This window comes from Rossellomorea oryzaecorticis (genome assembly GCF_045897515.1).
GTDB classification, from domain to species: domain Bacteria; phylum Bacillota; class Bacilli; order Bacillales; family Bacillaceae_B; genus Rossellomorea; species Rossellomorea enclensis.
On record NZ_JBJOSA010000006.1, the window covers coordinates 1 to 56369 of the forward strand.

General features: G+C 44.6%; 65 protein-coding genes and 1 riboswitch (1 of these 66 running past the window's edge). Of the genes, 53 read left to right on the top strand and 12 right to left on the bottom strand.

Annotated features, from left to right (window positions below; all coding sequences use genetic code 11):
- The first annotated feature begins 297 nt into the window (after positions 1–297).
- The 4 genes from ACKA06_RS08815 (at position 298) to ACKA06_RS08830 (ending at position 4479) form a co-directional block, all read left to right on the top strand.
- Positions 298–1152 carry a GRP family sugar transporter gene (locus ACKA06_RS08815; RefSeq protein WP_058297684.1) on the top strand — a complete coding sequence of 285 codons (855 nt, stop codon included), beginning with the start codon at positions 298–300 and terminating at the stop codon, positions 1150–1152.
- Positions 1153–1196: 44 nt separating this feature from the next.
- Positions 1197–1982 (top strand): glucose-1-dehydrogenase, encoded by a 786-nt coding sequence (locus ACKA06_RS08820; RefSeq protein ID WP_411159453.1) that lies wholly within the window; start codon positions 1197–1199, stop codon positions 1980–1982.
- A gap of 874 nt (positions 1983–2856) precedes the next feature.
- Positions 2857–4119, top strand: coding sequence for a Y-family DNA polymerase (locus ACKA06_RS08825; RefSeq protein ID WP_198259256.1), 1263 nt, complete (start codon positions 2857–2859; stop codon positions 4117–4119).
- A gap of 21 nt (positions 4120–4140) precedes the next feature.
- Complete coding sequence (locus ACKA06_RS08830) at positions 4141–4479, top strand: YolD-like family protein (RefSeq protein WP_411159454.1); 339 nt, start codon at positions 4141–4143, stop codon at positions 4477–4479.
- 39 nt (positions 4480–4518) lie between these two features.
- Here the strand turns inward: ACKA06_RS08830 and ACKA06_RS08835 are convergent, their stop codons facing one another.
- Positions 4519–4734 carry a CDGSH iron-sulfur domain-containing protein gene (locus ACKA06_RS08835; RefSeq protein ID WP_032087805.1) on the bottom strand — a complete coding sequence of 72 codons (216 nt, stop codon included), beginning with the start codon at positions 4732–4734 and terminating at the stop codon, positions 4519–4521.
- 127 nt (positions 4735–4861) lie between these two features.
- Between ACKA06_RS08835 and ACKA06_RS08840 the strand changes: the two genes are divergently transcribed.
- Positions 4862–5194 (top strand): iron-sulfur cluster biosynthesis family protein, encoded by a 333-nt coding sequence (locus ACKA06_RS08840; protein ID WP_032087941.1) that lies wholly within the window; start codon positions 4862–4864, stop codon positions 5192–5194.
- A 15-nt stretch (positions 5195–5209) separates the two neighbouring features.
- Here the strand turns inward: ACKA06_RS08840 and ACKA06_RS08845 are convergent, their stop codons facing one another.
- The 4 genes from ACKA06_RS08845 to ACKA06_RS08860 all read right to left on the bottom strand — a co-directional run bounded on the left by ACKA06_RS08845 (position 5210) and on the right by ACKA06_RS08860 (position 8282).
- Positions 5210–6127 (bottom strand): aminoglycoside phosphotransferase family protein, encoded by a 918-nt coding sequence (locus ACKA06_RS08845; RefSeq protein ID WP_198259253.1) that lies wholly within the window; start codon positions 6125–6127, stop codon positions 5210–5212.
- Positions 6128–7057, bottom strand: coding sequence for an alpha/beta hydrolase (locus ACKA06_RS08850; RefSeq protein WP_197671273.1), 930 nt, complete (start codon positions 7055–7057; stop codon positions 6128–6130).
- A gap of 124 nt (positions 7058–7181) precedes the next feature.
- A complete protein-coding gene (locus ACKA06_RS08855) occupies positions 7182–7313 on the bottom strand; it encodes a hypothetical protein (RefSeq protein ID WP_411159455.1) in 132 nt (43 codons plus the stop codon).
- 66 nt (positions 7314–7379) lie between these two features.
- The gene (locus ACKA06_RS08860; RefSeq protein WP_198259252.1) at positions 7380–8282 is read right to left on the bottom strand and encodes a hydroxymethylglutaryl-CoA lyase; all 903 of its coding nucleotides are present in this window, start codon (positions 8280–8282) and stop codon (positions 7380–7382) included.
- Between the two features lie 175 nt (positions 8283–8457).
- Between ACKA06_RS08860 and ACKA06_RS08865 the strand changes: the two genes are divergently transcribed.
- From ACKA06_RS08865 to ACKA06_RS08880, 4 genes are all read left to right on the top strand, one after another.
- On the top strand, positions 8458–9645 hold the full coding sequence (locus ACKA06_RS08865; RefSeq protein WP_156522447.1) for an acetyl-CoA C-acetyltransferase: 1188 nt from the start codon (positions 8458–8460) through the stop codon (positions 9643–9645).
- Positions 9646–9680: 35 nt separating this feature from the next.
- Positions 9681–10370 (top strand): CoA transferase subunit A, encoded by a 690-nt coding sequence (locus ACKA06_RS08870; protein WP_058297676.1) that lies wholly within the window; start codon positions 9681–9683, stop codon positions 10368–10370.
- An 18-nt stretch (positions 10371–10388) separates the two neighbouring features.
- Positions 10389–11051, top strand: a complete 663-nt coding sequence (locus tag ACKA06_RS08875; RefSeq protein ID WP_064564090.1) for a CoA transferase subunit B — start codon at positions 10389–10391, stop codon at positions 11049–11051.
- 354 nt (positions 11052–11405) lie between these two features.
- Positions 11406–11636: a YqkE family protein gene (locus ACKA06_RS08880; RefSeq protein WP_032087813.1), complete on the top strand. Its 231-nt coding sequence runs from the start codon at positions 11406–11408 to the stop codon at positions 11634–11636.
- 261 nt (positions 11637–11897) lie between these two features.
- On the opposite strand, the gene ACKA06_RS08885 is transcribed toward ACKA06_RS08880, so the two are convergent.
- Together ACKA06_RS08885 and mciZ are read right to left on the bottom strand one after the other, a co-directional pair.
- Positions 11898–12821 carry an aldo/keto reductase gene (locus tag ACKA06_RS08885; RefSeq protein ID WP_032087814.1) on the bottom strand — a complete coding sequence of 308 codons (924 nt, stop codon included), beginning with the start codon at positions 12819–12821 and terminating at the stop codon, positions 11898–11900.
- A gap of 100 nt (positions 12822–12921) precedes the next feature.
- Positions 12922–13053: a Z-ring formation inhibitor MciZ gene (gene mciZ / locus ACKA06_RS08890; RefSeq protein ID WP_032087815.1), complete on the bottom strand. Its 132-nt coding sequence runs from the start codon at positions 13051–13053 to the stop codon at positions 12922–12924.
- An 81-nt stretch (positions 13054–13134) separates the two neighbouring features.
- Between mciZ and ACKA06_RS08895 the strand changes: the two genes are divergently transcribed.
- The 18 genes from ACKA06_RS08895 to ACKA06_RS08980 all read left to right on the top strand — a co-directional run bounded on the left by ACKA06_RS08895 (position 13135) and on the right by ACKA06_RS08980 (position 29421).
- A complete protein-coding gene (locus tag ACKA06_RS08895) occupies positions 13135–13683 on the top strand; it encodes an NUDIX hydrolase (RefSeq protein ID WP_032087816.1) in 549 nt (182 codons plus the stop codon).
- A gap of 276 nt (positions 13684–13959) precedes the next feature.
- Positions 13960–14613, top strand: coding sequence for a stage II sporulation protein M (gene spoIIM / locus ACKA06_RS08900; RefSeq protein WP_058297672.1), 654 nt, complete (start codon positions 13960–13962; stop codon positions 14611–14613).
- Positions 14614–14722: 109 nt separating this feature from the next.
- Positions 14723–15178 carry a ferric iron uptake transcriptional regulator gene (gene fur / locus ACKA06_RS08905; protein ID WP_032087818.1) on the top strand — a complete coding sequence of 152 codons (456 nt, stop codon included), beginning with the start codon at positions 14723–14725 and terminating at the stop codon, positions 15176–15178.
- Positions 15179–15430: 252 nt separating this feature from the next.
- Entirely contained in the window at positions 15431–15658 is a 228-nt protein-coding gene (locus ACKA06_RS08910) for a YqzK family protein (protein WP_032087819.1), read from the top strand.
- Positions 15659–15664: 6 nt separating this feature from the next.
- Complete coding sequence (gene xerD, locus ACKA06_RS08915) at positions 15665–16558, top strand: site-specific tyrosine recombinase XerD (protein WP_198259251.1); 894 nt, start codon at positions 15665–15667, stop codon at positions 16556–16558.
- 224 nt (positions 16559–16782) lie between these two features.
- Entirely contained in the window at positions 16783–17967 is a 1185-nt protein-coding gene (deoB, locus tag ACKA06_RS08920; RefSeq protein WP_411159456.1) for a phosphopentomutase, read from the top strand.
- Between the two features lie 101 nt (positions 17968–18068).
- Positions 18069–18884 (top strand): purine-nucleoside phosphorylase, encoded by an 816-nt coding sequence (locus ACKA06_RS08925; RefSeq protein WP_411159457.1) that lies wholly within the window; start codon positions 18069–18071, stop codon positions 18882–18884.
- A gap of 59 nt (positions 18885–18943) precedes the next feature.
- On the top strand, positions 18944–20248 hold the full coding sequence (locus ACKA06_RS08930) for a pyrimidine-nucleoside phosphorylase (RefSeq protein ID WP_032087823.1): 1305 nt from the start codon (positions 18944–18946) through the stop codon (positions 20246–20248).
- 574 nt (positions 20249–20822) lie between these two features.
- Positions 20823–21989 carry a D-alanyl-D-alanine carboxypeptidase family protein gene (locus ACKA06_RS08935; RefSeq protein ID WP_411159458.1) on the top strand — a complete coding sequence of 389 codons (1167 nt, stop codon included), beginning with the start codon at positions 20823–20825 and terminating at the stop codon, positions 21987–21989.
- A 115-nt stretch (positions 21990–22104) separates the two neighbouring features.
- Positions 22105–22455 (top strand): anti-sigma F factor antagonist, encoded by a 351-nt coding sequence (gene spoIIAA, locus ACKA06_RS08940; RefSeq protein WP_032087825.1) that lies wholly within the window; start codon positions 22105–22107, stop codon positions 22453–22455.
- A 2-nt stretch (positions 22456–22457) separates the two neighbouring features.
- A complete protein-coding gene (gene spoIIAB, locus ACKA06_RS08945; protein WP_411159459.1) occupies positions 22458–22901 on the top strand; it encodes an anti-sigma F factor in 444 nt (147 codons plus the stop codon).
- Between the two features lie 12 nt (positions 22902–22913).
- On the top strand, positions 22914–23675 hold the full coding sequence (gene sigF, locus ACKA06_RS08950) for an RNA polymerase sporulation sigma factor SigF (RefSeq protein ID WP_032087827.1): 762 nt from the start codon (positions 22914–22916) through the stop codon (positions 23673–23675).
- A 508-nt stretch (positions 23676–24183) separates the two neighbouring features.
- A complete protein-coding gene (locus ACKA06_RS08955; RefSeq protein ID WP_032087828.1) occupies positions 24184–24804 on the top strand; it encodes a stage V sporulation protein AA in 621 nt (206 codons plus the stop codon).
- Positions 24794–25216 (top strand): stage V sporulation protein AB, encoded by a 423-nt coding sequence (locus tag ACKA06_RS08960; RefSeq protein ID WP_032087829.1) that lies wholly within the window; start codon positions 24794–24796, stop codon positions 25214–25216. Before ACKA06_RS08955 ends, ACKA06_RS08960 begins: the two co-directional genes overlap by 11 nt.
- A gap of 43 nt (positions 25217–25259) precedes the next feature.
- The gene (locus ACKA06_RS08965) at positions 25260–25829 is read left to right on the top strand and encodes a stage V sporulation protein AE (protein ID WP_032087830.1); all 570 of its coding nucleotides are present in this window, start codon (positions 25260–25262) and stop codon (positions 25827–25829) included.
- Positions 25822–27297, top strand: a complete 1476-nt coding sequence (locus ACKA06_RS08970) for a spore germination protein (protein ID WP_032087831.1) — start codon at positions 25822–25824, stop codon at positions 27295–27297. The genes ACKA06_RS08965 and ACKA06_RS08970 overlap by 8 nt, the downstream gene beginning before the upstream one ends.
- 77 nt (positions 27298–27374) lie before the next feature.
- Positions 27375–28679 (top strand): diaminopimelate decarboxylase, encoded by a 1305-nt coding sequence (gene lysA, locus ACKA06_RS08975; protein ID WP_411159535.1) that lies wholly within the window; start codon positions 27375–27377, stop codon positions 28677–28679.
- Positions 28680–29067: 388 nt separating this feature from the next.
- On the top strand, positions 29068–29421 hold the full coding sequence (locus ACKA06_RS08980; protein ID WP_032087833.1) for a GNAT family N-acetyltransferase: 354 nt from the start codon (positions 29068–29070) through the stop codon (positions 29419–29421).
- Between the two features lie 32 nt (positions 29422–29453).
- Here ACKA06_RS08980 and ACKA06_RS08985 read toward each other — a convergent pair whose 3' ends face one another.
- Complete coding sequence (locus tag ACKA06_RS08985) at positions 29454–29975, bottom strand: DUF309 domain-containing protein (protein ID WP_231938006.1); 522 nt, start codon at positions 29973–29975, stop codon at positions 29454–29456.
- Positions 29976–30324: 349 nt separating this feature from the next.
- Here ACKA06_RS08985 and ACKA06_RS08990 point away from each other — a divergent pair, with 349 nt between their 5' ends.
- The 15 genes from ACKA06_RS08990 to ACKA06_RS09060 all read left to right on the top strand — a co-directional run bounded on the left by ACKA06_RS08990 (position 30325) and on the right by ACKA06_RS09060 (position 45669).
- Positions 30325–31089, top strand: a complete 765-nt coding sequence (locus ACKA06_RS08990) for a segregation/condensation protein A (protein WP_032087835.1) — start codon at positions 30325–30327, stop codon at positions 31087–31089.
- Entirely contained in the window at positions 31076–31666 is a 591-nt protein-coding gene (gene scpB, locus ACKA06_RS08995) for an SMC-Scp complex subunit ScpB (RefSeq protein ID WP_032087836.1), read from the top strand. Before ACKA06_RS08990 ends, scpB begins: the two co-directional genes overlap by 14 nt.
- A 154-nt stretch (positions 31667–31820) precedes the next feature.
- Positions 31821–32975: a D-alanyl-D-alanine carboxypeptidase gene (locus ACKA06_RS09000; protein ID WP_411159536.1), complete on the top strand. Its 1155-nt coding sequence runs from the start codon at positions 31821–31823 to the stop codon at positions 32973–32975.
- Positions 32968–33561 (top strand): nucleoside recognition domain-containing protein, encoded by a 594-nt coding sequence (locus ACKA06_RS09005; RefSeq protein ID WP_032087837.1) that lies wholly within the window; start codon positions 32968–32970, stop codon positions 33559–33561. The genes ACKA06_RS09000 and ACKA06_RS09005 overlap by 8 nt, the downstream gene beginning before the upstream one ends.
- Positions 33562–34092, top strand: coding sequence for a spore maturation protein (locus ACKA06_RS09010; RefSeq protein ID WP_032087838.1), 531 nt, complete (start codon positions 33562–33564; stop codon positions 34090–34092).
- A 601-nt stretch (positions 34093–34693) separates the two neighbouring features.
- On the top strand, positions 34694–35425 hold the full coding sequence (locus ACKA06_RS09015; protein ID WP_411159460.1) for a pseudouridine synthase: 732 nt from the start codon (positions 34694–34696) through the stop codon (positions 35423–35425).
- Between the two features lie 219 nt (positions 35426–35644).
- Complete coding sequence (resA, locus tag ACKA06_RS09020) at positions 35645–36175, top strand: thiol-disulfide oxidoreductase ResA (RefSeq protein WP_032087840.1); 531 nt, start codon at positions 35645–35647, stop codon at positions 36173–36175.
- Positions 36176–36215: 40 nt separating this feature from the next.
- On the top strand, positions 36216–37853 hold the full coding sequence (gene resB / locus ACKA06_RS09025; RefSeq protein ID WP_064564074.1) for a cytochrome c biogenesis protein ResB: 1638 nt from the start codon (positions 36216–36218) through the stop codon (positions 37851–37853).
- Positions 37854–37880: 27 nt separating this feature from the next.
- Positions 37881–39056, top strand: a complete 1176-nt coding sequence (ccsB, locus tag ACKA06_RS09030; RefSeq protein WP_032087943.1) for a c-type cytochrome biogenesis protein CcsB — start codon at positions 37881–37883, stop codon at positions 39054–39056.
- A gap of 116 nt (positions 39057–39172) precedes the next feature.
- Positions 39173–39889: a response regulator transcription factor gene (locus tag ACKA06_RS09035; protein WP_032087842.1), complete on the top strand. Its 717-nt coding sequence runs from the start codon at positions 39173–39175 to the stop codon at positions 39887–39889.
- Entirely contained in the window at positions 39886–41667 is a 1782-nt protein-coding gene (locus tag ACKA06_RS09040; RefSeq protein WP_411159461.1) for an ATP-binding protein, read from the top strand. The genes ACKA06_RS09035 and ACKA06_RS09040 overlap by 4 nt, the downstream gene beginning before the upstream one ends.
- A gap of 213 nt (positions 41668–41880) precedes the next feature.
- Complete coding sequence (gene sigX, locus ACKA06_RS09045) at positions 41881–42435, top strand: RNA polymerase sigma factor SigX (RefSeq protein WP_214871814.1); 555 nt, start codon at positions 41881–41883, stop codon at positions 42433–42435.
- Positions 42407–43651, top strand: coding sequence for a GerMN domain-containing protein (locus tag ACKA06_RS09050; RefSeq protein ID WP_214871813.1), 1245 nt, complete (start codon positions 42407–42409; stop codon positions 43649–43651). The genes sigX and ACKA06_RS09050 overlap by 29 nt, the downstream gene beginning before the upstream one ends.
- A gap of 313 nt (positions 43652–43964) precedes the next feature.
- Entirely contained in the window at positions 43965–44732 is a 768-nt protein-coding gene (locus ACKA06_RS09055) for a peptidoglycan DD-metalloendopeptidase family protein (RefSeq protein ID WP_411159462.1), read from the top strand.
- Between the two features lie 75 nt (positions 44733–44807).
- Positions 44808–44944: riboswitch (FMN riboswitch) on the top strand.
- Positions 44945–45099: 155 nt separating this feature from the next.
- Entirely contained in the window at positions 45100–45669 is a 570-nt protein-coding gene (locus tag ACKA06_RS09060; RefSeq protein ID WP_411159463.1) for an ECF transporter S component, read from the top strand.
- A 112-nt stretch (positions 45670–45781) separates the two neighbouring features.
- Here the strand turns inward: ACKA06_RS09060 and ACKA06_RS09065 are convergent, their stop codons facing one another.
- On the bottom strand, positions 45782–46030 hold the full coding sequence (locus ACKA06_RS09065; RefSeq protein ID WP_032087848.1) for a ferredoxin: 249 nt from the start codon (positions 46028–46030) through the stop codon (positions 45782–45784).
- Positions 46031–46256: 226 nt separating this feature from the next.
- Between ACKA06_RS09065 and ACKA06_RS09070 the strand changes: the two genes are divergently transcribed.
- The 5 genes from ACKA06_RS09070 (at position 46257) to ACKA06_RS09090 (ending at position 50641) form a co-directional block, all read left to right on the top strand.
- Positions 46257–47321 (top strand): helix-turn-helix domain-containing protein, encoded by a 1065-nt coding sequence (locus tag ACKA06_RS09070; RefSeq protein WP_032087849.1) that lies wholly within the window; start codon positions 46257–46259, stop codon positions 47319–47321.
- Entirely contained in the window at positions 47299–48762 is a 1464-nt protein-coding gene (locus ACKA06_RS09075; protein ID WP_411159464.1) for a RecQ family ATP-dependent DNA helicase, read from the top strand. Before ACKA06_RS09070 ends, ACKA06_RS09075 begins: the two co-directional genes overlap by 23 nt.
- Positions 48763–48771: 9 nt before the next feature.
- Positions 48772–49386 carry a CPBP family intramembrane glutamic endopeptidase gene (locus ACKA06_RS09080; RefSeq protein WP_411159465.1) on the top strand — a complete coding sequence of 205 codons (615 nt, stop codon included), beginning with the start codon at positions 48772–48774 and terminating at the stop codon, positions 49384–49386.
- Complete coding sequence (locus ACKA06_RS09085) at positions 49364–50071, top strand: LysM peptidoglycan-binding domain-containing protein (RefSeq protein ID WP_411159466.1); 708 nt, start codon at positions 49364–49366, stop codon at positions 50069–50071. Before ACKA06_RS09080 ends, ACKA06_RS09085 begins: the two co-directional genes overlap by 23 nt.
- 114 nt (positions 50072–50185) lie before the next feature.
- A complete protein-coding gene (locus tag ACKA06_RS09090) occupies positions 50186–50641 on the top strand; it encodes a YpbF family protein (RefSeq protein WP_058297657.1) in 456 nt (151 codons plus the stop codon).
- Positions 50642–50724: 83 nt separating this feature from the next.
- On the opposite strand, the gene ACKA06_RS09095 is transcribed toward ACKA06_RS09090, so the two are convergent.
- Genes ACKA06_RS09095 through ACKA06_RS09105 form a run of 3 tightly spaced genes read right to left on the bottom strand, consistent with a single transcriptional unit; the run spans position 50725 to position 51808 of the window.
- On the bottom strand, positions 50725–51294 hold the full coding sequence (locus ACKA06_RS09095; protein WP_032087854.1) for a manganese catalase family protein: 570 nt from the start codon (positions 51292–51294) through the stop codon (positions 50725–50727).
- A 27-nt stretch (positions 51295–51321) separates the two neighbouring features.
- Complete coding sequence (locus ACKA06_RS09100) at positions 51322–51582, bottom strand: spore coat protein CotJB (protein ID WP_058297656.1); 261 nt, start codon at positions 51580–51582, stop codon at positions 51322–51324.
- Positions 51583–51586: 4 nt separating this feature from the next.
- Complete coding sequence (locus ACKA06_RS09105; RefSeq protein ID WP_032087856.1) at positions 51587–51808, bottom strand: spore coat associated protein CotJA; 222 nt, start codon at positions 51806–51808, stop codon at positions 51587–51589.
- A gap of 153 nt (positions 51809–51961) precedes the next feature.
- Here ACKA06_RS09105 and ACKA06_RS09110 point away from each other — a divergent pair, with 153 nt between their 5' ends.
- From ACKA06_RS09110 to ACKA06_RS09135, 6 genes are all read left to right on the top strand, one after another.
- A complete protein-coding gene (locus tag ACKA06_RS09110; protein ID WP_032087857.1) occupies positions 51962–52597 on the top strand; it encodes a CBS domain-containing protein in 636 nt (211 codons plus the stop codon).
- Positions 52598–52670: 73 nt separating this feature from the next.
- Entirely contained in the window at positions 52671–53051 is a 381-nt protein-coding gene (locus tag ACKA06_RS09115; RefSeq protein WP_064564058.1) for a hypothetical protein, read from the top strand.
- Positions 53044–53811, top strand: coding sequence for a metallophosphoesterase (locus ACKA06_RS09120; RefSeq protein WP_214871808.1), 768 nt, complete (start codon positions 53044–53046; stop codon positions 53809–53811). The genes ACKA06_RS09115 and ACKA06_RS09120 overlap by 8 nt, the downstream gene beginning before the upstream one ends.
- A 97-nt stretch (positions 53812–53908) precedes the next feature.
- Positions 53909–54817, top strand: coding sequence for a MerR family transcriptional regulator (locus ACKA06_RS09125; RefSeq protein ID WP_032087860.1), 909 nt, complete (start codon positions 53909–53911; stop codon positions 54815–54817).
- 74 nt (positions 54818–54891) lie between these two features.
- On the top strand, positions 54892–55485 hold the full coding sequence (locus ACKA06_RS09130; RefSeq protein WP_411159467.1) for an adaptor protein MecA: 594 nt from the start codon (positions 54892–54894) through the stop codon (positions 55483–55485).
- 239 nt (positions 55486–55724) lie between these two features.
- Positions 55725–56369 carry the 5' portion of a Glu/Leu/Phe/Val family dehydrogenase gene (locus ACKA06_RS09135; RefSeq protein ID WP_032087862.1) on the top strand. It continues 633 nt past the right edge of the window, so the window shows 645 of its 1278 coding nt (coding positions 1–645); its start codon is at positions 55725–55727; its stop codon lies beyond the right edge, outside the window.

Below are 56369 nucleotides of genomic sequence, written 5' to 3' on the forward strand. Positions count from 1 at the left end.
AATGAAACCGCCGTATACGGAACCGTACGTACGGTGGTGTGAGAGGTCGGGGGTTAGTCACCCCCTCCTACTCGATTGCAATGATCCTTCAATTGGCTGCAGCGGCAAGCAAAGCCTTTCCATCTTCCCGCAAGTCTCTACGAATCTTCACCTGTCGTCCCCCGCTGGATTATTAAAAAGAAAATGAGGGTATGCACCATTGGACAGGGAAATTTTCCTTGTCCAGTAAATTTGATGCCTATTTTTTCTTTTCCGTGGGAAACTAGGGTCATCTAAGTGAAAGAAGGATGTGAATGTATGACGGGAATATTGTTAGCCCTCATCCCCGCGGTCGCATGGGGGAGTCTTGTATTTGTAAGTGTCAAGCTCGGGGGGAATGCCTACAGTCAGACGGTCGGGATCACGATCGGTTCCCTGCTGTTCGCCGCCGGTATTTTTCTTTTTAAGTCTCCTGAATTATCGATGCTTGTCTGGAGTGTCGGCTTTATATCAGGTGTGTTTTGGGCGGTTGGCCAGGTGAATCAGCTGGCGAGTGTCAAATTTATCGGGGTTGCAAAGACCGTCCCCATTTCTACAGGGATGCAATTGATCGGAACGACTCTTTTTGGGGTATTGGTCTTCAAAGAATGGACGACCACTGAAACCATCATGCTTGGAAGCGGGGCTGTCATTGCGCTTATCATCGGTGTCATCCTGACTTCCTACACGCAAAAGTCCGAAGACAAAGACAATCAGCAGTTGAAAAAAGGGCTTCTGACTCTGTTTATTTCAAGCCTTGGATATATTGCATATGTCGTCATCGTCCGCTGGTTCGAAATCGACGGCTGGGAAGCCGTTTTACCGCAGGCCATCGGAATGTTCATCGGGGCGGTCGCCATCACCATCAGGCATAAGCCATTCAATAAATATACTGCCAGGAACATCTTGACCGGGCTCATGTGGGCAGCCGGAAATCTGGGGCTCCTGCTCGCACTTCCGAGAATCGGTGTGGCGACGAGCTTTTCACTTTCTCAGACGGGAATCGTGATCTCGACAATCGGAGGATTGTTCTTCCTGGGTGAAAAGAAATCGAAGAAACAAATACTGCTTGTGATTGCAGGATGTATCCTGATCATCATCGGCGGCGTATTGCTTGGCTTTACGAAGGAATAGTCCGGGCAGCGTTGATTCATTGAAAAATAAAGGAGGAAATTCATATGTATGCTGATTTACAAGGGAAAGTGGTCATTATTACAGGAGCTGCCACAGGGATTGGAAAGGCGATCGCCAAACGGTTTGCAGAGGAAAAGTGCAAGGTGGTCATCAATTATTTCAGTGAAGAAGAGAATCCGGAAGAACTGCTGAAGGAAATCGAACAGGGCGGGGGCACTGCATCCATCATCCAGGGGGACGTCACCAAAGAAGCGGATGTCGAAGCCTTTGTCAAATTCACCCATGATACATATGGCAGCCTCGATATCTATGTAAATAATGCAGGCATTGAAAATGAAGTGCCGACGGAAAGACTGTCCCTTGAAGATTGGAACAAGGTGCTGAATACCAATCTGACCGGAACATTCCTTGGCTGCCGGGAAGCGGCGGAGTATATGCTGAAGAATGACATCAAGGGATCAATCATCAATATCTCTTCCGTGCATGAAATCATTCCGTGGCCGCATTTCGTTCACTATGCTGCCAGCAAAGGGGGAGTGAAGCTCTTGATGGAAAGCCTGGCTTTGGAATTTGCCCCTGACGGCATCCGCGTCAACAACATAGCCCCCGGCGCCATCGATACCCCCATCAACGCCGAAAAATTCTCCGACCCGGAAAAGAAAAAAGGTGTTGAAAAATTGATACCGCTCGGCTACATCGGCGAACCCGGACAAATTGCCTCCTGTGCCGCATTTCTTGCATCGGAACAGGCAGGCTACGTGACAGGGACGACATTGATCGCGGACGGCGGTATGACGAAGTACCCGGGATTCCAGGCCGGGAAAGGGTAATGGGATGGAGTCTGCTCTTGATCGAGCAGACTCTTTTTTATTTGCAGGCAGGCCCGCTGCCAAGGATATCCCGATTCTTATCTAGCCACGGAAGGCCGCTCAATAAGAATCATTCTAAGCAGCGCAATTATCGGGAAAGAGGCGCAATTAATTGAAAAGGTGCGCAATTATCCTTAAAGTGGCGCAATAAATGAGAATCCGGCGCAATCCTTCAGATAAGCTGCGCAATTTGACTCATTACAAGGGGCCCGGGAGAATATGGGCCGCCCGCTGCGGGCCTGAGTTATCACTGAATATCCAATACTGTTGAAATCCCTTCAAAAAAGGGTGAAAACCTCTTTCCTATCACCACTATTCGAAGATCTTCCGCCTTTCGTGATGTCCAGCTCCAGGGCTTAGAAGCACATGTCATAAGTCAAACCGGCCAAGAAGGCAAAGAACGCCTTCGTGACCGATTCGCCTTATGCCACACGCTTCTGACCAAAGCCCTTCCGCATTTCGGTTTGTCCAGTTCCGGCGGCTGGAGGCCCGAGACATAAGTCATGCCATCCAAGAAGGCAATGAGCGCCTTCGTGGCCGCTCTGCCTTATGCTTGCCGCCTCTGAGCGAGCCGCCTCCGCTTTTCTAGTGTCCAGCTCCAGGGCTTAGAGGCACATGTCATAAGTCAAATCGGCCAAGAAGGCAAAGATCCGCCTTCGTGGCCGTTCTGCCTTATGCCCCCCGCCTCTAATCAAAGCCCTTCCGCATTTCGGTCTCCCGATATTTTTACTCCATTCCCAATAATTTAAGTTGAAAGCGAACGTATATTCGTATAAAATCATACATATAATAAAAGAGAACGAACGTTCGTAGTAATAAGGAAGGAGTGAGAAGGATGACTGTCGACTACAGCGGGCTGCCGCATCACAAGATTTTATGCATCGATATGAAGAGCTTTTACGCCAGCTGTTCGGCTGTCATGCTCGGCCTCGATCCGCTCGAATGCCACTTGGCGGTTGTCGGGGACCCGGACAGGCAGGGAAGCATTGTGCTGGCTGCATCTCCCAAGTTAAAGAAGGACTTTGGCATCAAGACCGGATCCAGGATGTTCGAAATCCCAAAGGATCCCCGCATCAGGCTCGTGGAGCCGAAAATGGCCACCTACGTGCGCATATCCACTGAAATCACCCGCTTGTTCCATCGCTATGTCCCGAAAGACGCTATCCATACGTACAGCGTCGATGAAAGCTTCATCAAAATCGACGGGGCCACCCATCTGTGGGGGGACGCCATGACCATCGCCCGTAAAATCAAAGATGATATGGAAAGGGAGTTTCAGCTGCCGTGTGCGATTGGCATCGGGCCGAATCTGCTTCTATCCAAACTCTGCCTCGACCTTGAAGCAAAGAAGGAGGGAATTGCAGAGTGGAAATATGAAGACGTGCCGGAAAAGCTTTGGCCCCTGTCCCCTCTCTGCGAGATGTGGGGAATCGGCCGCCGTCTCGAAAAGACGCTCAACCGGATGGGGATCTTCTCGGTCGGGCAGCTCGCGCAGTATGACCTCGGGAAACTGGAGGCGAAATTCGGGGTGATGGGCAACCAGCTGTATTATCATGCCTGGGGTGTGGACTTGTCCGAGATTGGGGCGCCGATCATGGAAGGGCAGATCAGCTTCGGCAAGAGCCAGATCCTTTTGAGGGACTACAAGGAAAGGAAGGAAATCAAGTCTGTCATCCTTGAAATGTGCGAGGAGGTGGCCAGGAGGGCGAGGACGCACCGGAAGGCCGGACGGACCGTCAGTTTCGGGATCGGATACAGCCGGGAGGAATTCGGGGGCGGGTTTCACCGGTCGCGGACAGTCGATGAGCCGACCAATATCACGATGGACCTGTACAGGGTCTGCCTCGAGCTTTTCGAAGAGAATTATAACGGGAAGACTGTCCGGAAAATTTCCATTGCCCTTTCGAATATTGTGGAAGATGAAACGATGCAGATTTCCTTATTCGAGCCGAAACGGTGGGAGAAGCGGGAATTGGGATATGTGGTGGACAGGATCCGCCGCAAATATGGATCGGCTTCCCTGCTCAGGGCAGTATCCTATACGGAGGCGGGAACGGCAAGACATCGTGCGCGTCTGGTCGGGGGTCATAAATCGTGATGAAATCCAGGAGGTGAGCAAGTGATACGGGACCGCGGAAGAATCAAATGGACGTCCATGATGCTCCCGGAGCATGTGAAATTATTACGGGATTGGGCGAAGGAAGATACGTACGAAAAGAAAAAAGAGCTCGATGAACAAGAATTGGAAGTATTGAACGAAACGGTGGCGGAAGCAATGGAGTTTGGGAAAGCCGTAGCGATCACCCACTATGTGAATCATCGTCATGAACTGCTCGTCGGCCTCATCCATCACGCCGATTCATTGGAAGGGAAGCTGCACGTGGTGGACAGCGACGGGAAAGTCTGGTATATCCCCTTGGCAGGCATCTCGGACATCCGATTTTTTGAAGAAGGCTGAAGAAAAAAGAGAGGCTGAAAGCCTCTCCGGTTTAAAGGATCATTCCTCGTCCAGCACTTTCTCAGCACGTACACAGGATTCGAATTTCCCCTTGTGGGACGCGTCGCAGAACGGCATTTTAGCAGACAGGCCGCAGCGGCACAGAGAGAAGACCTGCTTCGTAGGAAATACATTTCCGTCAGCATCGATCAGCTCCACATCCCCGCTTACACGAAGAGAACCGTTATCATTTACTTTGATTTGAGCTTTTGCCATGAAAAACCACCCTTTCTATAAAATACAAAAGTTTCCCCATACTGATAGTAAAGTGAAAGATGAAAAAATGCAATATAATAAAGGGACGAGAAAAAATATGATAGGATGGAGGGGAGGAGGAAGTCACATGAAAATTCAACTTACAGAAGCGGCAGCAGAAAAGATAAATGAGAAAACAGCAGGCCGGAGAGGCCATTTGAAATTGAAATATGATATAGACGGGTGCGGATGTGTAGTGTCAGGCGTCCCGACCTTATGGTATGTATCAGAACCGGATGAAATCGATGATGTGGCAGTCGAGACCAATCATTTTCCGATTTTGGTGGAAAAGTCGAAAACGGTTTTCCTTGATGAAGAGCTGAAAATCGATTTTTCCACAGCCAGTAATACGTTTCAACTGAAAAGTCCGGGACAGATCCTCAACGGTAGGATGAACTTCATCCTGTACCCTGGAGAATAGAGAAAAAGCCGGTCCTCAAAGGGAACCGGCTTTATTTTCGTTCAAGAGCCTTTCATACATTTCCGCAATGGCTGCCCCGTTTTTCCAGCAGTCGCTCCCATCTTCGGTACACCAGCAGGCAGACAGCACCGAGTGGCAGAATCCGTAGGAGATCAGTCTTTCATAAGAAAGGGAAAGCAGGGAAGAGAAGGCTGCCGTCCTGAATTTCAAAAGTTCATAAGGGTCTTCATGGTCCTTCCAGTGATTCAGGGTGTACTGGATGCAGTCGTATTCCCGCTCACCGATCAGCCCCTTTGGATCGATGGCCGTCCAGCCCGCCGATTCAGAATAGAGGATGTTCTCATGGTGCAGGTCGCCGTGAAGCAGGTATCGTTCCTCTGAAGAACCGAGGAGCCTGCTGAAAAGGGACTCTGCCTTTGAAATCATCTTCTCCGGCAGGGGACCGTTCCCGTCCTTAAAGCGGGATTTATAACGTCTGATCCCTTCCGACCAGGCTTCGACATCGGGAAACGGATGGGTAGTAGAAGGCTTGTGCCACAATTTTTCCGCAATAGCAGCGAAAATCTTTAACTGCTTCATTTCATCCCTCAGGGAATGAAGGGCGCGGCCGGGCTGTAGATGGGTCAGGATGATCCAGCCTGCTTCCTGATCGGAATCAATGACTTTCACCATGGCATCACCGGCGAACTCGCGGAGTGCATGGAACTCGTTGGAAAACTCTTTATTGGGATAACCCATTTTCAGCACCGCAGAAGTACCGTCCGGGAGAACGGCGGGAACCACAAAGTTATAGCTCAGGGAAAAAGGTTCGCCGAATGACAGACTGCGTTTTTCCTGAAGGGAAAGAATGGTTTGCTCTGCCTGTTCGACCCAGGCCGAACCCTTGTCTCCATACATCGCTTCCATTTTTGCTTGAAAGTATTCGGGGATCATTTACTCTGCCTCCTTTCCATGGTCTACGACTTCATCAAGGAATTGCTGCACCACGCCCTCATACTTTTCGGGGTCTTCATTGTAGGATTGTGCATGGGTGCCGCGGAAATCAAGATGCATCATTTTCGGCCCCTGCTTCATGTGGAATAAATCTTCCGTCATTTTCGGCAGGATATAATCATCTTCCATGCTGTGGATGAACAGGACAGGCTTACGGATGTTCCCGATGACGGAGACAGGGGAGAGATCCTTTAACGAATAGCCCTCGCGGAATTTTAATGTCCGGTTTACGAGGGGCAGCAGGAATCCCGCAGGAATTTTCAGTTCCACGCTCATCCTGTAGGCAAGCTGTTCCCCGAAATCGGAATACGGGCAATCTGCAATATAAAAGTCTGCCCGGTCCTCGACACTCCCCCCGTAGAGAAGGATGGTGGCGGCCCCCATGGACTCGCCGTGTATGCCGAAATAGACATTCTCACCTTCCCGGAGGATCAATTCGTCGACGACTGCTTTTAAGTCGAATTTTTCGTAATATCCATAGCTGGTCGACTTCCCGCCGGATTTCCCGTGCCGCCGGTGGTCATAGATGATGGCATTGAATCCTTTTTTAATGAACAGATTCATATATTTAATGGAATTAAGCTTGTTTTCAGTAACACCATGCGCAAAGATCATGTACCTCTTATGCGGGTGGGGAGTGACGAAAACAGCATTGAGATCATATCCGTAAGGAGAGGGGATGTACACTTCTTCTTTAGGAAGCGCATCATACTCTTCCTGGATGAGCCGGAGTGCATCGATTTCCCTTGAACGAACCGATTTTTCATCTTTTTTGGGAAGGTACAGGAAGGTATTCGTAATGAAATAGCCCAGCCCGCCGATCCCGAGGGCGGATAGGAGGCCGCCTATCAAATAAGATTTTTTCTTCATGATTTCACCTCATAGACTTTCAGCTCTTCTTTCATTTTAACATCAGGAGGAAAGAAGTGGAATTCACAGGGGAGAGAATAAAAAAGAAGCGCACCCAAAAGTTGGGAGCGCTTCTAAAGAAGAATCAAGATTTTGCATTTTGCCCTTTGGTCGGGTGAATCGCTTTATCGAGTTCTTCTGCGGACAGGGTGTTCGCCACTGTATCGCTGTTCGGCTTTCCTTTCTGGCTGTTTCCCTTTTCGCGCTTTTGACTCATGTTTTCATCTCCTTCGCATTCAGTCAATCTTAGAATGCTCGTGGAGCAGGAGGTGTATTCAAACTCTTATTTATTCAGCTCGTAAAGGCGGTAATATCCGCTTTCAACAGGGCGGGAGATAAACGGCTTCACGACATCGATCGCCTGCGAGAGCTTTTCGAGGTCGATGCCGGTTTTCACACCCATCTCTTCCGCCATGAATACGACATCTTCGGTTGCCACATTCCCAGTGGCTCCCGGAGCAAATGGGCATCCCCCGAGCCCGCCGGCGGAACTGTCAAAGCGATCCACCCCGGCCTGCATGGAAGCAAGGATGTTGGCAAGGGCCATTTTCCTCGTATCATGGAAATGAGCGGTCAGGAGAAGACCGGGCAGTTCACTTTTCAGTAAAGTGAACAGTGCATGGGCTTCAAGCGGATTCGCCCGGCCCACGGTATCCGCTACACTCAATTCATCCACGCCCATATCCGCGAATCTGTTACATAAGGCAAGCGTATCCTCAGGTGCGATCTTTCCTTCATATGGACAGTAGAAGGCGGTCGAAATGCAGGCCCTTACAAAATATCCCCTGTCCTTTAGCTGGGTTACGAGGGGTTCAAGTCCGGTAAGCGCGTCTTCGGTCGTTTTATTGATATTCTTTTGGTTGAACGTATTGCTTACCCCGACGAAAACAGCCACTGCCCTGCAGTCTGTTTCATAGACACGCTGGAGGCCCCTTTCATTCGGTGCAAGGACGAAATCGCGCGAGCCACTGGTAAGGCACGATTCCACTATATCGCCTGCATCCTGCATCTGGGGAACCCACTTGGGAGAAACGAAAGACGTCAGCTCCATTTCCCTGATGCCGGAATCCTTCAACCGTAATATAAATTCTTTCTTCGTTTCAGTCGGAACAAAGTTCTTTTCATTCTGCAGGCCGTCCCGCGGGCCCACTTCGATAATTGTAATATTTTCAGGTAATTTCAACATATCCATCCCCCTTGTTTTTATTGTAGGAAAATTTCGACAACAAAATCAACTAAATTTTTTAAGAAAGAAAAAGGAAATTGAAGCGTTTACATAGAAAAGGTTTAAGTGGAGATATGTTTGCCTATTCTCTAGTGGATGGAATTCATGAGAATCAGTCAGAATGGGAGGAAGAGAAATGTCGAACGAAGTAGTGATTGTAAGCGCTGTCCGTACAGCGATCGGGAGCTTTAACGGCTCATTGAAGGATATTTCGGCTCCTGAGCTTGGAGCGATCGTAATCAAAGATGCCCTTGAAAAGGCAGGCGTGAAAAAAGAAGATGTCGATGAAGTGATCATGGGGAATGTCCTGCAGGCCGGATTAGGTCAAAATCCTGCAAGGCAGGCTTCCATTAAAGCAGGTTTACCCGAGAGTGTACCTGCCATGACGATAAATAAAGTATGCGGATCCGGTTTGAAAACCGTCCATCTGGCCACTCAGGCAATCCTTGCCGGGGATGCGGATATCATTGTGGCCGGCGGGATGGAGAACATGAGTCAGGCCCCGTATTTATTAAAAGGGGCAAGGAATGGATACAAAATGGGAGATCAAAAAGTCGTGGACAGCATGATTTCCGACGGCTTGTGGTGTGCGTTCAATGATTATCATATGGGAGTCACCGCTGAAAATCTGTGTGACCGCTATTCCTTATCCCGTGAAGAACAGGATGAATTTGCAGCATGGAGCCAGGAGAAAGCAAGTGCTGCCATCGAGTCAGGCAGGTTCAAGGATGAAATTGTCCCGGTACATATTCCGCAGCGCAAAGGGGATCCGGTTGAGTTCAGCCAGGATGAATTTCCGCGCAAGGGCTCCACTGCAGAGAAATTGTCAGGGCTCCGTGCGGCATTCAAAAAAGATGGAAGTGTCACGGCGGGCAATGCATCAGGAATCAACGACGGGGCGGCAGCTGTCGTGGTCATGTCGAAGAAAAAAGCAGAAGAACTCGGCATCACGCCCCTTGTCACGATTAAGGGGAATGCAAATGCAGGTGTGGATCCAAGCGTGATGGGCATCGGACCGGTTGCGGCAGTGAAGAAGGTGCTGGAAAAAACAAAGATGAGCATGGAAGACATGCAGCTGATCGAGGCCAATGAGGCGTTTGCCGCACAATCATTGGCGGTGGATAAAGAACTTGGATTCAAGCGCGATGCCCTCAATGTAAACGGAGGAGCGATTGCTTTGGGACACCCTATCGGAGCGAGCGGGACAAGGATCCTTGTAACGCTGATTCATGAAATGAAGAAAAGACAGGTACAGCACGGCTTGGCTACTTTATGCATCGGCGGCGGCCAGGGTGTAGCGACAGTCGTTGAACTGCATCAATAAAAAGCAGGCTGAATGACAACTAAGGAGGGAAAACAATGAAACAGGTTTATACTTCATACAATGAAGCGGTGGCGGATATCCAGGACGGAGCCACACTGATGGTAGGAGGATTCGGACTTTGTGGAATCCCGGAGAAACTGATCCTTGCCCTGGTGGAAAAAGGAGTCAAAAACCTGACTGTCATCTCCAACAACTGCGGAGTGGATGACTGGGGTCTCGGTTTGCTGCTGAAAAATAAGCAGATCGATAAAATGATCGGTTCTTATGTAGGTGAGAATAAAGAGTTTGAAAGACAGGTATTGTCAGGTGAACTCGAAGTGGAGTTGGTCCCTCAGGGAACACTGGCCGAAAAGATCCGTGCAGGCGGCGCGGGCATCCCTGCATTTTACACGCCTGCAGGAGTGGGGACACCAGTTGCCGAAGGAAAAGAAACACGCACCTTCAATGGTAAAGAATATCTGCTGGAAGAAGCATATACGGCTGATTTCTCACTCGTCAGGGCCTGGAAAGCAGATAAAATGGGCAATCTTGTTTACAACAAGACAGCGCAGAACTTCAATCCGATGATTGCTGCTGCAGGAAAAGTAACCATTGCTGAAGCGGAAGAAATTGTAGAAATTGGAGACATCAATCCGAATGAAGTACACACTCCAAGCATCTATGTTCAACGATTGGTTCAGGCAGAGCAGGAAAAGCGTATTGAAAGAAGAACAGTCAAAGCCTAGAAGGGAGAGTGGAATAGGATGGATCGTGCGAAAATGCGTGAAAAGATCGCCAGGAGAGCGGAAAAAGAAATTCAAGATGGTTTTTATGTGAATTTAGGAATCGGAATGCCGACCCTGGTCGCCAACTATATAACAGAAAACAAGCAGGTTGTGCTTCAGTCGGAGAATGGGCTGCTCGGAATAGGACCATACCCGACGGAAGAAGAGCTTGATGCCGATCTGATCAATGCCGGGAAAGAAACGGTCACTGCCATCCCCGGTTCCGCTTACTTTAACAGTGCGGAATCCTTTGGAATGATCAGGGGGGGACATATCAATATCGCCATCCTTGGAGGAATGGAGGTTGCGGAAAACGGCGACCTTGCCAACTGGATGATACCAGGAAAGATGATCAAGGGGATGGGCGGAGCGATGGACCTCGTCCATGGCGCCCAGCGGATCATCGTCATCATGGAACATGTGAATAAAAACAATGAAAGCAAGATCCTTAAAGAGTGCACCCTCCCTCTTACAGGACAGGGGGTAGTCGACCGCATCATCACCGACCGTGCCGTCATGGATGTAACAGAAGACGGCCTGCTATTACGTGAAGTTGCGAACGGATTCACAGTCGAAGACATCCAATCGACTACAGCGGCCGAACTGAAAGTAGCGGAAGACGTCAAACTCGAAGCATACTGATCACCGAACAAACCATCCGGGAAAGGAATACTTCCCGGATGTTTTTTTTATTTCAACATGCTATATTTCTAATAGTAGAAATGTTTTTAGATATTTATTGGAATTATTATCGTGGATGTTAAACCACTCCAGCTGTTGATTGGAGTGCAGGACGAAGACTCCTAACCGAAATGCGGAAGGGCTTTGCTCAGAGGCGGTTTGGCTTATGACATGTGCCTCTAATCCCTGCAGCTGGACAGTTCCCTTCTCTGCCGAGGGAGGCTCACGGGCCACCCGCGGAAAGCGAAGTCCTGCACGGAAATCAAAAGCGGTGATTAGAATTACATAACTATTTACAGTCAGGGGGATCTCCAAATGTCCAAAAAAAAGAAACAGGAAGCCGAAATGACATTAAAAAACTCAATCAATGCCGACCTGTTCGAACAGCTCAAAAATAAAAAGAAAGAGCTGGAGAAAGTGGAAGAAGTAAAAAAAGAAGAAGAACAGAAGCGTAAAGCGGAAGAAAGAAAACAACGAGAGAAAAACAAATCCTTCGAGGAACTATTGAACGAAAGCGATATGAACTGGAAGAATTATAAGAAGTAAAAGTATTTTTCTATGAAATACCTTAATTAACAAACAGCTATCATTTACAGTTTATGGGCGGGAAATTCAATTTAAGGGCGAAATTCTTGATTAAAGGGCGAAATCACCAATATAAGGGCGGAATCCTTGAAATAAGGGCGACCTGTCGGTTTTCCGACAAAACCGCCAACCAATGACTTCCGACATTCACTGTCTTATCACACTATTTCATTCCAAAACGAAACCCCGCCGGCAGATCCGGCGGGGTTATTTTGCACCATTCTAATCCCGGTGCTGTTCATATCGTGAAATTTTTGTCAATTGCTCCAACAGCTTCAATTCATCCGGAGAAAGCGGCGGCCGGTTGACGGCATCAATGTTTTCTTTCAGCTGGCGGGTCGAACTGGCTCCCGGGATGACCGATGCGACTCCGCTGCGGGCAAGGTCATACTGCAGGGCAAGTTCATTCATGCTTCTTGTGTCCGATGCTTTTGAACGGATGGCGCCCAAGGCTTCTTCAAGCTCGGCATAGGAATAATCCAGGTATCCGTCCTTTCTTATTTTATCTGAAGCTTTTGACAGCATCTTGTCGGAAAGAAGCCCTTTTGCAAGGGGACCCCGTGCAATGATGCTTACTTGATGTTCCTCAAGCAGGTCCATCCATTCCTCAGGACGGCGGTCGAGCAGGCTGTACTGCATCATCACGCTCTGAGCAGAAGAATGGCTTAAGAAACGTTTGATGACATTCGGACGAATCGAAGAAATACCGTATTCACGAATATAGCCTTCTTCTTTCAGTTCTTCAAATGCCTCTATACTCTCCTCAAAATTGTCCTCGATCGTCCCGCCGTGAAGCTGGTATAAATCGATATAATCCACCTTCAATCTTGAAAGGCTGTCTTTTACTGCCGACTTGATATACTCTTTGGACGGATCCCATCTCCACCCGTCCTCGACATCATTCCATCGGTTTCCGACTTTGGAGGCGATGATCACATCATCCCTCACATCTTTGAGGGCGCTGCCGACGATTTCCTCATTCCTGCCGAAGTCATATAAATCAGCGGTATCAAAATAGTTGATGCCGTTCTCAAGTGCCGTCTGAACGATTTCTTTGGCATGCGTCTCGTCGGTGCCGAGCGACATGCAGCCGAGTCCTATTTTTGAAACAGATAAATCAGATGTGCCAATTTGTCTTTTTTCCATCATATCAGTCCTTTCCATCCATACTTTCGCTATCTATTATTTTAACGAAAGAAGGGATGGTTAAACAAAGGATATGACTTTTTTACTCGGCAGGAAGCTCTTATTCTTTGACAAGTGCAGCCGTCCACTCTTTAACTGTTTCATATTTCCTGCTGTATTCCTTCAGCTTTGCCCTGACTTCCCAAGCTTTACCGGCAAGAATGATCCGGTCTTTCTCTACGATTACCTGCATGAGCGGTCACCTCATCCTTTCTTTGAAATATGGTAAAATGTATGAAGATAACGTGATAGTGAGAACAAGGAGAGTTGCTTTATGAAAAAATTCGAAGAAAAGACGCTTACGAGTGAAACCATTTATCAAGGTAAGATCATTGATCTTCAAATCGATGAAGTCGAGCTTCCAAACGGAAAGACCTCAAAAAGGGAACTGATCAAACATCCAGGGGCAGTGGCAGTCATCGCTTTGACGCCCGAGGGCAGGATTGTGATGGTGGAGCAATACCGGAAGGCCCTGGAAAAGTCGATCGTCGAGATTCCGGCAGGTAAGCTGGAACCCGGCGAAGAACCTGTCAAAACTGCTGCAAGGGAGCTGGAAGAAGAAACAGGATACGGATGTGAAAACCTCCGTCACCTAATTTCTTTCTATACTTCCCCGGGATTCGCGGATGAACTTGTGCATCTTTATATCGCTGAAAACATTACACGGATAGAGGATGCAAGGGGACCTGATGAAGACGAGTTTGTGGACCTGATAGAGGTGACGGTTGAGGAGGCGCTGAATCTTATAAAAGAAAAAAAAATCTATGATGCCAAAACAGCTTATGCCGTACAGTATCTCCAACTTCAGCAGTTTTATAAATAGGCTCTTTTCGCCCATGTGAAAATACCGGTACTTGGGTATTTTCAGAGATTTAAATCAAGCTTTATATAGAATACGTGTACTCATGACGTTTAAATTCAACAGGTTGACGATAGCAAGAACCTTTTAGAAAACAGCCCTTAAATAAACATAGAAAAGACGCCCCTTTTAACTGACCAAAGAGGGGCGTCTGTCTATTGGATTTGGAAAAAAGCTGCGGCATAAACCAGTCCCTTCCTGCATATATTCTACTAATCGGTATCTGGGAGGAGCGTCGTGATGCGCAAAAAAATATCAAATTCAAATCCACTCGTCCAACATGTACAAGCACATTCCTCAATCTACTTATTTGTCATTACATTGTTTTTAATGGGAATCATCTTCGGGGCAATCGTGGTGAACTCACTGTCTTTTGCTCAAAAAGAAGATTTATATTTTTATTTAAGTAAGTTCTTCAGTGAAATTGAGGGCGGGAGATTCACCTCGGCTGAAGAACTGTTCAGGCAGAGCTTCCTTCATAATGTGAAATATCTCGGTCTGATCTGGATATTGGGAATCTCGATCATCGGTCTGCCCTTGATCTTTGTGTTGATTTTCATGAAGGGGGTCGTGGTCGGTTTTTCAGTCGGCTTCCTGGTGAATCAAATGAGCTGGAGCGGATTTCTGCTTTCTTTTGTGAGCATACTGCCCCAAAACATCATCATCATCCCTGCGTTCATCTTTATAGGAGTTGTCAGTGCGAGCTTTTCACTCACGCTGATCCGGAAGATCTTTGTAAGACACAGTTCGTCGCTGCAATTTCAAATCGTTCCCTTTTTATCAAGGTATGTCATTTTCTTTGTGATTGCCGTAGGTATTGTGACCGCTGCCGCAAGTATAGAAGCATATCTTTCTCCTAATTTAATGGAAGCTGTCATTTCAAAATTGAAATAATCATTCTTAAATGAGAATCATTTTGGTTTCTTGATTATAATAATTTTATTTTGCTTATTCCTCCCTTTTTGATATAATAATATAGACGTTGACGAGGGAGGGAAGGACTATGGAAAGTCGCATTGAACGAATCAAAAAGCTGCTTCATTCCGCCAGCTATAAATTGACACCGCAGCGTGAAGCAACTGTACGCGTGCTGTTGGAGCATGAAGAAGATCACCTGAGTGCCGAAGATGTATACCTCCTCGTTAAGGAAAAATCTCCGGAAATTGGACTTGCAACGGTGTATCGCACACTCGAGCTGCTGTCTGAACTGAAAATCGTGGATAAGATCAATTTTGGTGATGGCGTTTCACGGTACGACCTTCGTCAAGAAGGAGCCGCCCATTTCCACCATCATTTAGTTTGCATCGAATGCGGTGCCGTGGATGAAATACAGGAAGATCTGCTTGAAGATGTCGAAAAGATTGTTGAGAGAGATTGGAAATTCAAAATTAAAGACCATCGATTGACCTTTCACGGAATCTGCTCAAGATGCCAGGATAAAGAGGAAGAGTCTGAATAGTAAATGGAAAAGCCCTGAAGAAGCCGGTTATTGTTTCATCTGAAACGATTCTATACATATCTTAAGGGCTTTTTTTAATCTTCATGAAATTGATTCGGTCATAATGCCTGAAGGCGGGAACCGGTCAATGCAGGAACGATATAAAAGTAGATAAATTATGTCCCCCTTGGTATAAAACAGCCCAAAATCGTCATAGCTTGTATTATAGAGACGGATGGACTGTAGAAATCATATCAAATGGAGGACAGACTTATGAAAAAGGGTCTTGGAGTGGTCTGGCAGACCATTAAAGTATTTATTTTATTTACCGGGTCCACAATCCTGTTTTATTATGGGATCATGTGGATAAGTGAAGAGTACGAAGGATACCACAAATACGATGAGCCGGAGGGAGCCGCGGTGAAAGTGTTCTCTTCCGTCGCGGATGAAGAAAGCCACTGGTATGATCGATTATTATTTTTTTATATGAACGGGGAGTAATGCAATTTGGAAGATCAAATTAAAGACTATATGCACTTTTTGATCGTTGAGAAAGGGCTCGCTAAGAATACAATTGAATCGTATCAGCGCGACTTGAAGAACTATTCATTGTACTTGGCCAATGTAGAAGAGATTTCAACTTTCAATGAGGTAACGAGGGTCAATATTGTCCAGTTCCTGGGGCATCTGAAGGATCAGGGGAAATCCTCCAAAACCGTAGCGAGGCATGTGGCTTCGATTCGATCCTTCCACCAGTTCCTCCTGAGGGAAAAAAGCACCGATCAAGATCCCACTGTGCACATTGAAACCCCGAAGACCGAGAGGAATCTCCCAAGGATACTGAGTATAGAAGAAGTGGAAGCGCTGCTTGAAGCCCCGGAGGAATCGACTCCGCTTGGAATGCGCGACAAAGCGATGCTTGAACTTCTCTACGCAACCGGCATCCGCGTGAGTGAACTCATTTCTCTTAAAATGGAAGATGTCCATCTCACAATGGGATTTGTCAGATGCATCGGAAAGGGAAATAAGGAAAGGATCATCCCGATCGGAAAGACGGCCATGACTGTCCTTGAGAAATACCTTGAAAATGCGCGGCTGAAATTAAGGTCGAAAAAGCATAAAGATGAACATCTTTTTCTCAATCATCATGGAAAAGGATTGACAAGGCAGGGATTCTGGAAAAACCTGAAGGCGCTTGCCAAAAAAGCGAACATTGAAAAAGATTTGACACCTCACACGCTGAGGCACTCTTTTGCCACTCATTTATTGGAAAACGGCGCTGATTTAAGGGCCGTCCAGGAAATGCTCGGGCATGCTGACATTTCAACAACGCAGATTTATACACATGTTACCAAAACCCGCTTAAAGGATGTTTATTCAAAATTTCATCCAAGGGCCTAGGAAAGAGAGACTTCTTAAAGATTTATCAAACTTTAAGGGGTTCTCTCTTGTTTTTTTTATAACGTAAAAGTAGAATATAGATGTCAGACTTCTGACGTGATTTTCGTATGATTGATGCGTCAGCGTAAAGGGAATGATACGCACAAGGATGCAAAATGTAACCGCTTTTTTGTTGTGTTATAAAAAGATGCGCAGATAAGCAGCTATAAATAGGAGGATTAAAAATGAGCAGCTATACATATAAAAGGGTTCACTTGATCGTGATGGATTCAGTGGGAATCGGGGAAGCACCTGATGCCGAACTGTTCAATGATCAGGGAACGGACACGCTGGGTCATATCGCTGAACATATGAATGGGCTGAATATGCCCAATATGGCAAAACTTGGTCTTTCGAATATAAAAGAGGTCAAAGGGGTGGAGAAAGCAGATTCTCCGCTTGCTTATTATACGAAGATGCAGGAGGCGTCCGTTGGGAAGGACACCATGACAGGCCACTGGGAGATCATGGGGCTTCATATCGATACGCCATTCAAGACATATCCGGACGGCTTTCCTGAAAAGCTGATCCAAAAACTTGAGGCGGAGACAGGCAGGACCGTAATCGGCAACAAACCTGCCAGCGGTACTGCGATCATCGAAGAGCTTGGGAAAGAACATATGGAAACAGGGGCGCTGATCGTTTACACATCTGCAGATCCTGTTCTACAAATCGCCGCGCATGAAGACATTATCCCTATCGAGGAACAGTATAAAATATGTGAAATTGCGCGTGAAATTACTATGGACGAAGAATTCCTGGTCGGTCGTGTCATTGCCCGTCCATTTGTCGGAGAGCCGGGAAGCTTCAAGCGGACATCCAATCGCCATGACTATGCGTTAAAGCCATTTAACCGTACTGTCATGAATGAGCTGAAGGATTCAGGGTTCGATGTCATTGCGCTCGGTAAGATCTCAGACATTTATAATGGTGAGGGGGTAACGAAGGCAGTCCGTACGAAACACAATATGGACGGGATGGATGTTTTCATCAAAACCTTCGATGAATCATTTACCGGTCTCAGCTTCCTGAATCTGGTTGATTTCGATGCATTATATGGCCACCGCAGGGATCCTGAAGGGTATGGAAAGGCACTGGAAGAATTCGACGCCCGCCTTCCGGAAGTATTCGAGAAAATGACGGAAGATGATCTTCTCCTCATCACTGCAGATCATGGAAATGATCCGACGGCACCTGGAACCGATCATACAAGGGAATATGTTCCGCTTCTTGCTTACTCGAAACGCTTCTCAAAAGGTGATGAACTCCCTCTGAGGGAAACCTTCGCTGACATCGGGGCAACTGTAGCGGATAACTTCAATGTGAACATGCCGAAATTCGGTAAAAGCTTTTTAACTCAATTAAAATAAAAGAATCAAACAAGGCAGAACAGGGATAGAGATGAATGGAGGACGGGATTCCTCCATCTCATCTCCTTTTCTGTTCAGCCCAGAAAAAGGAGTCGGTAAAGATGAATTTTGAAACGATACAAAATGCTGCCAACCATTTGAAAAATCAATATACGGGATCACCCAGGATTGGACTTATCCTGGGGTCAGGACTAGGGGTCCTGGCGGATGAAATTCAGAATTCCGTTAAAATCCCTTATAAAGAGATACCGGATTTTCCGGTTTCAACAGTGGCCGGTCATGCAGGACAATTGGTGTTCGGACAGCTGTCCGGACAGGAAGTCGTTGCGATGCAGGGGCGTTTTCATTACTACGAAGGATACGGATTTGACAAAGTGACATTCCCTGTACGCGTCATGAAAGAACTTGGTGTGGAAATACTCATCGTGACCAACGCCGCAGGCGGGGTCAACGAAAATTTCGAAGCCGGAGATTTAATGTTGATTTCAGATCATATCAATAATATGGGAGGAAACCCTCTGATCGGACCGAACGATTCACGCCTTGGCGACAGGTTCCCGGATATGTCCAGGGCGTATGACAAAGAACTTCGTCAAAAGGCCCGTGAAATCGCGGACGGACTTTCCTTGAAGATTCAAGAAGGTGTATATGTAGGGAATACCGGTCCTGTGTATGAGACGCCTGCCGAAGTCAAGCTTGTGCGTACGTTGGGTGGAGACGCTGTGGGAATGTCAACAGTACCTGAAGTGATCGTTGCCCGCCATGCCGGGATCAGGGTCCTTGGAATCTCCTGCATTTCAAATATGGCTGCAGGAATACTGGATCAGCCGCTTTCACATGATGAAGTAATCGAAACTACCGAAATGGTGCGCGCTAACTTCCTGTCATATGTGAAGGAAATAGTTAAGTCCATCTAACGTATCGATTCTCCCTGTAATAGGGAAAACTAAAATCAATAGAAGTGGGGGAACGAAAAATGAGAATGGTAGATCTTATTGAAAAGAAGCGCGAAGGCAAAGAACTGACAACGGAAGAAATCCAATTCATTATAAATGGGTATACAGACGGGACCATCCCTGATTATCAGGTGAGTGCCCTGACGATGGCAATCTTTTTCAAGGATATGAGTGAAAGGGAACGTGCTGATTTAACGATGGCGATGGTCGAGTCTGGAGATCAGATTGATCTGTCGGCAATTGAAGGAATAAAAGTAGACAAGCATTCAACAGGCGGCGTCGGTGACACGACGACTCTTGTACTTGGACCACTGGTAGCATCTGTCGGAGTGCCTGTCGCGAAAATGAGCGGCCGCGGACTTGGTCATACCGGCGGGACGATTGACAAACTTGAAGCAGTAGAAGGCTTTCACGTAGAGATTGAAAACGACGAATTCATCCGTTTGGTGAATAAAAATAAATTAGCCGTCATCGGACAAAGCGGAAATCTAACGCCTGCGGATAAAAAACTTTATTCATTGCGAGATGTGACTGCAACGGTCAACTCCATCCCGCTGATCGCAAGCTCCATCATGAGCAAGAAAATCGCAGCGGGTGCAGATGCGATTGTGCTTGATGTCAAAACAGGTGCAGGAGCGTTCATGAAAACACTTCAGGACTCCGAAAACCTTGCAAAAGCGATGGTGAACATCGGGAATAACGTAGGAAGAAAAACAATGGCTGTCATCTCTGATATGAGCCAGCCGCTTGGATTTGCAATCGGGAACGCATTGGAAGTTAAAGAAGCGATCGACACCCTCAAAGGTGAAGGTCCGGATGACTTGACCGAATTATGTTTGACGCTCGGAAGTCACATGGTTTTCCTAGCCGAAAAAGCTTCATCATTAAAAGAAGCAAGGGAATTATTGAAAAAAGCAATCGAGGACGGCTCAGCCCTTGAAAGCTTTAAGGTTTTCCTTGAATCACAGGGAGGGGATGCTTCTGTAGTCGATGATCCATCCAGGCTGCCTCAAGCTCAATTCAAGGTTGAACTTCAAGCGAAGGAAGATGGCTTTGTATCAGAAATCATTGCAGATTCAGTGGGTACGGCAGCGATGTGGCTCGGAGCCGGAAGGGCGACCAAGGATTCAGTGATCGATCTGGCAGTGGGACTTGAGCTGCGCAAGAAAATCGGCGATGAAGTAAAAGCCGGTGAATCCCTCGTTACCATTTACAGCAACCAGGAAGATATTGAAGATGTAAAAAATAAACTGTATGAAAGCATCAAGGTCTCTTCTGAAAAAGTGGAAGCTCCGACATTAATTCACACGGAGATCACAGATTAATCATTAAAATTATAAGCCTTTGTGAAAGGATCATTCCTTTTACAGGGGCTTTTTTTGTTGTTCAGGGGGATTAAGGCTGATGGCGGGATAGAGACAGATTCAGGTTTGGGTAATTCCCTTATTTTTACAAGTGACGGAATTATTCGCAGAATTAAAAGATTAACGCGGAAAATTGAAAGATTGATGGGTAAAATTAAAAGATTATCGCCCTGAATTCGAAGATTAACCTGCCAAATCGAAAGATTCCTTCAATCCGCCTTAAAAAGGCCTCCCTAAATCAGCGCTCGAAACCTCAAACAACGATAAATCCAGCACCCAGTATGCTTTGATCATGCCTGACGTGCGGATTTCAATCAAAATCCATTAAAAATGAAGAAATCAACAGATCATTTCGATTCGACTTAAACCCTCTGCTTCAAAGAAAAGCTGACGGAGCTTTTTTTGTAAAATAGTAAAAGAGTTAATACTCCGTCTTTTATAATTTCTATTTTATTTGTATAAAAATGGTTCCGATGGAAAAAATGGTTCTATAAGTATTGATTAAATTGAGAGATTTAGATTGGAGGACAGTTAAATGAAACGTGTTAGTTGTATAATGGCAGCATTCATTCTAATAGCGTCACTATTCCCTTCACTTGGTTTTGCACAGGAAAATAAATCGGAACTCGCTCAGGCTGCGAAGTCTGCTGTTTTGATTGAACGGGACACAGGGGCTGTTCTATATGACAAAAACAGTCATGAAAGGCTGGCGCCTGCTTCGATGACGAAGATCATGACGATGCTTTTGATCATGGAAGCACTGGAAAAGGACCAGGTCAAATGGGATGACAAAGTCCGTACGAGTGAATACGCCGCTTCTATGGGCGGGTCTCAGATCTTCCTCGAGCCCGGGGAATCGATGACGGTCAAAGAGATGCTGACGGGTATTGCGATCGGGTCGGCAAACGATGCGTCTGTAGCGATGGCCGAGCATATTGCGGGCAGCGAAGAGGCATTCGTGGAGAAGATGAATAAAAAGGCAACAGAGATCGGGTTGAAGGATACACAATTCCAGAATCCGACCGGTCTTCCTGCAAAGGATCATTATAGTTCTGCACATGATATGAGCATGATGGCTAAAGAATTGCTTAAATATAATGAGATCACAAAGTTTACCGGCACTTACGAGTCCTACCTCAGGGAAAACACTGAAAATAAATTCTGGCTCGTCAATACGAATAAACTGGTCCGTTTTTATGACGGAGTGGACGGGTTGAAAACAGGTTTCACAAATGAAGCGAAATACTGCCTGACTGCGACGGCGAAAAAAGGGAATATGAGGGTCATTGCAGTCGTATTCGGTGCCTCCACTCCCAAAGAGAGAAACAGTGAAGTGACAAAGATGCTTGACTATGCTTTCAATCAATATCAGACCAAACCGATGTTCAAGAAAGGCGAACAGCTTTCACAGGTGAAAGTATCCAAAGGGCAGGAGAGCAAGGTGCAGGCGGTGACCGACGAACCGATCTCCATCCTTGCCAAAAAAGGCGAAAAACTTGATAAGGTCGAACAAAAAGTGACACTGTCCAAAGACTTAAAAGCCCCTGTTAAAAAAGGGGATAAGGTGGGGACACTTGTGATTAAGAATAAAGGGAAGAAAGTCCTCGAAAGCGAGCTTGTGGCCAAACAGGATGTAAATGAAGCAAGCTGGTGGCAGTTATTCAAGCGTTCCTTCGGGATGTTTACGAAAGTTGGTAACTGACGCGAAAAAAAGCACTTATCCTGGCGAATTTCTTCTAGTTTTGTCACAGAGAAGGATATCTGCAGCATAATAGCGAAATGACTCACTATACGACAGAGAAGGAGGCTTTCTGATAGTGAGTCTTGCTATTAACCTGGAAGTGAAAAAAGATGTGTTGTGTATACGTCTTAGTGGAGAACTGGATCATCATACGGCAGAAGAATTAAGGGAACAATCTTCAAGGATTATCGAAAGTGAAAATATCAAACATATCATTTTGAATTTGGAAGAACTCGGCTTCATGGACAGCTCGGGGCTGGGTGTCATATTAGGGCGCTACAAACAAATAAAACAAAAGCATGGAGAAATGGTGGTTTGCGCGATTTCCCCTGCAGTCAACCGATTATTTGAAATGTCCGGATTGTTTAAGATCATCCGTCTTGAACCTTCCGAAGAAAATGCATTACAAAGATTGGGGGTCGCCTGAATATGAGAAACGAAATGAACATTCAATTCAGTGCCCTGAGTCAAAATGAATCGTTTGCACGGGTGACTGTCGCATCTTTTATCGCGCAGCTGGATCCGACTATGGATGAATTGACTGAAATCAAGACAGTGGTCTCTGAAGCAGTCACGAATGCCATCATCCACGGGTATGAAAACAATCCAAGCGGGACCGTCTATATCTCGGTCATTATGGAAGAAGATGGATTCATCGATATGACAATCCGGGATGAGGGAGTCGGCATTGGAGATGTGGAAGAGGCAAGACAGCCTTTATATACGTCCAAACCTGAACTCGAACGCTCGGGAATGGGCTTTACCATTATGGAAAATTTCATGGACGAGGTAGAAGTGTCATCACAACCGGGTACAGGCACCACTGTTAGATTGAAAAAGCACTTGACCAATAGTAAAGCGCTATGCAATTAAGGAGTCGTGCCTATGGATGTCGAAGTGAAAAATGAAAAATCCCAGCCTTTTTTGAAGGATCATGAAGTGAAGGAACTCATCAAGCAGAGCCAGGCGGGTGATCAGACTGCACGGGATACCATTGTGCAGAAAAACATGAGACTCGTATGGTCAGTGGTGCAGCGTTTCCTGAACCGGGGATATGAACCGGATGATCTGTTCCAAATCGGCTGTATCGGGCTGCTGAAATCAGTGGATAAGTTTGACTTAAGCTATGATGTGAAATTTTCGACGTATGCCGTTCCGATGATCATCGGCGAGATCCAGCGCTTCATCAGGGATGACGGTACCGTGAAAGTAAGCCGTTCCTTGAAGGAAATGGGAAATAAAATCCGTAAGGCAAAGGATGAACTCTCCAAGAAGTTCGGGAGGGTGCCGACTGTAAGTGAACTCGCAGAGCATCTGGAATATTCGGTCGAGGAAGTGATCATGGCCCAGGAAGCAAGCAGGGCCCCTTCATCGATTCATGAAACGGTTTATGAAAATGACGGGGATCCCATCACCCTGCTCGACCAGATTGCAGACAATGCGGATCATAAGTGGTTTGATAAGATCGCACTTAAGGAAGCGATAAGGGAATTGGATGACAGGGAGCGGTTGATCGTATATTTGAGGTACTACAAAGACCAGACCCAGTCTGAGGTTGCCGAGCGGCTTGGTATATCGCAGGTGCAGGTATCCAGGCTTGAAAAGAAAATTCTGCAGACCATGAAGGAACATATGTACACAGAATGAAATGAGCTAGGACAAAAGTGATTTCGTCTAAGTAAAACCCGAACTAATTTGCATGAGAAAAGGCAAATTAGTTCGGGTTTTTAATTTCTTCATTAGGGTTTAGCTCATTCAGCGGTTGATTGGAGTGCAAGACGAAGACTCCTACAAGAAAAGCGGAAGGGCTTTGTTCAGAGGCGTGTGGCATAAGACGAATCGGCCACGAAGGCGTTCTTTGCCTTCTTGGTCGGTTTGGCTTATGACATGTGCCTCTAAGCCCTGTAGCTGGACAGTTTCCTCTCGAAGTTTGAGGAGGCTACCCGCGGAAAGCGAAGTCTTGCACGGAAATCATGAGCGTTGTTTAGAGTACACTCTATAACGTTCGTCTTTAGACATGGGATTTTGAATTTTGTTCCAGCCTCTTTGTTGCTTTATCCATACTTATCGGGGTTCTTCGCCCTTACATAAATTATTTCCGTTTAACCATACTATTGGTACGAGGGGAAAATCATGTTTTCAGGAAGTGAACAGCATGGAAGGAATTGTGTACATTCGGCTGAGGCATCGTGTTCAAGTAAAGTCAGAAAGTCTAGTCAATCTCGGTCAATTGGCGCAGATCATCGCTCCTGATGGGCTGCTTGAGGACCTGAAACGTATAAATATCCACCAGGTGGCTCCTTCTGACCGGAATATCATTGTCATCGATATCATGACTGTGATCAGCAGGGTCTCTATGCATCATCCCGGGTTGGAATTCCAGACGATCGGACCTGCACAGAGCATAATAGAAGTCATTTATGAAAAGAAGAAGGTCTCCCTTCCGTTATTCGCAGGCGTATGGCTTCTGTTGTTCATAGGTGCAGCAATGGCCATCATGAATTTTCATGAAGATGTGAGTATGAGGGAAGTCCATCAGACACTGTACCATTTCATTACAGGTGAAGTGGACCCGCATCCGCTCATGTTCCAGATTCCATATTCATTTGGATTGGGTCTCGGTATGATTCTATTCTTTAATCATATTTTCCGTAAGAGGCTGAATGAAGAACCGAGCCCGCTGGAAATAGAAATGTTTAATTACCAGCAGGATCTCGATCAATACGTAATCATGAATGAAAACAAAGAAAGTATGAAGAGATTAGATGACGATTAGTGTGATCCTGACCCTGTTTATTGGTTTTGCTGGTGGTTTGGCAGTGGGTTCCGGCTTTGTGGCCTTCTTGACGGTGCTTGGGATCATTCCGAGACTGACGCAACTGACAAAAACGATGAAGATGATCCACTATTACGAGATTGCAGTCATAACAGGGGCCCTGGCAGGAGGGTTCATCAGCCTTAATAATTACACGATGCATCTGAATCCCTTGATTCTGATCCCAATCGGACTTGCGAGCGGGGTATTTATCGGTCTTCTGGCAGCTGCCTTGACAGAAGTCCTGAATGTATTTCCCATCCTTGCCAAGAGGATCGGGATAGAAGGGCAGATTGTAGTATTGATCATGGCGATTGTCTTTGGAAAGATATTCGGTTCCCTTTTCCATTGGCTCTATTTGGTTTATCAGTGACCAATCAATCAGAATAAACGAGAGTGCAGACAGGGGTTTTTTTATGAGTGAAAAAAGATACGTGATTCTTATAACAGATGGGGATGAATATGCAAAAAGAGCAATTGAAAGGGTGGCAAAGGACTATGGCGGCCGCTGCATTTCCAGCTCGAAGGGGAATCCTACCGTCCTGCCCGGCCCTGAAATTGTGAAGCTCATAAAAAAAGCGAAGAATGACCCTGTCTTTGTCATGTTCGATGACAGCGGCTTCATCGGTGAAGGAGCCGGTGAGACAGCGTTGAAGTACGTGGCCAATCACTCTGATATAGAAGTGCTGGGAATTATAGCCGTTGCGAGCAAAACGCGACAGGCTGAATGGACCAGGGTGGACGTGTGCATTGATAAATTTGGTGAACTGACCCCATATGGAGTCGATAAATTCGGGGTCCCTGAACTTGAAATGGGAAGGATGAACGGCGACACCGTTTACTGCCTGGATGAATTAGACGTACCCGTCATTGTCGGAATCGGCGATATAGGGAAAATGGCGAAGAGAGACGATTACTCACAAGGAGCTCCCATAACGAAAAAAGCAGTGGAAATCATCTTTGAAAGGAGCGGTTATCATGGGTGAAATAAGAAAAACGCCAATTCCAAAGGACGTTGCTGTTTTGGAAGAATACATGCAGAAGCATGTCGGGTTGAATAAAAGCTTCGACCTTGGCGTCAGAAAGTTAAAGATACTGAAGAAGGATGTTCAGATATACTATATCAACGGATTGACCGACGCAGGCTATATCATTGAAATAGTAGAAGAACTCGTCGGTATCAATGATCATGAGCGTCAAACAACCCGGTTATTTGAGATTGTACATAACCGGCTTGTCCATCAGTCTGTGGAACCGGTGAAAACGATCGAGGAAGCAGTCGATGAAGTCTTATCGGGACTAATCGCGGTAGTGGTGGAAGGATACTCGGAAGCATTGATTGTCGATGTGAGGAGTTATCCGGGCAGACAGCCGATGGAACCGGATACTGAAAAGGTTGTACGCGGTTCCCGTGACGGATATGTGGAAAATATCATCATCAACACTGCGTTGACCAGGAGGAGAATAAGGGATCCGAGATTAAGATTTGAAATCTTCAGGATCGGGGAAAGGTCGAAAACGGATATATCGATAGCTTATATTGATGACGTGGCCAATCCCAGTTTGATCGAAGTAATCAAAACGGAATTGAAAAACATCAAGATCGATGGTCTGACGATGGCTGATAAAACGATAGAAGAATTCCTCGTGAAACAGGGGTATAATCCTTATCCGCTTGTACGCTACACGGAAAGGGCGGACGTAGCGGCCACTCATCTATTGGAAGGGCATGTCCTGATATTTGTCGATACTTCCCCAAGTGTCATCATCACTCCGACGACGTATTTCCATCATCTTCAACACGCGGAGGAATACAGGCAATCCCCTGCTGTTGGTACATTTGTCAGATGGACGCGGTTCTTGGGCCTGCTGGCTTCATTGTTCCTTCTGCCTCTATGGTATTTGTTTGTGCTTGACCCGACCCTACTGCCGAATGGGCTTGAATATGTCGGTCCCAATGAACAGACGAATATCCCGATCATCGCTCAATTATTCATCGCAGATCTTGGGGTGGAAATGTTCAGGATAGCAGCCATACACACTCCGACTCCGTTATCTACCGCAATGGGTTTGATCGCGGCGGTGCTCATCGGGCAGATTGCCATAGATGTCGGCTTGTTTCAGCCTGAAGTCATCCTTTATGTAGCAGTGGCTTCAATCGGGACTTTTGCTACACCAAGTTATGAACTGAGTGTTGCCAATAAAATTGCAAGATTATTCCTCCTGGTGGCAGTGGCATTCTTCCATATTCCGGGCCTTGTCATCGGCTGCACCCTTTACGTTCTGTTTGTCGCAAATATTAAATCGCTCAACACTCCTTATTTGTGGCCGCTGCTTCCTTTCCATCCTAAAGCGTTCATGCAGATCCTTATCAGGAGGTCAGTGCCGGGTGCGAAAATCCGTCCAAGCATCGTCCAGCCGCGCAATAAATACAAACAGCCGGCCAAATCGTAAGAATATTGCAACACCTCTTGATCTGTGTTAAATTACTTTTAATCAATAAAGGATCAAAGAGGGGAATGAGTCGTTTCATGCATCTTCATGGATCAGCAGAAATCAGTCATAATGGACATTTAAAGATAGGCGGGGTAAGTACGATCGATCTTGCGAAACAGTACGGTACCCCCCTGTATGTCTATGATACAGCCTTAATAAAAGAAAGAGCGAGAGGATTTAGAAAGACATTCAAGGAACTTGGTGTTAAAGCCGAAGTGGCATACGCAAGTAAAGCTTTTTCATGCATGGCAATTTTCCAGTTGATGAATGAAGAAGGACTATCCCTGGATGTGGTATCGGGCGGAGAACTTTATACGGCTCTAAAAGCAGATTTTCCTCCAGAACGGATCCATTTTAACGGAAACAATAAATCACGGGGTGAACTTGTGCTGGCTGTTAAAGAAAAGATCGGCTGCATTGTGGTGGATAATTTTTACGAACTTCAGCTCCTTTCAGAAATCACGAGTGAAATGAAGAGTAAGACAAAGGTGCTGCTAAGGGTGACCCCGGGTATCGAAGCACATACGCACGACTATATCCTGACTGGTCAGGAAGATTCGAAATTCGGCTTCGATCTGCAGAACGGACAGGCGGAAAAAGCCATGAAGCTATCGCTTGAATCAGAATACATAGAGCTGCTGGGGCTTCATTGCCACATCGGATCACAGATCTTTGAGACCACCGGTTTCATTCTTGCGGCAAGGAAAATGATCGAAAAAGCTGCTGAATGGAACTCCGTTTACGGCTTCGTCCCTGAAGTCATTAACCTGGGAGGGGGCTTCGGCATCCGATACACTCAGGAAGATGATCCCATTGCACCGTCGCAATATGTTAAAGAAATGATCCTTGCAGTTAAAGAGGAAGTTTCCAGGACCGGGATGAGCATGCCCGAAATCTGGATTGAACCAGGACGGTCGCTGGTCGGTGATGCAGGTATAAGCTTATATACAATCGGATCGAGCAAAGAGGTGCCGGGCGTACGTAAGTACCTCGCCATCGACGGAGGGATGAGTGATAACATCCGTCCGGCTTTGTACAGGGCCAAATACGAGGCGCTCATAGCCAATAAGGCGGATGCCGAACCGGAGGATACCGTTTCGATAGCAGGGAAATGCTGTGAATCGGGTGATATGCTCATTTGGGATCTTCCCCTCCCCGATGCAGAAGCAGGGGATCTGTTGGCCGTCTTCTGCACAGGAGCCTATGGCTACTCAATGGCAAACAACTATAACCGCCTTCCGCGTCCCCCTGTCGTATTCGTTGAAAACGGAAAATCAAAACTGGTCATCCGCCGGGAAACCTATCGGGATCTCATTAAACTGGATGAATCCCTGACTTAAAAGAAAAAGCAGTTTGAAAGTTCTTGGGGACTTTCAAACTGCTTTTATCCTTTAAATATGGTTTAATATATGTACAATGAACAAAGACCCAACTGAACATATTATAGTGAAGGTGAAGAATACCATGAAGCTGAAAAACGGAATGTTGTTCCTGATATTATTGTTTCTCGGACTCTCAGGCGGGCTGCTCTACTGGTTCGTATTGAATTGAAATGAGATAAAAGCAGGTTGAATTACCGATTTAATTTTAGTAAGATATATACATTCATCTTATTGACGTGATTCTATTCTTGAACGGAAATCAATTTTCATTGATTTAAAAATTATTGTTTTTGTCTATAATGAATAGAAAAGCCATTATAGAGACAAAACGTAACGAGGGGTAATTATGTTAATTCGGTATAAAAAGGCATTCGAAAAGATTGCAATGGGTCTATTATCTTTCATGCCAAACGAAAAAGATTTGAAGAAGCTTCAACAAACCATGAAACAATATGAAACAGAAGACAATTGGCAGCTTTTCTTATGGAAAGAAGAAGATATTGTCGGATTAATCGGAGTGTATAAAACAGACAGCACGCTGGAAGTCCAGCATATATCTGTCAACCCTTCACACCGTCATGAGGGGATCGGAAAAGCAATGGTAAAGCAGTTGAAGGAAATGTATGCGGAGTCGATTGTAAAACCAAGTTCAGAGACGGCCTCTTTTTTCGAAAGATGTGACGAAGAGAATATCGTTTAATAATAGCAAAGAGACTAACCGGGAGCCTGCTTCTAAGTTAGTCTCTTTTTCTTGAGTGCGTTCAGTCTATCAGTGATGACAGGGGTACGGTCCCTCATGGAATGCCGGTGGATCAGTTCCTTATTCGACAGGTCACTCGGCATGCACCATGTAAATCCTTCCTTCCTGCAAAGCTCTTCGGCTTCTTTCAAAAGATCCGTATCTTTAATTGGAAGGTCGATGCTCTTATATGGCAATCCTCCGTTTATATCATGCAGCGTTTTTTCAATGATGTGCAATAACGCGGTGGACTCCAATCCAAGCTTTTCGAGCTCTTCATTTTTAGCGCTCAAATTTCTCAAAGCTTTTGAAAGCATTCTTCCCGCACCCTGAACATTGTTCCTTCTGTAATGATAGAGCCCGACGGCGAGCTGGATCAGTCCCACCCAATGAGAAGAACGGTTTGCAGGGTCAACCTCTTTCCAATACTCCTCCAATACCTCATGACACTCGAAATAATCCCGGTTTCCATGGAAATAAACAAGATATTGAAGATATGCTTGAGGATAAGTCATCATATCCCTCCTTTTCGACTAGTTTATCATATATTCTATACTCTTTTAAAAATCCCTGATATTGCATATTAACAATCTTTTACCTGTTCTAGCAGTTGATTGGAGTGCAAGACGAAGACTCCTGCGGGAAAAGTGGCCGATGTGAAACCCCCCGGAGGCGAAGCCGAGGAGGCTCACGGGTCACCCGCGGAAAGCGAATTCTTGCACGGAAATCAACTGCGGTTTAAAGGCTGAATTCAATGTACAAAGGCGCTAAGGACGATTCAAAAAATTACTATTGGAGAATAGAGCCTAATCTACTATACTTATAGAAGTAGCTAAACAGGAATGAATAGAAACTGGTGATAAAGTGGAATACAATGTCAAGATCGATGCGTTCGAAGGCCCACTCGATCTTCTTTTGCATCTTATCAATTCTTTAGAAGTCGATATATATGATATACCGATGGCTCAGATCACGGAGCAGTATTTATTATATGTACATACGATGAAAAACCTTCAGCTTGATGTGGCGAGTGAATATCTGGTCATGGCCGCGACCCTTCTTGCCATCAAGAGCAAGATGCTGCTGCCAAAGCATGAGGATGGACTTGAAGACGAAGATATAGAGTTCGAAGAGGAAGACCCGCGTGATGAATTAGTGGAAAGATTAATTGAATACAGGAAGTTCAAGGAAGCTGCCATCGAACTTAAGAGCCGCGAAGAAGAAAGGGGCCAGGTATTTACCAAACCTCCGAGCGACCTGACGGAATATGCAGAGGAATCTGAATCAAAGGATACTGAAATTCAAGTTTCATTATATGACATGCTTGGTGCTTTTCATAAATTGCTGAGACGGAAGAAAATCCAAAGGCCCACTCAGACAAGAATAACAAGACAGGAAATCTCAATTGAGAAGCGTATGGATGAAATCATGAGCAGTTTAAAGAAAGTGAAAAAGAGGACAACGTTCACTTCACTTTTTCCTTCCGATGACAAAGAGCATCTGGTCGTGACATTCCTTGCTGTATTGGAATTGATGAAGAGAAAGCAGATCGTCGTTGATCAGGAAACGAATTTTAAGGAAATATTTGTAGAGCCATGTGAGGAGGCTGGACTTGTTGGACAACAATAAATGGAAAGGAATTCTGGAGAGTCTCCTTTTTGCAGCGGGCGATGAAGGGCTATCCTTGAAGCAAGTCTGTTCGGTCCTTGAACTGAACGAAGAGGAAGTGTATGAAACGCTTCAGGAACTAAAGAAAGACTATGAAGAGAATGAAGACCGGGGAATTTATATGACAGAGCTCGCAGGGACATTCCAGCTTGTGACAAAGAAGTGCAATGCCGATTATCTCAAAAGACTGGTGGAATCCCCGAACGTCAGTTCACTATCACAGGCTGCTCTTGAGACTCTGGCCATCATTGCTTATAAGCAGCCGATTACAAGAGTTGAAATTGAACAGATCAGAGGAGTCAAAACAGAACGGCCGATCCATACCCTTACTTCTAAAGGTCTCGTAAAGGAAGTGGGGAGAGCGGAAGGGACAGGGCGTGCATATTTGTTTGGCACCACTAAGGAATTCCTTGATTATTTCGGTTTGAATAATCTCGATGAACTCCCTCCTCTTCCGGAAAACATAGAAGAGGACTTTGCAGAAGATGAGGCAGATCTGTTTTTCGAAAAGTTCCAGGAAACAATATCAAATGAATGATATAGAAAGAAGTTTAACACGGTGATAGCCATTCGCCGTGTTTTTTTATTGCTCTCAAAGTCTTGAAAGTTCAGGTTTCATTCATAATGCACCTTGTCCTGCATAAACTTGTACAAACACTTCAAGTAAGTTAAAGGGGTAGATGATTGTGGGCATGAAGAAAACGAAATTTTACATATATTATATGCTTGTATTTACTTTATTGTTTGTCATGGTTTCGAAGGAAGTCCAGGCTGCTCCTTCCGTAAGTGCTCACAGGGCAATCCTGATGGACGGTGAAACGGGAAGGATATTGTATGAAAAAGATGCCCACAGCAGGAGCAGGATTGCCAGCATCACCAAAATCATGACGGCGGTACTGGCGGTCGAGTCCGGCCGGATGGATGAAGAAGTAACGGTGTCTGAGAACGCTTCAGGGACGGAAGGCTCATCGCTTTATTTGAAAGCGGGGGAAAAGATAAAACTTGAAGATCTGGTATACGGATTGATGCTCAGGTCCGGCAATGACTCTGCAGTCGCCATCGCTGAGTTCGTTGGGGGGAGTCTCGAGGGGTTTGTGCATTTAATGAATCAAAAGGCGGCTGAAATCGGGATGAAGGATTCGCACTTTTCAAATCCGCATGGACTTGATGATCATGAAGATCACTACTCGACTGCTTACGACATGGCTCTGTTGACAAAGTATGCAATGGAAAATGATTTATATAAAAAAATTGCGGGGACGAAAGTTCATACCGCACCAAATCCTGAAGAAAAATGGGACCGGAAATGGAAAAATAAAAATCGGCTGGTGACAGAACTTTATAAATACAGTACCGGGGGGAAGACGGGATATACAAAACTGGCAAAAAGGACCCTTGTCTCGACCGCCTCCAAAGATGGTGAAAATTTAATCGCCGTTACGCTCAATGCTCCTGATGACTGGAACGATCATATCGGAATGTTTGAATACGGATTTGAACAGTTCGACTACAAAATTGTCCTTGAAAAAGGGGACATCGCAAAACTTGATGATGACTTTTATAAGGGAAAGGTGTTTGTAAAACGTGATGTGATCCTTTCACTGCAAAGCGGAGAGGAAGATTCGGTCAGGATCGAATATAAAATGCTGAAACCAAAAAAGGAGTGGAAGGAATACAGAAATGTTCCGGAAGTAGTGGGCAGAGCGGTCATTTATTTGGGGAATGAAGAAGCGGAAGCCCTGCCGGTATACTTCAAAAAGGAAAAGGAGCCAGTGAAAGAGAAGAGCTGGTGGAACTTTTGGGCATATTCGATAGAAACCTTCCTGGGAGTAAATCAAAATGGTTAATCTGATCTGGGTTGGGATGACCATAATCGGACTGGTGTTTGCGATCATTAATGGAAGAATGGAAGAGATTAATGAAGCAATTTTCAATTCTGCCAATGAAGCGGTGACCCTTTGTATCGGATTAATCAGCGTACTGGTATTCTGGCTGGGGATCATGAGGATCGCGCAGGAAGCCGGGCTGCTTGATAAACTGGCAAGACTGTTCAGACCCTTTGTAAAACGACTTTTCCCCGAGGTTCCTGATAATCATCCTGCAATGGGATATATCCTGTCGAATATGATTGCGAATATGTTCGGTCTCGGCAACGCTGCCACCCCGCTTGGTATAAAGGCCATGGAGCAGCTGAAAAAGCTGAACGGCGGAAGCGATTCTGCAAGCAGGTCGATGATCACATTCCTGGCGATCAATACTTCCAGTTTGACGATCATCCCGACGACCGTCATCGCAATCCGGATGAAATATGATTCCGCTTCACCCACCGAAATCGTCGGACCGACATTGATCGCCACCATGATATCGACGATTGGGGCAATATTGATAGACCGATATTTTCATTACAGACGCACTCGTCGAGAGGTGAAATAGATGCAATGGATATCGACAATTTCGCTGTGGCTCATACCAGTCATGATTGGATTTATATTAATCTATGGAACTCTGAAGAAGGTCGCCACCTACGAAGTCTTTGTAGAGGGCGGCAAAGAAGGGGTTAAAATCGCCATCTCCATCATTCCTTTTTTAATTGGAATGCTTGTTGCCATCACGGTATTCAGGGAATCGGGAGCACTGGAGTTCTTTGTAGGGCTCATCCGGCCTGCGCTGCTTGCTTTAGGGATCCCGCCTGAAATTGTCCCTCTTGCCATCATCAGGCCGATCTCCGGAACCGCGGCACTGGGGATGATGAGTGATATCGTTGCAGCCTACGGACCGGATTCCTTCATCGGTAGGCTTGCATCCACACTGCAGGGAAGCACCGACACGACACTCTATGTCCTGACCGTATACTTCGGGGCTGTCGGCATCAGAAAAATGGGCGATGCCCTCAAAGTGGGACTCCTCGCAGACCTCGTCGGCATAGCAGCAGCCATCTTCATCGTCACCATCATGTTCGCATGACTTATTGGAGGATTGCTGCAGCTTGTTAGCTAACTTTTATGATTATGATACAATCAAAAGCGGTATTTGAGCTTTATTTATAATTGACAAGACAAACAGGCTGTGAAAGTGATTTAATCCCGAACTAATTTGCGTGCAATAAGGCAAATTAGTTCGGGATTTTAATTTGTATAGTGATCATTGAGATTAGCTCTTTCCAGCGGTTGATTGGAGTGCAAGACGAAGACTCCTGCGGGAAGAGTAGCTTATGTGAGACTTGTCCAGCTGCGGGGCTTAGAGGCACATGTCATAAGTCAAATCGGCCAAGAAGGCAAAGAACGCCTTCGTGGCCGATTCGCCTTATGCCACCCGCCTCTGAGCAAAGCCCCTCCGCTTTTCTCACCCGCAGGAACACAGTGAGGAGGAGGCTCACGGGCTACCCGCGGAATGCGAAGTCTTGCACGGAAATCATTAGCGGTGTTTAGAGCCCGCACTAGGTTTTTCGGCTTTTGAAAGTAGTTTTAAATTTTCGCGAAGCTCATTTAGCCTTTCTATTTTGTCCCGATTATGTAATAATTCATGAAGACAACCGTATTTGAAAAACATGATGAGGTGAAATACCGTGGAACGTTTACAAAAAGTGATTGCACACAGCGGCGTTGCATCACGACGCAAAGCTGAACAATTAATCATAGAAGGCAAAGTGAAAGTGAATGGCGCAGTCGTCAAGGAGCTCGGAACAAAAGTGTCCGCCTCCGATAAAGTCGAAGTGTCCGGCGTCCAGATCGAAAGAGAAAACAAGGTATATTACATGCTGTATAAGCCGCGAGGAGTCATTTCTGCAGTGGCGGATGACAAAGGCCGTCAAGTGGTGACGGATTTCTTCCCGGAAATAGAGGAAAGAATCTATCCCCTCGGCCGTCTTGATTACGATACATCAGGTCTGCTGCTCCTCACAAATGATGGAGAGTTTGCCAATCTGCTCATGCACCCCAGCAATCAGATAGAAAAGACCTACGTAGCCCGCTTGAAAGGCGTCCCTCCCAAGTTCAAAATCAGGGAGCTGGAAAAAGGCATCAAACTGGAAGACGGCATGACTGCACCAGCAAAGGTGAAAGTGCTCAGCATCGATAAAAAACAGGACAAGTCAATAGCCGAAATCACCATACATGAAGGAAGGAACCGCCAAGTCCGCAGAATGTTCGAAGCGATCGGTTTCCCTGTCCAAAAGCTGAAAAGGGAAAGATTTGCTTTTCTTAGCCTTCATGGTTTGAATGCAGGGGAAGGAAGAGAATTGACGCCTCATGAAGTCAAACAGCTGAGAACGCTGGCAGAAACCGGAAGCATCCGGTAAGGACGTGAAAGTGTCACATATCATTCATATATTGAAGCTTCTGAAATAATGATAAATGTTATAATGAGAAGGGAATTTTCCTTGATGTCCAAGGTGAATTCCCTACATAACGATAACGGAGCAATTTGTAGGGACTGATCTAATAATCAGGCCCTTTCCTGTTGTTAAGAGTATCATATCCAAATGTGAGAACGATTACATTGGTGGAGGGATTACAAAGTGAATAAAAAAAAACGCAGACTGCTCATACGCACTATCATCCTCATAGTGCTCGCCGCTGCAGTCGCCTATACGCTGTACGCTAATTTTACGAAGGACGAAAGAGGGCAGATCCAGGCAGGGGATCAAGCGCCTGATTTTGTACTCACAGATATGGATGGCGAAAAGCATAAGCTGTCCGATTATAAAGGACAGGGCGTATTCCTGAATTTCTGGGGAACATGGTGTAAACCCTGCGAAAAAGAAATGCCGTATATGAATAATCAATACAAAGAATTCAAAGACAAAGGCGTACAGGTTCTCGCAGTGAATGTAAGCGAATCTAAATTTCTGGTCAACCGCTTCATCTCGAAACACGGACTAGAATTTCCTGTAGTCATCGACAAGAATGGTGATGTACTGAATGCGTATGGAGTGGATCCGCTCCCTACAACATTCCTCATCAACCCCGATGGGAAAGTGGAGAGAGTCCTAACAGGCACCATGACAGAAGAAGACGTCAAAAAGTATATGGAAAGCATCCAACCATAGTGTCAACAGAGTTCGAACTTAACGTAAGGAGTTTTATTTTATGAAAGAAATAAAATGTGAATGCGGACACGTCAATCCTGTAGGCACTATTCTCTGTGAATCCTGCGGACGTGCGCTTACATCAGAAGCCAAAAAAGAGAAGCTTCATGACATGCGTTATGAAGGCAGTGCAAGAAGGTCCCAGACGTATAATAAATCGATTGTCGATAAAGTGTGGAACTTCTTTTCTTCCGTGAAGGTCGGGGTCTGGCTGATTATCATCACCTTGATTGCTTCAGCCGTCGGAACGATTTTCCCGCAGGAGCAGTACATTCCATCGGTTCTTCCGCCGGATCAATTTTATGAAGAAGTATATGGATTTGCAGGGGAACTTTATTACACCCTTGGTTTCCACGATCTCTACGGATCCTGGTGGTATCTCCTGCTGATTGCTTCAATAGGAGTATCATTGGTCATCTGCAGTCTTGACCGGGTCATACCCCTTCACAGGGCGCTAAAGACCCAGCGTGTTTCACGCCATGAAAGCTTTTTGAAGCGCCAGCGTGTATATGGATTGACAAAACCGGCAAATCTGGATGGTAACCTTGAGAAAATAAAGAAAAAACTCGCCGAAAAGAAATTCAAAATCCGTGAAGAGGATGGAAACATCCTGGCAGAGAAGAATCGTTTTTCAAGATGGGGTCCCTATGTCAATCATATTGGTCTGATCATCTTCCTCATCGGCGGGATGCTCCGGTTTGTCCCGGGGATGTATATAGACGAAACAGTATGGATACGTGAAGGTGAAAAGAAAGCGGTCCCGGGTACTCATGATGAGTACTATCTCGAAAATAAAGAATTCACTCTTGAAAACTATGACGACAAGGATAAGGAAGTCTTTCAGCAAACGATTCAAAATACCGGAACGATTGCGAAAAATTATCAATCCGATGTTGTCCTGTACAAAGAATCCGAAGACGCCCTTCCTGGTGAAGAGGCAGAGTTGAAGAAAGAAAAAGAAGACTCGATCAAAGTAAACCACCCATTGAAATTCGAGAATTTTGCAGTTTATCAGACCAGCTATAAACTGGATGAATTCAAGTCTATGTCATTTACTTTTGATAACAAAGAAAGCGGAAAGACTTTCGGTGAATTCACCGTCGATCTCTTTGACCCGAAGGACAAATATGAATTCGGGGACGGATACAGTATTGAGCTGATGGGCTACTACCCTAATTTCACAGGGTTTAATGAAAATGGGGAACCTGTTTCCGACAAACCTGTTCCTGACAATCCTGCATTCTTATTTAAAATGTTCTCTCCTGATAAACCAGAAGGAGAAATCAGCTTCGTTGGAATCAGAAAAAACCTTGAACCTCTCGGCGAAAATGCATTTAAAGTCTCGTTTGCAGGTGTGGAAACCCGTGATGTTTCGGCACTGACCGTCCATAAAGATCTGACATTATGGATTCTTGCGCTGGGTGGAGCTATATTTATGATAGGAGTCATTCAAGGCGCTTACTGGCATCACCGCAGATTCTGGTTCAGGAGAACAGGGGATGGTAGTTTAATAGTTGCCGGCCATACAAATAAAGGCTGGTTCGGTTTGAAAAATGAATTGAAAACAATCCTTGAAGGAACCGATATAGATATGCCTGAAGACCAGCAAGAAAAGAAAGAAAAGGACAAGGAAGAGTAAGGAGGAACAAGGATGACAGCGACCTCAATGGCTGAATGGAGCAGTAATCTGCTCTATATCGCCTTTATTATGTATTTAGTAGCGACTTTATTTCTTGGCGGCAGCATCCGTCAGAAAAATACGGAAGAAACAAACCAGAGTAAATGGGGGCTCATCGGAATCGTCATCACCATTATCGGTTTTGCTTCCCAGCTCGGCTTTTTCTTCCTGAGATGGGCTGTAGCCGGGCACGCCCCGGTAAGTAACCTGTTTGAATATACGACCTTTTTCGGAATGACCCTGGTAGGGGCGTTCATCATCATTTATTTCATTTATAAGAAGACGATTCTCGGGGTAGTTGCCTTGCCGATTGCATTGTTGATCATCGCATATGCCAGCATGTTCCCTAAAGATATCAGTCCGTTGATTCCTGCACTTCAAAGTGACTGGCTGAAGATCCATGTCACCACTGTTGCCGCAGGGGAAGCGATTCTCTCAATCAGTTTCGTCGCAGGATTGCTTTACTTGCTCAAATCAGTAGACCATACAAAAAAGAACAGGCAGTCATTCTGGCTTGAGGCAGTCATGTACGGAATCATAGTAGTCTTTGGATTCATCGTGGCCTCGACAGGATTCACCTTATCAAATTATGAAGCCACTTTCAATTATGTGAACCAGCAGGATCAGGAAGCGGTCTCAAAGTATACACTGCCTGCAATCGTAGGTCCGCATGAAGGTGAACTGGTCACTAAAGGGGCGATGGAACCATTGGCGGAAATGCCTGGGGTGATCAATGCCAAGAAACTGAACACGGTGATCTGGTCATTCCTCACAGGAACCATCATTTATCTGATATTGCGCCTGATTTTCAGGAAGAAGATCGCAGCCAAGCTTCAGCCGGCTGTCAGGAATATTAATCTGGACCTTATGGACGAAATCGGTTATCGCTCCGTCCTGATCGGGTTTCCGGTATTTACACTGGGCGGGTTGATCTTTGCGATGATATGGGCTCAAATTGCCTGGACAAGGTTCTGGGGCTGGGACCCGAAAGAGGTTTGGGCGCTTATCACATTCTTGTTCTATGCCGCGTTCATGCATCTCCGCCTTTCTAAGGGTTGGCATGGAGAAAAGTCCGCGTGGCTCGCTGTTGTTGGTTTCGCGATCATCATGTTTAACCTGGTCGCTGTAAACCTAATCATCGCCGGACTGCATTCATACGCATAATAAGAGAGTGTAAACGGGAGGCTGACGAAACGGGAATTAAATTCTCTTTGAGTCAGCTTCTTTTTTGAATTACAATAAGGATAATAGTGAAGCAAATTAAAAAGGGGGATATACCTGTGGAAGAAAGCATTCGGATATTGATAGTGGACGATGAAGATCGCATCAGGCGCTTACTTAAGATGTACTTAGAACGTGAAAATTATCTCATTGATGAGGCGGAAAATGGGGAAGAAGCGTTACATAAAGCCCTTGAAAATGACTATGACTGCATATTGCTTGATATCATGATGCCAGGCATGGACGGAGTCGAAGTCTGCAAGCATCTTCGCGAAACAAAATCGACACCTGTGATCATGCTTACAGCGAAGGGTGAAGAAGTGAACAGGGTGCAGGGGTTTGAAGTGGGGACGGATGATTATATTGTGAAGCCATTTTCCCCAAGGGAAGTAGTGCTCAGAGTGAAAGCGTTACTAAGGCGCTCTTCTAAAACCAACTACATACAAACCGAAACCAAGGCGAAAGATCTGGTCGTGTACCCTCATCTGACGATTGATAATGATGCCCACCGGGTCACTGCAGACGGGATGGATGTTAATCTCACTCCAAAAGAATATGAACTTCTATACTTCTTGTCAAAATCACCGGATAAGGTTTTCGATCGTGAACACCTTCTTAAAGAAGTGTGGCATTATGAGTTTTTCGGGGACTTAAGGACAGTGGATACCCACGTGAAAAGACTGAGGGAAAAACTGAACAAGGTATCCGAAAGTGCAGCCAAGATGATCGTCACCGTCTGGGGAGTGGGATATAAATTCGAGGTTACAAATGAATGAGGCTTTGGCGCAGTGTTGTAGGGAAACTTTGGGTCACCATTCTGCTTCTCGTGTCATTCGTCCTTTTTATCTTAACGATACTGCTACTGGAATTCTTCCAAAATTACCATGTTGATGAAGTAAAGAAAGAACTGACGAATACAGCGGAAAAAGTCGCCAGGGTGGTTGAGAACCATAAAGATTTAGACCTGGGTATGGAACTTGGAAAAGAAATCATAGATGAACCGGTCAATATCCTCATCGTCCTTGATAATGATAAGACTGTTTACTCCGACGATTCCAAGGGGATTCACCGTGAGATTCAAAACCTGATCATGAAAGACAAAGAGTTACAGCGGGTATCTGATAAAAAAACGGTCAAAAAAGAATTTGAGCTATCCCCCGATTCATCTGATAATAGATATGAAAATATCATAGTGGTCGGAACACCTCTGCACCTGGACGATCGGGACGGATCGGTCTATTTATATCAGTCACTGGGCGTCATAAAGGACACTACAAGGCAAACGACCAGGCTGATCCTCCTTGCTGCAGGGATCGCGATCATCTTGACGACCATCTTTGCCTTTTTCCTTTCCACCCGTATCACAGCCCCGTTAAGGAAAATGCGGGAAGCGGCCTTTGAAGTGGCAAAAGGTAAATTTGATACGAAGGTACCGATCCTGACGAAAGATGAAATCGGTGAATTGGCAACCGGTTTCAACCAAATGGGAAGGCAGCTTAAATTTCATATTAATGCGCTCAGTCAGGAAAAAGAACAGCTTTCGAGTATACTGAGCAGTATGGCAGACGGTGTCATCACGTTTAACCGCGACGGAACGATCCTGATCACCAATCCTCCTGCAGACCGCTTCCTGCAGCAGTGGTATTACGAACAGAGCGACATGGGGGATGAACCGATTCCAACCTCAGTAAGGCAGCTGCTCCAAAATGTTGTGGTGACGGAAACTGAACAAACCGGTGAAATTTCCCTTCAGGGGAGATCCTATGTCGTGATTGTCAGTCCTCTTTACAATAATAATACCATCAGGGGCGCTGTAGTGGTTGTACGTGACATGACTGAAGAGAGAAGGCTGGATAAACTGCGCAAGGATTTCATTGCGAATGTCTCACATGAACTCAGGACCCCGATTTCCATGCTTCAGGGATACAGTGAAGCAATTGTCGATGATATCGCGGAATCTGAAGAAGAAAAAAAGGAAATCGCACGCATCATTTATGATGAATCCCTCAGGATGGGCAGGCTCGTGAATGACCTTCTCGATCTTGCACGTATGGAAGCCGGACATATCCGGTTGAATAAGGATTCTGTGCCGATCAAGCGGTTCACGGAAAGAGTGACAAATAAATTCCTCGGGCCTGCAAGGGATAACTCTGTGTCGATTTACTTCATGAGTAACGTTGACAAGGACAGGGAAATGATCATGGATCCCGATCGTATCGAGCAGGTATTGACCAACCTTATTGATAACGCGGTAAGGCACACGCCGGAAGATGGAACGGTCACCGTTTCATTGACAGAAGAAAAAGGCGGTTTTCTATTTCACGTCAAGGACACAGGCTCAGGAATACCTGAAGAGGACATTCCTTTCGTCTTTGAGCGATTTTATAAGGCTGATAAGGCAAGGACCAGGGGTAAATCCGGGACAGGACTGGGGCTTGCCATCGCAAAGAATATCGTAGAAGCCCACAAAGGGCATATACAAGTCCACAGTAAACTGAAACATGGGACAACATTCACGTTCTTTCTACCTTTTCAGCCAGAAATCGATGAATAAACGCAACATAGCTTGAAATTGAAAGAAATGTGACGATAAATCTTGTTACATGGGAAACAATTTTCCCTAAAGAGAAGTCAACAGTAGACACCTTGATAAGCAGGTAATACTGTTGACTTTTTTGGGTAACTGTAGAATTTTCATTGAAAATCTGTTGGATTCTGTAACGTTTTTTCAAAATAATCGACTAATCAGTTGACGGGGAGGGTTAATATGAACTCCGTTTTTGACGAATTATATACAAAGTATCATCAGGATGTATTTAATTTTTTGATCTATATGGTGCATAACCGGCAGCATGCAGAAGATCTCGTACAGGAAGTCTATATACGGGTATTGAAGTCTTACCAGAATTTCGAAGGGAAGAGCTCTGAAAAAACCTGGTTGTTTTCCATAGCGAAAAATGTGGCCGTTGATCATTTCAGAAAACAAAAAAATTGGAAAAACCGCATTCTTGAAAAATTTGACTGGGGTCGGAGTGATCTGGCTTCCGGTGAAACACTTCCGGAAGAAATCGTTTTAGCAAACGAAGAAATTCAAGAGATGTACCAATGCTTGAAGGAGTGTTCGACGGACTATCGCCTTGTAATTATCATGCGTTATCTGCAGGACTTATCGATCAAAGAAACTTCAGAAGTATTGGAGTGGTCTGAAAGTAAAGTGAAGACGACTCAGCATAGAGCATTGAAATGGCTTAAACAAGAAATGACACAGCGGTTGAGGAAGGGGGATGAAAACATTGAAGAAATCAGACTGGAACGACCGTGAAGTGGAAGACTTGCTTAAAAAACTTCCGAAGCTCAATGATGATCGAACCCGCTCTTTGATTTATTCAAAAGTAGAGGAAGAAAGAAGGGCGCCGGGCAGATTTAAAAGATATGTACCGGTCATTGCGGCGCTTGCAGCCTTGTTCATCGTTGTCCTGCTTGCTCCGTCTCTTATCACACAAATGTCAGGCGAAGACAGCGCGATGGAGGGGGCTTATTCCACCGATTCTTCCGCAGGGGATTCCAAAGTTGCTGAAGATCCTCCTTCTGCTGAATCCAAGGCTGAAATAACCCGTGATGACGGATCCACAGAGGAAAACCAAATGCAAATGGCCGAAAAAAGTGATAAGGATAATAAAGAGTTCACAACTTTGAAGGAAGAAGGAAAACATGAAAGGCTTTCTTTGTTCGAAGAGGATATTGACGGCAAGTATTACTATTCCTATGGACTTGTGTCATCAGACGCGATAGCTGTACCAGTTTCAGTTCTCGCTTCTGCCGAAATGGAGGAGAAACAGACGGATTGGGTTGAGCAATATGAAGACATCTCCAGAAAGATCCCGGAGAAAGAGTGGGGATTTCAAGACTATTTCCCGATCAAGGGAGATCTTTCGCTTAGTGAAAACAAAGAAAATGTTTTACTGACATTGGAAGATAATCACCCTTATAGCGGAAGCAGTGCAGTGGAGTCCAACTTTTATCAATCGCTGTTATATTCATTTGAGGACCGGGGGGTGAAGGAAATCACCCTGCTGACGGAAGATGGAAGCGCCCCTGAATTCAGCCACTACGGCAAATTGCCGTCGATTCCGCTTAACCGGGCTATGCATCGCCCATTTTATAGTTATTCTCCTGATGGAAAGGGAAGATATTTGGTTCCTGGCAGCTTAAGCGGGGGAAATATAAAGCAATCGATCGCTGCCATGAAAGAAACGCCATCTGATCTATATCAGAGTGTGATACCTGAACAACTCTCGGTCAATGTTACAGAATCTGATGATAGGGTGATTGTGACGTTCAGTGAAGAACTGGACTTACATTCAATGAAGGAGCAATCCGCACAGGAACTGATAGAGGGAATTCTCCTTACCGCCAAGAGTTCCGGTTATCAAAAAGTTCTATTCCAAAACATCCGTCAGGAAACCTGGAATGGATTTAACTTTACAGAGCCACTGGAAACACCTTTGGCTCCTAACAAAAAAAACCTGAATGAATAGAGTGAATCAAAAGAGGCTGGAACAAAAAAGTGATTTAGTATAAGTAAAACCCGAACTAATTTGCATGAGGTGAGGCAAATTAGTTCGGGTTTTAATTTGTTCATTGTACATTTATGGTTAAGCTCATTCAGAGGCCTCTAAGCTTTATGTTTTGTCTCAACCTCTTTTTCCTTTGCATAAATAATTTTTTTCAAGACAAACTAGCAAAAGGGAAAATTTCTCATATCATATTTTCGGAATGATATACATATAGTAATAAGTATCGGATTTCCCGGCTCGTGGAAAGTTACAGAGTACCTTGAGGAGGACAAGCATGCTTTTAGATTATGCAAGAAGATTATTAATCGTTTTACTTTTGGCTTTATGTGTAAGTATCATGTTCCTAACCGGTAAGGAAGCAAAAGCCATGGATCAAAACACTGAAGGTAAGTGGATTTTTCCAGTGGACGGTGTAATCACTGATTTATACGGAACCCGGGCAGGCACTCATAAAGGGATGGATATAGGAGGGGCGGCCGGCTCCCCTGTATATGCCTCCATTGGAGGGATCGTGAGCAAGTCGTATTATTCAGAAAGCTATGGACACGTTGTGTTTATCACTCATGAGAATGGATATGAAACGGTATATGCACATTTAAATGACAGAAGTGTTGCTGAAAATGATGTGGTGACATCAGGTGAACAAATCGGCCGTTTGGGAAATACAGGCAGGTCCACGGGAGCCCACTTGCATTTTGAAGTTCACCAAGGTGAATGGACATTGGACAAAAAGAATGCAATAAACCCTTTTGACATTTTTGGAGAGGGGGAAATCGGACAGCTCGTCTTTGCCAAAGGTCAGGATCCGTATCAAACATTTGAAGCATCGGTAAACGTCCATCCTGCTGATCAAAAAGCAGCAGAAAAGAGGAACGTAATCGAACGTGAAATCATACATATTGTTAAAGAAAACGAAACTTTATGGGGAATATCACAAATTTACGGATTATCTGTTGATCAAGTAAAAGTGTGGAATGGAATGGATGCAAAAAGTAATGTCATCTTTCCTGAACAGGAGCTTAGAATCAAGGTTGGAAGTTGATTGTTTCGAATTCGAAACATTCTCCTTCCCAATTTAATGACTTTTATGTATAATGAACATGTATAAAAAAATAAGATTCGTCTTCGGGGCAGGGTGAAATTCCCTACCGGCGGTGATGAAACACTCGATGTTTCTAAGCCCGCGAGCCTTTTGGGGCAGGATTTGGTGAAATTCCAAAGCCGACAGTACAGTCTGGATGGGAGAAGATGAAGGTTTTAGCCAAAACGTTTAGAAAATGGGAAGCTGAACGTTTATTTGGACACGCCTTTTGAAACTCCGGGATGTTAGTTAATCTGGGAGTTTTTTAGTGCTTCAATGGCTGAACGATCTTCTATGTGAGATGAATCTCCAAAGGGAGAGAAGTGCAATGAAAAAAATGACTACGCGTACGTTTGTAACAATCGGCATGTTAAGTGCCATTTCGTATGTATTAATGCTTTTTAACTTCCCAATTCCACCGTTTCCTAAATTCTTGATGGTAGATTTCAGCGATGTACCCGCTTTGATCGCCACCATTACATTAGGTCCGCTTGCCGGCATACTTGTCGAATTATTCAAGAACATCATTGACTATGTCATGACGGGGAGCGACACGGGAGTGCCAATCGGACACTTTGCAAATTTTGCAGCAGGAGTATTCCTGATCTTGCCGACTCACTTCGTATATTCCCGTTTCCATTCCAAAAAAGGGCTGTTGGCAGGATTGGTAACCGGTACCGTAGTAATGAGCATTGCGTTGGGAATACTGAATTATTTCGTCCTGCTACCTGCATATAAATATTTCATGAATTTTGAACTGCCGGCAGGCATCATCATTACGGGAATCGTACCTTTTAACATTCTCAAGGGTGCTTTGGTTACGGTAGTATTCTTATTATTATTCTTTCGACTTCAAGGCTGGCTCTCGAAACAAACACCATTGAACAGAGCCGCTTGATAGCATAAAAAGCCCCGCCAGCAAATGCTGACGGGGCTTTGCTGCATAGAAGCACAACCAACACACAGAAAACAAAAAAGCGATCTTAAAAGATCGCTTTTGTTATGATGAACTATTCGAATTTAAGTGCGTCACCGTCAAATGGTTCGTCTGCAACTTTAATCGAGTCTGTCGGGCAGCCTTCGAATGCATCGATCATGTCATCTTCAAGTACGTCCGGCACTTCCACTGTACCCTGGTTATCATCAAGGGTCACGAATGCAATCCCTTCATCATCATAGTCATAAATATCCGGAGCAGCGGCTCCACAAGCTCCACATGCAATACATGTATCTTTGTCAACGATCGTATATTTTGGCAACGATAAAACCTCCTGAAAAAAATTCTATATATTCAATCATTCATTATACATAAAATGAGTTAGAAAAATAACCTAATTTATATTTTATAGAGGAAAGTAGAACATTTCAATAGTTAGGTCCGTTATTTATTATATTTATCCTAACTGCATAAAACAAAACATCAGAAGACATGAAATTCATGGTACAATATTTGACAATAACCTGCAATTCCAGAGGAGAAATCCCATGACTTATTTTCAATTAATATTATTATATTGCTTCAGGCAGTTAAATGGTGAACGATCTATATACTCGGCCTTTCATATTTTAAAAGGTAAAAAGTCGTCCCAGTCCATACAGGATTCACATTTATTTCAATTACAGCCATTTTTTCTGTCGCTCCCCAATCTGTCCAGGGATTATTTTGATGAAAAAGTGACGGGGTTGGAAGAGCACCAATTCATTCTACTTAGTGAAGAATCAAAAGCCGTTCTGACTGAAAAAGGGGAAGCGGCATTAAATCAGCCGGCAGCTTTCTTTCCCTCCAATATGAATGGGCTCGTCTATGGGGACAGGAGTATTGTATTTTGGAGAAGGTTGAATTTATTGGTTCAGGTCCTCTCAAATATGAACCATAAAGAGTTGTCATATTATCCAGTTCAGCGGAGCAGGAATGTCCAGGACTGGATCAAGAGGTTCCTCAAGGGGGTTGCTGACAGGGAAAGACTTGCGGCTGGGTTATTCAAGGAACTCCATGATATATTAAATGATCTAGACCAAGAAGAAGATCCTTCCATCCTGGTTTACAGATTGACCGGCTTCCAGGATTATGGTTTGACGGAGGTGCAGACGGCGGAAAAAATGAACCTGACCGGGGAAGAATACCGGTTCAGATTTCTTAATCTGCTTCATGGATTACTTTCAAAAATAGATCAGCACAAAGACAAGTACATCATTTTATCTTATCTCAGTACCGTAAGCAGTAAGCAGAGGAACTTGACGCTTTCGACTGCAAAGACTTACGATTTGTATAGTCAAGGGTATTCGATTGAAGACATTTCACGAATCAGAAAGCTGAAAGTGAATACAGTAGAAGATCATTTAATCGAGATTATCTTAACACATAATCATTTAGATACAGACTGCTTTATCCCAGCTGCTGAATTAAAGAAGGCAGCTTCGGTCATGAAGGAACTGGGTACGAGGAGACTGAAGCCGATAAAGGACAGGCTGCCTCATTTGACCTATTTTCAAATAAGGATCGCTATTGCAAAGGCGGGTGGTAAAAATGGATCTCCTGCAAGAGCTTAAGGAGAGATTTGGTTATCATGATTTTAGGCGTGGACAGAAAGAAGTGATCGAATCTGTTCTCAACGGTTCGGATACATTGGCGATGCTTCCCACCGGAACGGGTAAATCCCTTTGCTTCCAGCTGCCTGGATATCTGCTTGAAGGACAGGTCATCATCGTTTCCCCTCTCCTTTCTTTGATGCAGGATCAGGTGGAGCAAATGCAAGTTAAAGGGGAAAAAAATGTCATTGCTCTCAATTCCTTCTTATCTTTTCCTGAAAAGAAGCGGGCTATCGAAAGGCTGCACACATATAAATTTATTTTCATATCCCCTGAAATGCTCAGTAACCCTGATATCAGGAAAGCTGTAGAGACCTTGACCGTGTCCTTATTTGTCATTGATGAGGCCCACTGCATATCACAATGGGGACCGGATTTCCGGCCGCATTATTTACAGCTTGGAGAAATAAGGAGGGGATTGGGAAACCCGCCTGCCCTAGCCTTGACCGCGACTGCTACGAAAGAAGTAAGAGAGGATATTAAAAACGTCCTGATCTTCAAGGAACCTGCAGAAATCGTTTATTCCGTAGACCGTCAAAATATTGCTTTGACGGTTGAGAAGGTCGATACCCATCAAGAAAAGGTAAGCAGGCTTATTGATTATGCAGCTTCCTTAACAGGTCCAGGTGTCATCTATTTTTCGAGCAGGAGGCTTGCAGAGGAAATGGCTGTTCTCCTAAGGGAGAAGGGATTTGAAAATGTCACCCATTACCATGGGGGCATGGAGCAGGAAGAGCGCATATTAATTCAGCAGCAGTTTTTAACAAATAAACTGCGTATAATATGTGCAACCTCAGCTTTTGGTATGGGTGTAAATAAGGAAAATATTCGTTTTGTCATTCATTTTCACTTTTCTTCCAGCCTTGAAGCTTACTTGCAGGAAATCGGAAGAGCAGGAAGGGACGGGAAAGAGAGTGCAGCAATCGTACTTTTCACAGAACAAGATCTTTCGCTTCCATTGCATTTGATGGAGGGGGAGCTTCCTTTTGATCATCAAATTGAAGGGTTTGTCACGCTGTATCAATCAAAATCGTCCGATGAATTAGCTTCGTCCTTACAGCTCTCTGAAAGTCAATTCAGATTTTTGGACCATTATGTTCATGATCATTCAGTATCTGAGATGAACCGGCAGATCCACAATATTAAGCAGCTGCGGGATGAACGGCTGATATATAAGAAAGAAAAACTGATCTCAATGGTAAAATGGCTTCATAATGATTCCTGCAGGAGGGAAGGCATCCTGCGGTATTTTGATGAGAAAATGAAGAATAAACCTGAAGATTGCTGTGATAACTGTGGTTTTGACGTGAAAGACCTCCATACATATGACACAGGAGAAGAAGTGCAGGAAATCCAGGAGATGGATTGGGAGCAGAGACTGGAAAAAATTTTAATAGGATAAGTGATGTGGATGAAGAAACAAGGCGATATCATCAAGGAGCTCACAAAAAAACAATTAACGTTTCATTTGTTTTTTACTCAAATTGTACTATTAACGATTGCCCTCTTTTTAGGTATATTGTTATTTGAAGATTGGTCCACTTTTGGAAGTCAGTTCCGTTTGACATCATCCATCTGGACTGTAGGATTATCTTTCGGATTGATTGTCGTCATGTTGGATCTCGTATTGATGAAGTACCTTCCTCCTAAGTTTTATGATGATGGAGGGGTGAATGAAAGGATATTCTCAGAACGGAATATAGGTGAAATTGCCCTCCTGGCATTCGTCATTGCGGTCAGTGAGGAAATCCTCTTCCGGGGGATCATACAATTTCACCTGGGACTTATACTTTCCAGTATCATTTTCGCTGTCATTCACTTTCGCTATTGGGCTCATTGGTTCCTTATCATGAATATTGTTGTTTTAAGTTTTTGGATCGGCATGATTTATGAAGTGACCGGGAATTTATTGGTCACCATTATGATGCACTTTATCATTGACTTTTTATTAGGGATTTACATGCGTTTTAAGTCAAGTAAAGCAAGAAAAGAAGGGATGTCTCATGAGCAAAGACCCATTTCGTGACCTAGCAGATAAATCAAAACAGAAAATTGAAAGGGTTCAAGAGGAACCTGCTCCTAAAAAAAGGGAACCCCTGCCACCGAGAAGTGAATTACATCGAGAAAAGAAAAAAAAGAATAAAGTAAAACTGAAGTATCCATTAATCAGCCTATTGCTTTTATTTTTTATATTAATGCCTTTAACAGTTTTCAGCATATATTCATATTTTGATAACCGGAATGAGCCTTTGACGGTCTTTTCCGAAGAAAAGAACGAAGTACAGGAAGTCCAATACGAAGGCGGCGGTGACGATGGGGAGAAGGCGGCCGCTGCTGAAGAAAACCCCGACAGTGAACAGTCTGAACAAGAAGAGACGGCTGCATCAGCCAAAAAGAAGCAGAATGATAACGCAGGAGAAGAAGAATCGAAAAGCGGGAAAAAACTTCCTGCTGCAAAAGCCGCAGAAGTGGAGGAGCCTGCAAAAGCCGAAACTTCAGAATCTGCACCAGAGTCCAACCCGGAACCACCGGTACAGGAAACAAATACAAAGGTCATCTATCACACTGTACAGCCAAGTGAAACAATTTTTCGCATCGCGATGAAATACTATCATTCCCAGGATGGAATAGAGATTATTAAAAGCGCTAATAATCTCACGACAAATGAAATTCAATCGGGACAGGTCTTGAAAATACCTCTTTCCCGGTGAATACTGCCCCGCTAAAAAGCGGGTTTTTTTATTGCCTGAAAATAGGGATTTTAATAAAGTACGATTCTATACAAGTGGACAAGTTCATAGAATGATAGAAGGGAGGGATGTGATATGCATGACTCAATCAGGGGTTTTGAAGATTGGACGGATCAAGCTACGAAACAGATGCTGCAGAATCTGATCGAAAGAAAACAAAAGTTTGACCGCGCGAAAAAAATGCATGTATCTATCTTGTGGCTTTCCGTTTTTACAGCATTTTGCTTTCTGTATTATTTAGCCAAGTCTGTGCTTGGTCCTTACTCATACTCTTTTGGCGCAATGTTTTCAGTCTATGTATCACAATCGGTCCATTTATATCTGACGGTATTTATAGGGGGGCTATTCGGAGCGGTCAAAGTCCTTCATCAGCTGAAAGAGAAAAAAGAAAAGGAGTATCAGGATTTGCGCAAGGAAATCATAGACAGGAGCAAGGACCTCTGGAAAGAAGATGCCTGGAAAAAGAGGCACGAGGTCTTCGATAAGATGAAAAGCCAATTCGATATCAATCTCTATCATGGGAGTAAGTAATAATAGCGGGGCAGGCTGCAGGAGCTGTATGAATAAAAGCGTTCGACAGGCTGGCCTGCCAAACGCTAAGAGGTTCATGCATATCAGAAGAATCTCTTTTTACCTTGTTCATCTTTAAGTATTTCAGCAGCTTCCCTGAATCGCTGCGAGTGAATGATCTCTCGTTCGCGAAGATACCTGAGCCCGTCATTCAAATCAGGGTCGTCACTTAAATTGATGATCCACTGATAGGTTGCCCTGGCTTTTTCCTCCGCTGCAATATCTTCATAAATATCTGCGATCGGATCTCCTTTGGCCTGGATATAAGATGCCGTCCAAGGGACCCCTGATGCATTATGATAAAAAAGTGCACTGTCATGACTGGCATAATGGGCATCAAGTCCGGCTGCCTTCATCATTTCAGGTGTAGCATCCTTGGTCAATTTATAAATCATGGTTGCAATCATTTCCAGATGTGCAAATTCTTCCGTTCCAATATCTGTGAGCAATCCGATTACTTTATCTGGAATCGTATACCGCTGATTCAGATACCGCAGTGCAGCTGCCAGCTCTCCATCTGCACCCCCATATTGTTCCACAAGATATTTTGCTAGTGTCGGATTGCATGTACTTACCCTGACGGGGTATTGCAGCTTCTTTTCATATGTCCACATATGAATGGATTCCTCCCTTGCTTAAGATTAAACCTGCCATGGCCACGGTGCCTCTTTCCAGTCCCATGGGTAATTTGAATAACTGTATCCAAAACTGGTCAGCGGGCCGAACTCTTTTTCAAACTTCTTTTTAATTTGTTTTCTTGTTTTTACGTACATATTGTATTGAGAAATCGCATCATGATCATCTGGGTGGGTATCAAGGTAAAGTGTCAAATCAACTATTACGAAGTCAACGGCTTGTAACTCCTCCATGATTTCATAATAATGTGCAGGAAGCTGTTTCATGGCTTTAATCTCCCTTCATTTTTTCATAGGGGCTGTAGTAAGGGTCATAAAACACTTTCCATAACGTCCCTTTCCTCAGTGCCTCCTTTGGTGCATATTGTTCCAGATTAGGAGGCTGAAACCCCAGGAAAAGGTTCGGGGGGGTCGAGTAAACCTTGGTCGTAATCGGTTTACATGGGTCAAAAGGGCTGACATAAGGGTGCCAGCTTCTATAAAAATCATGCACAAGTATCCCTCCTGTTTAGAAATTCCTTCGTAACAATATATGAATGAGTCTTAAAGAACATGTTAGAAAAATTAATAGCCTCCTGAAAGAAGGGATTTCAGTAAAAAATGTTGAATAATTTAAGCGTAGGAAATAAATAAAGAGGTGGTTCAATTGTTCGTAAAAAGTGCCATGATTCCAAAGCATAAATGCTATGTCGTCAATGAAAATGACTCAATCGGAAAAACGCTTGAAGTAATGGAGCATCACAAGATAGACGGACTTCCAGTATTATCGGGAGAACAGTATGCTGGTGTTGTGACCCGTTACAATATTTATCAGAATTTCTTTTTGTCAGGTATGGAAAGAGAGAAGTTCCTGAAAGAAACAAGGACGGCCGATATCGCCATCCATCAGGATAAATTCCTGGTTGAAAGCAATGTGTTCGAAGATACATTAGTTGAATTGCAGGACTTTCCCATCTTATCTGTCATTGACGAAAACAGGAACTTCCTGGGCCTCATAACCCGCTATGATGTACTTGATCAATTCAAAAGTGCATTCGGGATGGAAAGGAAGGGAGTGAGGATTGCTTTCACATCCGTTGAGACAGAAGGAAGGATCGCACGACTCGGGGATATTATCCAGCAATATTCAGAATCGGTCATTTCCCTTGTCACATTCGATGCGACAGATAAACTGCTTAGGCGCATCGTCCTGAAGATCGAAAAGAAAGATAACATCGATAAATTCATCAATAAACTGGAGAAATCAGGTTTCAGAATCCTTCACATTAAGGAAGAAGAATAAGGCATAATAAATTTCAATCATTCACTGTATGAATCAAAATCCTTCTCATAAGATTTATGGGAGGGATTTTATTATGCATTATATTTACAGGCTGATAGGTTCATTTATATTAGGATATTTATTCATTAAATGGTTTCCGGAAATTGAATCAAATGAGGCTTCGGGAGTGGTCATTGAACTTGTCCTGCATCCGGTTGAATTTTTTGCATCATCCATCATGTGCATTCTTGGCTTTATTGTACAGGGGACCCTGGTAAAGGCTGAATGCCTATTTTTAATCCGGATGTCCAAGGGGAATTTACATAAAGAACTGTTGATTGTACCTGTCCATGCATGCATGATCTATGGTCTCTCGCTGTTTGGTATTTGGGAAACTCTGATTTTTTCCTTCTTAGCGGTTTTTTATGGTATTATTTCTTTAGATTTGCGCAGGCAAGGAGGCCATCATGCTTGAAATAATAAGTATTTTATTAATGGGAGGAGCAATACTTCTCCTTTTTATGTATTATGAAGCCCACCGGAATGAAGTAAAGACTCATTCTTTTACATTTCGTGATTTTCCCGGTGATAAGGAAATGACCCTATTCTTTATCTCGGACATACATAAACGTAAACTGGATTCGGACCTGATTGATAAAGTCCGTAATAAAGCGGATTTTGCAGTTATAGGAGGGGACTTGACGGAAAAGGCGGTTCCTTTATCAAGAGTGGAGGAAAACTTGGATAAATTAGCGGAGATCGGGTCTGTTTATTTTATCTGGGGCAATAATGATTATGAAGTGAATAGTGACGAACTCCGAAAGCTGTTCAAGAAGAAAGGGGTTCACGAAATCGTGAACGATTCAGAGACACTCCAAACTGAAGGGGGTTTCGTCAATCTGGTCGGTGTGGATGATGCAAGTACGCAGAGGGCGCTATTGCCCGATGCGCTTTCCAAAACGGATCCCTCAGGGTTCAATATCTTATTGAGTCATGATCCCCGTCTGGTTAAACAGGTAAGAAAAGAAGATGGAATCAATCTTATGTTAAGCGGGCATACCCATGGCGGCCAAATCCGGCTCCTCGGCTGGGGTTTATATAAAAAAGGCAGGACAGAAGAACTTCCCCAAACCACATTATTAGTCAGCAACGGCTACGGCACTACAGCACTTCCGCTTAGATTAGGGGCACCTGCAGAAACGCATCTGATCACAATTAAACGAAAAGTGCAATGAACAAAACCTATTCATTGCCTATACAAATTTTACACTGAAGGGAATCTCTACTATAATCTAAAAGAACATATGTAAAAGAAGACCGTGGGGGATTTCTATGAACGATCAAAATACGACCGGTAAATACAATATTAAAGCAGTATCCACAATACTTGGAATTCAGCCGGGTACATTGAGGGCGTGGGAAAGAAGGTATAATATCATAGCCCCTGTAAGAAATGAATCAGGCCACAGACTGTATACGGAGCAGCATCTGAATATCCTGAAATGGCTTGTCTCAAAAGTGAAACAAGGGTTTACGATCAGCCAGGCAGTCGCTTTATTGGATAAGCAGGAACTCGAAGAAAACGAAGTAGTCGAGAACGTGAATAAGGATAGAAGTCAGAATATATCCGATGAACTGCTTAAAGCCCTGCTCAGATTTGATGAATCAAAGGCACATGAACTCATAAATAAATCTTTCTCCATTTATACGATCGACAAAGTAGTGATTGATATTCTCGGAAGTTTGCTTGTTCAAATCGGCGACCTGTGGGAGAGGGACGAGATCACAACTGCCCACGAACATTTCGCGAGTTCGATTCTGCGTTCGCGTATTGGCAGCATCATGCATTCATTTCCGCACAATGGGATTCTTCCCAAGGTCGTGGCGGTTTGCGGTCCAGGCGAATGGCATGAGTTGGGACTGCTGATTTTCACTCTCTATGTAAGAAGAAAAGGATTTGAAGTCATTTACCTTGGTTCCAGCATCAAAGAAGATGATATCGAAGTGGTCTTGAAGGAAGTGGAGCCAAAGTTCCTGTTCTTTTCATGTACCATGCTGGATAATGTAAGCAGCTTATTATCACTTGTTTCTTCTCTGAATGAAGATCATGAAGGGTTGGAGATTGGAATGGGCGGATTTGCAATTGATCACCTGCCAAAGGATTTAAAAGAAAAATATAAATCCCATATAGTAGGCCAGTCCAAATCTGAATGGGAAGACTGGTTAAAAAGTAAATTATAAAGCGGTGTTTATGCACTGATTTGTGCCCCCTACATAGTATGGTGTAAGTCGTCACACTCTTGGGGGGCACGCAAATGAGACTGGAGCGAATTTCCGATAACAAAATTAAATTTTCCATAAGTGTAGAGGAGCTTGAGCAAAAAGGCTTGTTTGAGCAGGAGCAATGGAAAGATTCAGTAATGTGGCATGATCTGTTTGAAGACATGCTGGATGAGGTGCAGGGTAAGTTCGGCATAGAGGCCCAGATGGAAATCACTGTGGAAATAGAATCTTTCGATGAAGAGGAAATTTGCATGATTCTCACTTTAGAACTGGATGATGAAGATTATTCAGATTTTGAAGGGAGCATGGAATTGGTGAAGCCCATCATCGAAAATGATTTATTGTTTCATTTCAATGATCTTGAAGGAACCATTGATGTGCTGAACAGGATGAGACATACATCCAAGTTCCAGGAACACCCTCTGGAGATCAGCTTTTTTTACTATGAAAGTAAATATTATCTGCTTTTTGAGAATATCCCCCGGAGCCAGCATCTACTGATAAAGACGATTGTCCTTGAATATGGAGCTTTGTCAACTCTAACCGCTTATATGATAAAGGAATATGGTCATCCAATCATCCTTAAACACGCGATGGAAAAAATGACAAAATATTTCCTCACGTAACCGTTTTTTCATCACTTTTAGGTTTTGATCCTGAAAGTGTTTTTTATTTGTTTTGAAAGAGAAACACAGGGAATGGATAGTAGAAAATAATTCGTCCCTCAAAAAAATGACAGCGTTTTCAAAAAAGTAGTTTATTTTTGTTTTTCTATCTTTGCAAGTAGAAATCAAACGTGTATACTATGTCATGAAAGCGGACTGGGGTCTGCTCTACAGTGAATATAACTGGGAGGTTTACATACATGGTAGCCGAGAAGGAGAAAGAAAATAACCAAGCATCCGAAAAGAACGATGTTTTGAAATCCACACAAACGGTTATTCATCTCGCATTAGATAAATTAGGATATCCAGAGGAAGTATATGAATTACTAAAAGAACCTGTACGAATGCTGACAGTTAAAATACCTGTAAGAATGGACGATGGCAAGGTTAAGGTGTTTACCGGCTTCAGGGCACAGCACAACGATGCAGTAGGTCCGACCAAAGGCGGCATCCGTTTCCATCCGAATGTCACTGAGAAGGAGGTAAAAGCTCTTTCGATTTGGATGAGCCTGAAATGCGGTATTGTCGACCTGCCCTATGGCGGCGGGAAAGGCGGAATCATTTGTGATCCCCGTGACATGTCCTTCAGGGAGCTTGAACGGCTGAGCAGGGGTTACGTCAGGGCAATCAGCCAGATTGTAGGACCGTCCAAGGACATTCCTGCACCTGATGTGTTTACAAATTCGCAGATCATGGCATGGATGATGGATGAATACAGCAGGATCGATGAATACAATTCACCCGGGTTCATTACAGGAAAACCCCTCGTACTTGGAGGATCGCATGGCAGGGAAACGGCTACTGCAAAAGGCGTGACGATCTGTATCCGGGAAGCAGCCAAGAAA

What these genes read in the sequence shown, in the direction of transcription:
- ccsB (WP_032087943.1), top strand. Translation starts at nt 37,881, where the DNA reads ATGGCTGAATGGAGCAGTAATCTGCTCTATATCGCCTTTATTATGTAT.
- ACKA06_RS08960 (WP_032087829.1), top strand. Translation starts at nt 24,794, where the DNA reads ATGACGATTAGTGTGATCCTGACCCTGTTTATTGGTTTTGCTGGTGGT.
- ACKA06_RS09115 (WP_064564058.1), top strand. Translation starts at nt 52,671, where the DNA reads ATGCATTATATTTACAGGCTGATAGGTTCATTTATATTAGGATATTTA.
- ACKA06_RS09095 (WP_032087854.1), bottom strand. Translation starts at nt 51,294, where the DNA reads ATGTGGACATATGAAAAGAAGCTGCAATACCCCGTCAGGGTAAGTACA.
- resB (WP_064564074.1), top strand. Translation starts at nt 36,216, where the DNA reads ATGAAAGAAATAAAATGTGAATGCGGACACGTCAATCCTGTAGGCACT.
- ACKA06_RS08860 (WP_198259252.1), bottom strand. Translation starts at nt 8,282, where the DNA reads ATGTTGAAATTACCTGAAAATATTACAATTATCGAAGTGGGCCCGCGG.
- spoIIM (WP_058297672.1), top strand. Translation starts at nt 13,960, where the DNA reads ATGCGCAAAAAAATATCAAATTCAAATCCACTCGTCCAACATGTACAA.
- ACKA06_RS08970 (WP_032087831.1), top strand. Translation starts at nt 25,822, where the DNA reads ATGGGTGAAATAAGAAAAACGCCAATTCCAAAGGACGTTGCTGTTTTG.
- ACKA06_RS09125 (WP_032087860.1), top strand. Translation starts at nt 53,909, where the DNA reads ATGAACGATCAAAATACGACCGGTAAATACAATATTAAAGCAGTATCC.
- ACKA06_RS09070 (WP_032087849.1), top strand. Translation starts at nt 46,257, where the DNA reads ATGACTTATTTTCAATTAATATTATTATATTGCTTCAGGCAGTTAAAT.
- ACKA06_RS08825 (WP_198259256.1), top strand. Translation starts at nt 2,857, where the DNA reads ATGACTGTCGACTACAGCGGGCTGCCGCATCACAAGATTTTATGCATC.
- ACKA06_RS08865 (WP_156522447.1), top strand. Translation starts at nt 8,458, where the DNA reads ATGTCGAACGAAGTAGTGATTGTAAGCGCTGTCCGTACAGCGATCGGG.
- ACKA06_RS08835 (WP_032087805.1), bottom strand. Translation starts at nt 4,734, where the DNA reads ATGGCAAAAGCTCAAATCAAAGTAAATGATAACGGTTCTCTTCGTGTA.
- ACKA06_RS08885 (WP_032087814.1), bottom strand. Translation starts at nt 12,821, where the DNA reads ATGGAAAAAAGACAAATTGGCACATCTGATTTATCTGTTTCAAAAATA.
- deoB (WP_411159456.1), top strand. Translation starts at nt 16,783, where the DNA reads ATGAGCAGCTATACATATAAAAGGGTTCACTTGATCGTGATGGATTCA.
- ACKA06_RS09130 (WP_411159467.1), top strand. Translation starts at nt 54,892, where the DNA reads ATGAGACTGGAGCGAATTTCCGATAACAAAATTAAATTTTCCATAAGT.
- ACKA06_RS09075 (WP_411159464.1), top strand. Translation starts at nt 47,299, where the DNA reads ATGGATCTCCTGCAAGAGCTTAAGGAGAGATTTGGTTATCATGATTTT.
- ACKA06_RS09080 (WP_411159465.1), top strand. Translation starts at nt 48,772, where the DNA reads ATGAAGAAACAAGGCGATATCATCAAGGAGCTCACAAAAAAACAATTA.
- ACKA06_RS09085 (WP_411159466.1), top strand. Translation starts at nt 49,364, where the DNA reads ATGAGCAAAGACCCATTTCGTGACCTAGCAGATAAATCAAAACAGAAA.
- ACKA06_RS08850 (WP_197671273.1), bottom strand. Translation starts at nt 7,057, where the DNA reads ATGAAGAAAAAATCTTATTTGATAGGCGGCCTCCTATCCGCCCTCGGG.
- ACKA06_RS08845 (WP_198259253.1), bottom strand. Translation starts at nt 6,127, where the DNA reads ATGATCCCCGAATACTTTCAAGCAAAAATGGAAGCGATGTATGGAGAC.
- mciZ (WP_032087815.1), bottom strand. Translation starts at nt 13,053, where the DNA reads ATGCAGGTAATCGTAGAGAAAGACCGGATCATTCTTGCCGGTAAAGCT.
- ACKA06_RS09040 (WP_411159461.1), top strand. Translation starts at nt 39,886, where the DNA reads ATGAGGCTTTGGCGCAGTGTTGTAGGGAAACTTTGGGTCACCATTCTG.
- ACKA06_RS09055 (WP_411159462.1), top strand. Translation starts at nt 43,965, where the DNA reads ATGCTTTTAGATTATGCAAGAAGATTATTAATCGTTTTACTTTTGGCT.
- ACKA06_RS08985 (WP_231938006.1), bottom strand. Translation starts at nt 29,975, where the DNA reads ATGACTTATCCTCAAGCATATCTTCAATATCTTGTTTATTTCCATGGA.
- ACKA06_RS08910 (WP_032087819.1), top strand. Translation starts at nt 15,431, where the DNA reads ATGAAAAAGGGTCTTGGAGTGGTCTGGCAGACCATTAAAGTATTTATT.
- ACKA06_RS08955 (WP_032087828.1), top strand. Translation starts at nt 24,184, where the DNA reads ATGGAAGGAATTGTGTACATTCGGCTGAGGCATCGTGTTCAAGTAAAG.
- sigF (WP_032087827.1), top strand. Translation starts at nt 22,914, where the DNA reads ATGGATGTCGAAGTGAAAAATGAAAAATCCCAGCCTTTTTTGAAGGAT.
- ACKA06_RS08820 (WP_411159453.1), top strand. Translation starts at nt 1,197, where the DNA reads ATGTATGCTGATTTACAAGGGAAAGTGGTCATTATTACAGGAGCTGCC.
- ACKA06_RS08880 (WP_032087813.1), top strand. Translation starts at nt 11,406, where the DNA reads ATGTCCAAAAAAAAGAAACAGGAAGCCGAAATGACATTAAAAAACTCA.
- ACKA06_RS08935 (WP_411159458.1), top strand. Translation starts at nt 20,823, where the DNA reads ATGAAACGTGTTAGTTGTATAATGGCAGCATTCATTCTAATAGCGTCA.
- ACKA06_RS09100 (WP_058297656.1), bottom strand. Translation starts at nt 51,582, where the DNA reads ATGAAACAGCTTCCTGCACATTATTATGAAATCATGGAGGAGTTACAA.
- fur (WP_032087818.1), top strand. Translation starts at nt 14,723, where the DNA reads ATGGAAAGTCGCATTGAACGAATCAAAAAGCTGCTTCATTCCGCCAGC.
- ACKA06_RS08815 (WP_058297684.1), top strand. Translation starts at nt 298, where the DNA reads ATGACGGGAATATTGTTAGCCCTCATCCCCGCGGTCGCATGGGGGAGT.
- ACKA06_RS09120 (WP_214871808.1), top strand. Translation starts at nt 53,044, where the DNA reads ATGCTTGAAATAATAAGTATTTTATTAATGGGAGGAGCAATACTTCTC.
- ACKA06_RS09005 (WP_032087837.1), top strand. Translation starts at nt 32,968, where the DNA reads ATGGTTAATCTGATCTGGGTTGGGATGACCATAATCGGACTGGTGTTT.
- ACKA06_RS08875 (WP_064564090.1), top strand. Translation starts at nt 10,389, where the DNA reads ATGGATCGTGCGAAAATGCGTGAAAAGATCGCCAGGAGAGCGGAAAAA.
- ACKA06_RS08925 (WP_411159457.1), top strand. Translation starts at nt 18,069, where the DNA reads ATGAATTTTGAAACGATACAAAATGCTGCCAACCATTTGAAAAATCAA.
- ACKA06_RS08840 (WP_032087941.1), top strand. Translation starts at nt 4,862, where the DNA reads ATGAAAATTCAACTTACAGAAGCGGCAGCAGAAAAGATAAATGAGAAA.
- sigX (WP_214871814.1), top strand. Translation starts at nt 41,881, where the DNA reads ATGAACTCCGTTTTTGACGAATTATATACAAAGTATCATCAGGATGTA.
- ACKA06_RS08895 (WP_032087816.1), top strand. Translation starts at nt 13,135, where the DNA reads ATGAAAAAATTCGAAGAAAAGACGCTTACGAGTGAAACCATTTATCAA.
- ACKA06_RS09060 (WP_411159463.1), top strand. Translation starts at nt 45,100, where the DNA reads ATGAAAAAAATGACTACGCGTACGTTTGTAACAATCGGCATGTTAAGT.
- spoIIAB (WP_411159459.1), top strand. Translation starts at nt 22,458, where the DNA reads ATGAGAAACGAAATGAACATTCAATTCAGTGCCCTGAGTCAAAATGAA.
- lysA (WP_411159535.1), top strand. Translation starts at nt 27,375, where the DNA reads ATGCATCTTCATGGATCAGCAGAAATCAGTCATAATGGACATTTAAAG.
- ACKA06_RS09000 (WP_411159536.1), top strand. Translation starts at nt 31,821, where the DNA reads ATGAAGAAAACGAAATTTTACATATATTATATGCTTGTATTTACTTTA.
- ACKA06_RS08930 (WP_032087823.1), top strand. Translation starts at nt 18,944, where the DNA reads ATGAGAATGGTAGATCTTATTGAAAAGAAGCGCGAAGGCAAAGAACTG.
- ACKA06_RS09010 (WP_032087838.1), top strand. Translation starts at nt 33,562, where the DNA reads ATGCAATGGATATCGACAATTTCGCTGTGGCTCATACCAGTCATGATT.
- ACKA06_RS08855 (WP_411159455.1), bottom strand. Translation starts at nt 7,313, where the DNA reads ATGAGTCAAAAGCGCGAAAAGGGAAACAGCCAGAAAGGAAAGCCGAAC.
- ACKA06_RS08965 (WP_032087830.1), top strand. Translation starts at nt 25,260, where the DNA reads ATGAGTGAAAAAAGATACGTGATTCTTATAACAGATGGGGATGAATAT.
- ACKA06_RS09090 (WP_058297657.1), top strand. Translation starts at nt 50,186, where the DNA reads ATGCATGACTCAATCAGGGGTTTTGAAGATTGGACGGATCAAGCTACG.
- ACKA06_RS08870 (WP_058297676.1), top strand. Translation starts at nt 9,681, where the DNA reads ATGAAACAGGTTTATACTTCATACAATGAAGCGGTGGCGGATATCCAG.
- ACKA06_RS08980 (WP_032087833.1), top strand. Translation starts at nt 29,068, where the DNA reads ATGTTAATTCGGTATAAAAAGGCATTCGAAAAGATTGCAATGGGTCTA.